This is a genomic window from Sabulicella flocculans, assembly GCF_045449635.1.
GTDB lineage: Bacteria > Pseudomonadota > Alphaproteobacteria > Acetobacterales > Acetobacteraceae > Roseococcus.
On record NZ_JBJJBR010000010.1, the window covers coordinates 54,051 to 106,888 of the forward strand.

General features: G+C 74.4%; 56 protein-coding genes and 1 tRNA gene (2 of these 57 cut by a window edge). 36 read left to right on the forward strand and 21 right to left on the reverse strand.

Annotation, left to right across the window (positions count from 1 at the left end; translation table 11 throughout):
• A protein-coding gene (locus ACI6QG_RS11315) for a Bug family tripartite tricarboxylate transporter substrate binding protein (RefSeq protein ID WP_407024662.1) crosses the window boundary here: on the forward strand, positions 1-314 show its end. Its footprint begins 655 nt before the window's first position; 314 of the gene's 969 nt are visible here — the last part of the coding sequence; its start codon lies off the left edge, out of view; it ends in the stop codon at positions 312-314.
• A gap of 8 nt (positions 315-322) precedes the next feature.
• On the opposite strand, the gene gtdA is transcribed toward ACI6QG_RS11315, so the two are convergent.
• Positions 323-1,366, reverse strand: a complete 1,044-nt coding sequence (gene gtdA, locus ACI6QG_RS11320; protein WP_407024663.1) for a gentisate 1,2-dioxygenase — start codon at positions 1,364-1,366, stop codon at positions 323-325.
• Between the two features lie 183 nt (positions 1,367-1,549).
• Here gtdA and ACI6QG_RS11325 point away from each other — a divergent pair, with 183 nt between their 5' ends.
• Together ACI6QG_RS11325 and mdoH are read left to right on the forward strand one after the other, a co-directional pair.
• Positions 1,550-1,684, forward strand: a complete 135-nt coding sequence (locus ACI6QG_RS11325; RefSeq protein WP_407024664.1) for a hypothetical protein — start codon at positions 1,550-1,552, stop codon at positions 1,682-1,684.
• 47 nt (positions 1,685-1,731) lie between these two features.
• The gene (gene mdoH / locus ACI6QG_RS11330) at positions 1,732-3,378 is read left to right on the forward strand and encodes a glucans biosynthesis glucosyltransferase MdoH (RefSeq protein WP_407024665.1); all 1,647 of its coding nucleotides are present in this window, start codon (positions 1,732-1,734) and stop codon (positions 3,376-3,378) included.
• Here mdoH and ACI6QG_RS11335 read toward each other — a convergent pair.
• Positions 3,368-4,249 (reverse strand): helix-turn-helix domain-containing protein, encoded by an 882-nt coding sequence (locus tag ACI6QG_RS11335; protein ID WP_407024666.1) that lies wholly within the window; start codon positions 4,247-4,249, stop codon positions 3,368-3,370. The two genes, mdoH and ACI6QG_RS11335, sit on opposite strands and share 11 nt — an antisense overlap.
• Positions 4,250-4,390: 141 nt before the next feature.
• On the opposite strand from ACI6QG_RS11335, the gene ACI6QG_RS11340 reads away from it, so the two are divergent.
• Both ACI6QG_RS11340 and ACI6QG_RS11345 read left to right on the forward strand, forming a co-directional pair.
• Positions 4,391-5,545, forward strand: coding sequence for an amidohydrolase (locus ACI6QG_RS11340; RefSeq protein ID WP_407024667.1), 1,155 nt, complete (start codon positions 4,391-4,393; stop codon positions 5,543-5,545).
• On the forward strand, positions 5,542-6,123 hold the full coding sequence (locus tag ACI6QG_RS11345; protein WP_407024668.1) for a cysteine dioxygenase family protein: 582 nt from the start codon (positions 5,542-5,544) through the stop codon (positions 6,121-6,123). The genes ACI6QG_RS11340 and ACI6QG_RS11345 overlap by 4 nt, the downstream gene beginning before the upstream one ends.
• Here ACI6QG_RS11345 and ACI6QG_RS11350 read toward each other — a convergent pair.
• Complete coding sequence (locus tag ACI6QG_RS11350; protein WP_407024669.1) at positions 6,112-6,861, reverse strand: metallophosphoesterase; 750 nt, start codon at positions 6,859-6,861, stop codon at positions 6,112-6,114. The genes ACI6QG_RS11345 and ACI6QG_RS11350 overlap by 12 nt on opposite strands.
• The gene (locus ACI6QG_RS11355) at positions 6,858-8,252 is read right to left on the reverse strand and encodes a cryptochrome/photolyase family protein (RefSeq protein WP_407024670.1); all 1,395 of its coding nucleotides are present in this window, start codon (positions 8,250-8,252) and stop codon (positions 6,858-6,860) included. Before ACI6QG_RS11355 ends, ACI6QG_RS11350 begins: the two co-directional genes overlap by 4 nt.
• Positions 8,253-8,356: 104 nt before the next feature.
• Here ACI6QG_RS11355 and ACI6QG_RS11360 point away from each other — a divergent pair, with 104 nt between their 5' ends.
• Positions 8,357-8,968, forward strand: coding sequence for a fasciclin domain-containing protein (locus ACI6QG_RS11360; protein WP_407024671.1), 612 nt, complete (start codon positions 8,357-8,359; stop codon positions 8,966-8,968).
• A gap of 61 nt (positions 8,969-9,029) precedes the next feature.
• Here the strand turns inward: ACI6QG_RS11360 and ACI6QG_RS11365 are convergent, their stop codons facing one another.
• From ACI6QG_RS11365 to ACI6QG_RS11375, 3 genes are read right to left on the reverse strand one after another with little or no spacing between them, the layout of a single operon-like run.
• On the reverse strand, positions 9,030-9,731 hold the full coding sequence (locus ACI6QG_RS11365) for an alpha/beta fold hydrolase (protein WP_407024672.1): 702 nt from the start codon (positions 9,729-9,731) through the stop codon (positions 9,030-9,032).
• Positions 9,728-10,399: a ligase-associated DNA damage response endonuclease PdeM gene (gene pdeM / locus ACI6QG_RS11370; RefSeq protein ID WP_407024673.1), complete on the reverse strand. Its 672-nt coding sequence runs from the start codon at positions 10,397-10,399 to the stop codon at positions 9,728-9,730. Before pdeM ends, ACI6QG_RS11365 begins: the two co-directional genes overlap by 4 nt.
• A complete protein-coding gene (locus ACI6QG_RS11375) occupies positions 10,396-12,822 on the reverse strand; it encodes a ligase-associated DNA damage response DEXH box helicase (RefSeq protein WP_407024674.1) in 2,427 nt (808 codons plus the stop codon). Before ACI6QG_RS11375 ends, pdeM begins: the two co-directional genes overlap by 4 nt.
• A 189-nt stretch (positions 12,823-13,011) precedes the next feature.
• Here ACI6QG_RS11375 and ACI6QG_RS11380 point away from each other — a divergent pair, with 189 nt between their 5' ends.
• From ACI6QG_RS11380 to bfr, 5 genes are all read left to right on the forward strand, one after another.
• Positions 13,012-14,052 (forward strand): ligase-associated DNA damage response exonuclease, encoded by a 1,041-nt coding sequence (locus ACI6QG_RS11380; protein ID WP_407024675.1) that lies wholly within the window; start codon positions 13,012-13,014, stop codon positions 14,050-14,052.
• Positions 14,053-14,182: 130 nt separating this feature from the next.
• Entirely contained in the window at positions 14,183-15,766 is a 1,584-nt protein-coding gene (locus ACI6QG_RS11385; protein WP_407024676.1) for a cisplatin damage response ATP-dependent DNA ligase, read from the forward strand.
• Positions 15,767-15,847: 81 nt separating this feature from the next.
• On the forward strand, positions 15,848-16,870 hold the full coding sequence (locus tag ACI6QG_RS11390) for an extracellular solute-binding protein (protein ID WP_407024677.1): 1,023 nt from the start codon (positions 15,848-15,850) through the stop codon (positions 16,868-16,870).
• 19 nt (positions 16,871-16,889) lie between these two features.
• Entirely contained in the window at positions 16,890-17,066 is a 177-nt protein-coding gene (locus tag ACI6QG_RS11395; protein ID WP_407024678.1) for a (2Fe-2S)-binding protein, read from the forward strand.
• A gap of 19 nt (positions 17,067-17,085) precedes the next feature.
• Positions 17,086-17,577 (forward strand): bacterioferritin, encoded by a 492-nt coding sequence (bfr, locus tag ACI6QG_RS11400; protein WP_407024679.1) that lies wholly within the window; start codon positions 17,086-17,088, stop codon positions 17,575-17,577.
• A gap of 43 nt (positions 17,578-17,620) precedes the next feature.
• Here the strand turns inward: bfr and gltA are convergent, their stop codons facing one another.
• The 4 genes from gltA to ACI6QG_RS11420 form a co-directional block, all read right to left on the reverse strand.
• Positions 17,621-18,919 carry a citrate synthase gene (gene gltA / locus ACI6QG_RS11405; RefSeq protein ID WP_407024680.1) on the reverse strand — a complete coding sequence of 433 codons (1,299 nt, stop codon included), beginning with the start codon at positions 18,917-18,919 and terminating at the stop codon, positions 17,621-17,623.
• Positions 18,920-19,032: 113 nt separating this feature from the next.
• Positions 19,033-19,584, reverse strand: a complete 552-nt coding sequence (locus tag ACI6QG_RS11410) for a thermonuclease family protein (RefSeq protein ID WP_407024681.1) — start codon at positions 19,582-19,584, stop codon at positions 19,033-19,035.
• Between the two features lie 54 nt (positions 19,585-19,638).
• Positions 19,639-20,937 carry a CHAD domain-containing protein gene (locus ACI6QG_RS11415; RefSeq protein WP_407024682.1) on the reverse strand — a complete coding sequence of 433 codons (1,299 nt, stop codon included), beginning with the start codon at positions 20,935-20,937 and terminating at the stop codon, positions 19,639-19,641.
• 2 nt (positions 20,938-20,939) lie between these two features.
• Positions 20,940-21,467 carry a SixA phosphatase family protein gene (locus tag ACI6QG_RS11420; protein WP_407024683.1) on the reverse strand — a complete coding sequence of 176 codons (528 nt, stop codon included), beginning with the start codon at positions 21,465-21,467 and terminating at the stop codon, positions 20,940-20,942.
• A 65-nt stretch (positions 21,468-21,532) separates the two neighbouring features.
• Here ACI6QG_RS11420 and ACI6QG_RS11425 point away from each other — a divergent pair, with 65 nt between their 5' ends.
• The 3 genes from ACI6QG_RS11425 to ACI6QG_RS11435 are packed head-to-tail and all read left to right on the forward strand — an operon-like array spanning position 21,533 to position 24,386.
• Positions 21,533-22,243 carry an SDR family NAD(P)-dependent oxidoreductase gene (locus tag ACI6QG_RS11425; protein WP_407024684.1) on the forward strand — a complete coding sequence of 237 codons (711 nt, stop codon included), beginning with the start codon at positions 21,533-21,535 and terminating at the stop codon, positions 22,241-22,243.
• Entirely contained in the window at positions 22,243-22,851 is a 609-nt protein-coding gene (locus ACI6QG_RS11430; protein WP_407024685.1) for a DUF6134 family protein, read from the forward strand. Before ACI6QG_RS11425 ends, ACI6QG_RS11430 begins: the two co-directional genes overlap by 1 nt.
• Positions 22,848-24,386: a cryptochrome/photolyase family protein gene (locus ACI6QG_RS11435; RefSeq protein WP_407024686.1), complete on the forward strand. Its 1,539-nt coding sequence runs from the start codon at positions 22,848-22,850 to the stop codon at positions 24,384-24,386. The genes ACI6QG_RS11430 and ACI6QG_RS11435 overlap by 4 nt, the downstream gene beginning before the upstream one ends.
• On the opposite strand, the gene ACI6QG_RS11440 is transcribed toward ACI6QG_RS11435, so the two are convergent.
• Positions 24,364-25,554, reverse strand: a complete 1,191-nt coding sequence (locus tag ACI6QG_RS11440) for an amino acid aminotransferase (protein ID WP_407024687.1) — start codon at positions 25,552-25,554, stop codon at positions 24,364-24,366. The genes ACI6QG_RS11435 and ACI6QG_RS11440 overlap by 23 nt on opposite strands.
• Before the next feature lie 87 nt (positions 25,555-25,641).
• On the opposite strand from ACI6QG_RS11440, the gene ACI6QG_RS11445 reads away from it, so the two are divergent.
• The gene (locus tag ACI6QG_RS11445; protein ID WP_407024688.1) at positions 25,642-26,589 is read left to right on the forward strand and encodes a dihydrodipicolinate synthase family protein; all 948 of its coding nucleotides are present in this window, start codon (positions 25,642-25,644) and stop codon (positions 26,587-26,589) included.
• Between the two features lie 22 nt (positions 26,590-26,611).
• Here ACI6QG_RS11445 and ACI6QG_RS11450 read toward each other — a convergent pair whose 3' ends face one another.
• Genes ACI6QG_RS11450 through flgF form a run of 5 tightly spaced genes read right to left on the reverse strand, consistent with a single transcriptional unit; the run spans position 26,612 to position 32,098 of the window.
• Positions 26,612-28,870: a hybrid sensor histidine kinase/response regulator gene (locus tag ACI6QG_RS11450; RefSeq protein WP_407024689.1), complete on the reverse strand. Its 2,259-nt coding sequence runs from the start codon at positions 28,868-28,870 to the stop codon at positions 26,612-26,614.
• A gap of 16 nt (positions 28,871-28,886) precedes the next feature.
• The gene (gene flgH / locus ACI6QG_RS11455; protein ID WP_407024690.1) at positions 28,887-29,618 is read right to left on the reverse strand and encodes a flagellar basal body L-ring protein FlgH; all 732 of its coding nucleotides are present in this window, start codon (positions 29,616-29,618) and stop codon (positions 28,887-28,889) included.
• Positions 29,619-29,621: 3 nt separating this feature from the next.
• Positions 29,622-30,566, reverse strand: coding sequence for a flagellar basal body P-ring formation chaperone FlgA (gene flgA / locus ACI6QG_RS11460; protein ID WP_407024691.1), 945 nt, complete (start codon positions 30,564-30,566; stop codon positions 29,622-29,624).
• Entirely contained in the window at positions 30,566-31,351 is a 786-nt protein-coding gene (gene flgG, locus ACI6QG_RS11465; RefSeq protein WP_407024692.1) for a flagellar basal-body rod protein FlgG, read from the reverse strand. The genes flgA and flgG overlap by 1 nt, the downstream gene beginning before the upstream one ends.
• A 12-nt stretch (positions 31,352-31,363) precedes the next feature.
• On the reverse strand, positions 31,364-32,098 hold the full coding sequence (gene flgF, locus ACI6QG_RS11470) for a flagellar basal-body rod protein FlgF (RefSeq protein WP_407024693.1): 735 nt from the start codon (positions 32,096-32,098) through the stop codon (positions 31,364-31,366).
• A 219-nt stretch (positions 32,099-32,317) separates the two neighbouring features.
• On the opposite strand from flgF, the gene ACI6QG_RS11475 reads away from it, so the two are divergent.
• From ACI6QG_RS11475 to speE, 9 genes are all read left to right on the forward strand, one after another.
• The gene (locus ACI6QG_RS11475; RefSeq protein WP_407024694.1) at positions 32,318-32,830 is read left to right on the forward strand and encodes a flagellar basal body-associated FliL family protein; all 513 of its coding nucleotides are present in this window, start codon (positions 32,318-32,320) and stop codon (positions 32,828-32,830) included.
• Positions 32,827-33,900, forward strand: coding sequence for a flagellar motor switch protein FliM (gene fliM / locus ACI6QG_RS11480; protein WP_407024695.1), 1,074 nt, complete (start codon positions 32,827-32,829; stop codon positions 33,898-33,900). The genes ACI6QG_RS11475 and fliM overlap by 4 nt, the downstream gene beginning before the upstream one ends.
• Positions 33,897-34,307: a DUF6468 domain-containing protein gene (locus ACI6QG_RS11485; RefSeq protein ID WP_407024696.1), complete on the forward strand. Its 411-nt coding sequence runs from the start codon at positions 33,897-33,899 to the stop codon at positions 34,305-34,307. The genes fliM and ACI6QG_RS11485 overlap by 4 nt, the downstream gene beginning before the upstream one ends.
• On the forward strand, positions 34,304-34,909 hold the full coding sequence (locus ACI6QG_RS11490; RefSeq protein ID WP_407024697.1) for a MotE family protein: 606 nt from the start codon (positions 34,304-34,306) through the stop codon (positions 34,907-34,909). Before ACI6QG_RS11485 ends, ACI6QG_RS11490 begins: the two co-directional genes overlap by 4 nt.
• Before the next feature lie 29 nt (positions 34,910-34,938).
• Complete coding sequence (locus ACI6QG_RS11495; RefSeq protein WP_407024698.1) at positions 34,939-35,325, forward strand: chemotaxis response regulator CheY; 387 nt, start codon at positions 34,939-34,941, stop codon at positions 35,323-35,325.
• Complete coding sequence (locus tag ACI6QG_RS11500) at positions 35,318-35,893, forward strand: protein phosphatase CheZ (protein ID WP_407024699.1); 576 nt, start codon at positions 35,318-35,320, stop codon at positions 35,891-35,893. Before ACI6QG_RS11495 ends, ACI6QG_RS11500 begins: the two co-directional genes overlap by 8 nt.
• The gene (locus tag ACI6QG_RS11505) at positions 35,893-38,751 is read left to right on the forward strand and encodes a hypothetical protein (RefSeq protein WP_407024700.1); all 2,859 of its coding nucleotides are present in this window, start codon (positions 35,893-35,895) and stop codon (positions 38,749-38,751) included. The genes ACI6QG_RS11500 and ACI6QG_RS11505 overlap by 1 nt, the downstream gene beginning before the upstream one ends.
• A 182-nt stretch (positions 38,752-38,933) precedes the next feature.
• The gene (gene speD, locus ACI6QG_RS11510; RefSeq protein WP_407024701.1) at positions 38,934-39,377 is read left to right on the forward strand and encodes an adenosylmethionine decarboxylase; all 444 of its coding nucleotides are present in this window, start codon (positions 38,934-38,936) and stop codon (positions 39,375-39,377) included.
• A 73-nt stretch (positions 39,378-39,450) separates the two neighbouring features.
• The gene (gene speE / locus ACI6QG_RS11515; RefSeq protein ID WP_407024702.1) at positions 39,451-40,317 is read left to right on the forward strand and encodes a polyamine aminopropyltransferase; all 867 of its coding nucleotides are present in this window, start codon (positions 39,451-39,453) and stop codon (positions 40,315-40,317) included.
• 265 nt (positions 40,318-40,582) lie between these two features.
• On the opposite strand, the gene ACI6QG_RS11520 is transcribed toward speE, so the two are convergent.
• Genes ACI6QG_RS11520 through ACI6QG_RS11530 form a run of 3 tightly spaced genes read right to left on the reverse strand, consistent with a single transcriptional unit; the run spans position 40,583 to position 43,703 of the window.
• The gene (locus ACI6QG_RS11520) at positions 40,583-41,368 is read right to left on the reverse strand and encodes an SDR family NAD(P)-dependent oxidoreductase (RefSeq protein WP_407024703.1); all 786 of its coding nucleotides are present in this window, start codon (positions 41,366-41,368) and stop codon (positions 40,583-40,585) included.
• Positions 41,368-42,699 carry an NAD(P)H-dependent oxidoreductase gene (locus tag ACI6QG_RS11525; protein ID WP_407024704.1) on the reverse strand — a complete coding sequence of 444 codons (1,332 nt, stop codon included), beginning with the start codon at positions 42,697-42,699 and terminating at the stop codon, positions 41,368-41,370. Before ACI6QG_RS11525 ends, ACI6QG_RS11520 begins: the two co-directional genes overlap by 1 nt.
• Positions 42,700-42,743: 44 nt before the next feature.
• A complete protein-coding gene (locus ACI6QG_RS11530; protein ID WP_407024705.1) occupies positions 42,744-43,703 on the reverse strand; it encodes an alpha/beta hydrolase in 960 nt (319 codons plus the stop codon).
• A 55-nt stretch (positions 43,704-43,758) separates the two neighbouring features.
• Between ACI6QG_RS11530 and ACI6QG_RS11535 the strand changes: the two genes are divergently transcribed.
• Entirely contained in the window at positions 43,759-46,266 is a 2,508-nt protein-coding gene (locus ACI6QG_RS11535; protein WP_407024706.1) for a bifunctional acetate--CoA ligase family protein/GNAT family N-acetyltransferase, read from the forward strand.
• A 6-nt stretch (positions 46,267-46,272) separates the two neighbouring features.
• Here the strand turns inward: ACI6QG_RS11535 and ACI6QG_RS11540 are convergent, their stop codons facing one another.
• A complete protein-coding gene (locus ACI6QG_RS11540) occupies positions 46,273-47,136 on the reverse strand; it encodes a tellurite resistance TerB family protein (protein ID WP_407024707.1) in 864 nt (287 codons plus the stop codon).
• Between the two features lie 61 nt (positions 47,137-47,197).
• On the opposite strand from ACI6QG_RS11540, the gene ACI6QG_RS11545 reads away from it, so the two are divergent.
• The 11 genes from ACI6QG_RS11545 to rpoB all read left to right on the forward strand — a co-directional run.
• Positions 47,198-47,563: a DUF4345 domain-containing protein gene (locus tag ACI6QG_RS11545; protein WP_407024708.1), complete on the forward strand. Its 366-nt coding sequence runs from the start codon at positions 47,198-47,200 to the stop codon at positions 47,561-47,563.
• On the forward strand, positions 47,556-48,179 hold the full coding sequence (gene thiE / locus ACI6QG_RS11550; protein ID WP_407024709.1) for a thiamine phosphate synthase: 624 nt from the start codon (positions 47,556-47,558) through the stop codon (positions 48,177-48,179). Before ACI6QG_RS11545 ends, thiE begins: the two co-directional genes overlap by 8 nt.
• A gap of 246 nt (positions 48,180-48,425) precedes the next feature.
• A complete protein-coding gene (locus ACI6QG_RS11555) occupies positions 48,426-48,551 on the forward strand; it encodes a hypothetical protein (protein WP_407024710.1) in 126 nt (41 codons plus the stop codon).
• The gene (locus tag ACI6QG_RS11560) at positions 48,541-49,392 is read left to right on the forward strand and encodes a PhzF family phenazine biosynthesis protein (protein ID WP_407024711.1); all 852 of its coding nucleotides are present in this window, start codon (positions 48,541-48,543) and stop codon (positions 49,390-49,392) included. The genes ACI6QG_RS11555 and ACI6QG_RS11560 overlap by 11 nt, the downstream gene beginning before the upstream one ends.
• A 3-nt stretch (positions 49,393-49,395) precedes the next feature.
• The gene (locus tag ACI6QG_RS11565; RefSeq protein WP_407024712.1) at positions 49,396-49,950 is read left to right on the forward strand and encodes an FkbM family methyltransferase; all 555 of its coding nucleotides are present in this window, start codon (positions 49,396-49,398) and stop codon (positions 49,948-49,950) included.
• 57 nt (positions 49,951-50,007) lie between these two features.
• Positions 50,008-50,084, forward strand: a tRNA-Pro gene (locus ACI6QG_RS11570).
• Positions 50,085-50,222: 138 nt separating this feature from the next.
• Entirely contained in the window at positions 50,223-50,657 is a 435-nt protein-coding gene (rplK, locus tag ACI6QG_RS11575; protein ID WP_407024713.1) for a 50S ribosomal protein L11, read from the forward strand.
• A gap of 4 nt (positions 50,658-50,661) precedes the next feature.
• Entirely contained in the window at positions 50,662-51,357 is a 696-nt protein-coding gene (gene rplA / locus ACI6QG_RS11580; RefSeq protein WP_407024714.1) for a 50S ribosomal protein L1, read from the forward strand.
• A 282-nt stretch (positions 51,358-51,639) separates the two neighbouring features.
• Positions 51,640-52,155 (forward strand): 50S ribosomal protein L10, encoded by a 516-nt coding sequence (gene rplJ / locus ACI6QG_RS11585; protein WP_407024715.1) that lies wholly within the window; start codon positions 51,640-51,642, stop codon positions 52,153-52,155.
• Between the two features lie 90 nt (positions 52,156-52,245).
• A complete protein-coding gene (rplL, locus tag ACI6QG_RS11590; RefSeq protein ID WP_407024716.1) occupies positions 52,246-52,623 on the forward strand; it encodes a 50S ribosomal protein L7/L12 in 378 nt (125 codons plus the stop codon).
• A 157-nt stretch (positions 52,624-52,780) separates the two neighbouring features.
• Positions 52,781-52,838, forward strand: partial view of a DNA-directed RNA polymerase subunit beta gene (rpoB, locus tag ACI6QG_RS11595; protein WP_407024717.1) — the start only. 4,130 nt of this gene lie beyond the right edge of the window; 58 of the gene's 4,188 nt are visible here — the first part of the coding sequence; the start codon lies at positions 52,781-52,783; its stop codon lies off the right edge, out of view.

The following is a 52,838-nucleotide window of genomic DNA, read 5'->3' on the forward strand; positions in this document are numbered from 1 at the left end:
TCCTGGCCGTGTGCACGGCGGAGCGCGTGAGCCTGCGCCCCGACCTGCCCACCGTGATGGAGGCCGGCGTGCCGGACTACGCCGTGCGCTCCTGGACCGGGCTGTTCGCGCCCAAGGGCACGCCGCCCGCCATCCTGCGCCGCGGCGCCGAGCTCTCGCGCGAGGCGCTGACCGCGCCGCAGGTGCAGTCCCGCCTGCGCGAGACCGGCTCGGAGGTGATCTGGATGGACGGCGCGCGCACCGACGCCTTCGTGCGCGACGAGTACGCGCGCTGGGCCCCCATCATCCGCGCCGCCAACGTCAAGATCGAGTAGGCGCGCGGCTACTCCCGCGCCTCGCGGAACAGGCCCAGCTTCTCCTGCGCCGCGCGGTCGCTGTAGGCGAACAGCGTCAGTTCCGTGCGCGCCTCGATCTCCAGCGCGTGCCAGGAGGGGACCACCAGCAGGTCGCGCTCCTCCAGCGCCATCTCCTCGCCGCCCACCCGCGCGGTGCCGGCGCCGGAGACGACCACCAGCACCGTGCCGTCGGTGGAGCGGCGCGGGCGGGTGGTGAAGCCGGCGGGCAGGCGGCGCACATGCGCGCTGATAGTGGGCATCACCGGGCCGCCATCGGCGGGGTTGGTGAACTCCAGCGCGTGGCCCAGGTGCGGGTCCGGCGCGTCGGTGCCGGCGATGGCATCCAGCGCCGCGTCCCATTCGGCGTGGGGGTAGTGGAACAGCGGCTGCGCGGCGGGCCGGCGCGCGCCCGCGGTGCCGGGGAAGGGGCGCAGGTTGCGGCCGTAGCGGCGGGCGGTGTCGCCCGGCGGCGCCGTCTCCGGGTGGGCGGGGCCGTCCAGGCGCTCGGCGAAGCTGGCCTCGAAGAAGCGCACGGTGGGGATGTCCAGGCCATCGAGCCAGATCATCGGCGCGCCGCTGCCGTTGCCGTGGTCGTGCCACTGCCAGTTGGGCGTCAGCACCAGGTCGAAGGGGCGCATCAGCGCCTTCTCGCCATCCACCGCCGTGTGGGCGCCGTCGCCCTCCATCACGAAGCGCAGGGCGGATTGCGCGTGGCGGTGGCAGGGTGCGACCTCGCCGGGCAGGATGAGCTGCAGCCCGGCGTAGAGGGAGGGCGTGATGCAGGAGGTGCCGGGCAGCGCCGGGTTCTCCAGGATCAGCACGCGCCGCTCGGCCTGCTCGGCCGAGATCAGGCCGCCGGCGCGCAGCAGAAAGTCGCGCGCCTCGGCGTAGCGCCAGCGCGCCGGGCGCGCGGCGGAGTGCGGCGTGGGCGTCACCAGCGCGGACAGCACCTCCCACAGCGGGAACAGGTGGCGGGGCGCCATCTCGGCGTAGAGGGCCTGGAGGCCGGGCGCGGGGGCGATGTGATTCATGGTCCTGGCTTCCCTCCTGAAGGGGCGGGGCGCGGAACCACGTCCGCCTTGCCTCCGCCCATCGTTGCAACCTCAGATTGTTCATGCAGAATATTAAGTGTTTATTCTTGGGTGACGGCAGGCCGAAATCCGGGTAAAGTCACCTCTCGTTGCAACCTCCGGTTTCGAAAGGAACGCCGGCCCTTGCGTCAGGATACAAGCATTCGCCGCCAAGGCGACATCGTCCTTGCCGTGCTCCGGGTCACGCTCCTGGCCTGCGCCGCCGCGCTGCTGGGCACCCTGGGCATGGTCGCCTGGAAGGTGGTCACCGGGAGCTGACGGCGGCGGCGGTGGTCCTGCCGCCCGCCCCGGTCCATGAAGGCGGCATGTCCCTCCGGCGTGCCGTCTTCTTTCTGCTCTGCCTCGCCTTCGCCATCGCGCTGGGCGCGGCTGCCTGGGCCGTGCGGCCGGGTGGCGTGGCCGGCTGGGCGCTGCTGGCGGCGCTGGCCGGATTGCTGCCCTGGGTGGCGCTCTCCGCTGCCCAGGCCGTCACCGGGCTGTCCATCCTGCTGCTCTCGCTCGACCCGCCCGGCTGCGTCCTGCCGGCGGCCCGCCGCGCGGTCCCGGTGGCCGGGCGCGTCGCCCTCGCGATGTGCATCCGCAACGAGGCGATGGCGGCGCCGCTGGCGGCGCTGGGCCGCCTGCTGGACGAGCTGCCCGACACGAATGTCGACGCCTGGCTGCTGTCCGACACGCGCGACCCTGGCTTCGTCGCCGCGGAGGACGCGGCACTGCGCGGCTTCCGCTCCTCCCGCGCCGACGGAGAGCGGATTTTCCTCCGTCGCCGGGCCGATGGCGCCGGGTTCAAGGCCGGCAATGTGATGGCTTTCCTGGACGCAGAGGGTGGCGCCTACGAAATGGTGGTCATCCTCGATGCCGACTCGGAGATGTCGGGGAATGCCGTCCGCCAGCTGACCGGAATCCTGGCCGCCGACCCGCGCATCGCCCTGGTGCAGCAGCTGATCGTCGGGCGGCCCACCCCGCAGCCCTTCCCGCGCTTGTTCCAGTTCGGCATGCGCGCGGGGATGCGGGCCTGGGCCACCGGGCAGGGCTGGTGGCAGGGGCCGCATGGCCCGTTCTGGGGCCACAACGCGGCCTTCCGCGTCGCGCCCTTCCGCGCCCATGCGCGGCTGCAACCGTTGCCCGATGGCCGCTTCCCGTTGTCGCACGACCAGCTGGAGGCCATCGCCCTTCATCAGGCCGGCTGGCAGGTCTGGTGCTGGCCGGAGGAGCGCGGCTCGCTGGAAGGCAATCCGCCCGCCCTGCCGGAATTCCTGCGCCGCGACGAACGATGGGCGGAGGGCAACATGCAGTACCTGCCGCTGCTGCGCCGCCCCGGGCTGGGCGGCATGGCGCGCTGGCAGCTGGCCCAGGCGGTGCTGCTGTTCCTGTGCGCGCCGCTGTGGGTGCTGGCCTTCGTCGCGGCGGCCGTGGCGGCGCTGGCCGGCGGCTTCGCCGGGGTGGGGGCGGGCGCGCTGGCGGGGGCCATGCTGGCCTGGTGGGCGGCGATGCACGCGCCGAAGCTGGCCGGCTACCTCCAGCTGCTGGTCCAGGGCCGGGAGGCGGCGCGCTATGGCGGGCGCGGCCGCGTGCTGGCCGGCGCCCTGGCCGAGATCGCTTTCACCACCGTGCTGTCGCCGGTGTCGGCGGTGAACAAGACCGGCTTCCTGCTGCGGCTGCTGCGCGGCGCCCGGGGGGGCTGGGCGCCGCAGAACCGCGCCGACCGCGGCGTGTCCTGGGGTGACGCGGCCCGGCTGCTGGGTCGGCCCACCCTGCTGGGGGTGGCCGCCTTTGCGGTGCTGGCGGCCGGGGCACCCTGGGCGATTCCCTTCGCGCTGCCCTGGGCCGGCGGGCTGCTGCTCGCCATCCCGTTCTGCGTGCTGACCACCAACCCGCGCTTCGGCGCCGCGCTGGCTGCCCGCGGCATCGCTGCCACGCCGGAGGAACGTCAGCCCGGCGCCGTCAGCTCCTGAGGGCGGCTTCGCGCACCAGGCTGCGCAGGTGCTCGGCGGCGTCCGCGCCCTTGGCGGCGTCGCGCCACACCGCCTCCGCGATGCGCTGGTGCGCCACCACCGCCTCGTCCGCCGCGGTGATGCCCGCCACGCCGACCGCCGCCTGCGGCAGCAGTTCGGGCGAGAGCGGGGAGGTGACGACGTGCGCGCGCTCCCGGCCGCGGATCAGCATGAAGGGCGCGGCGGGCTGCAGGCCGCGCGCCAGCCCGATCTGCAGGCCGAGCGGCATGGCGTCCATCAGCGTGGCCAGGGCCAGGACCTCCTGCCGCGCGGCGTCGCGGGCGCGGGCGCGCAGCGGCGCGGGCAGGTCCAGCCCCGCCGCGATGCCGCCATCCAGGAAGGCGGCCACCGCCGCCTCGCCCAGCACGGCGATGATGGTGGGGCGTTTCTGCGCGTAAGTGCGGCGGCGGAAGGCCAGCACGCCCAGCGCCTGGTCGCCCTGCGCCAGCGCCGCCGCGCGTTCGTTCCCCTCCGGCACCGCCGCCGCCCAGGCCTCGGCCAGCACTGCCTCGAAGGCGTCGGAGGCCAAGGGATAGCAATAGGCGCCCCCGACCTGGAGGATTTGGTCCGAGCCTTCCTCGATGCCGCGCAGACGTTCCTGGAAGGCTGCAGGACGCGTGAAGTACTCGATGCCGATCCCCAGCAATGCCAGGGGTGAAACCTTGAGCAACTCAGCCAAGCGCCGGATGGTTTCCAGCTTGATGACTTCGCCCTTCTCGTATCGATAAAGGGCGGCACGAGAAACGCCCAGCCTGGCTGCGATTTCCTCTGCCCGCATGCCGGATTCCATGCGATAGGCTCGCAACTGCTGCCCGATGTCCGCGAACTTCATGTACTCTCCCGCTGCAGGCCCCCCCGCCGCGTACTCAAGAAAGATAAGCGGCTTTTTAGTTGGAAGCAAGTTCGTTTATCAAGACGTTGTCGAAAAAGCCTGCCATGGCCCGCCGCTGCGTCACAGCGTATGCTGCACGGGATGAACGAGGACCTCCATCGGCGCGTGACCGCTTGGCGCCGCCACCTGCACGCCCATCCCGGCCTCACGCTGCACGAGGGCGACACCGCCGCTTTCGTCTCTGACCGCCTGCGGGAACTGGGCGTGGCGGAGATCGAGACCGGCATCGGCGGCCATGGCGTGGTGGCCACGTTGCGCCGTGCCGGCGGCAACCGCGCCGTTGGCCTGCGCGCCGACATGGACGCCCTGCCCATCCAGGAAGCGGACGAGGAGCTGCCGCACCGCTCCACCATCCCAGGCGTCATGCATGCCTGCGGGCATGACGGCCACACCGCCGCCCTGCTGGGCGCCGCCGCCCTGCTGCTGCAGGACCCTTCCTGGCAGGGCACGGTGCGGCTGGTGTTCCAGCCGGCGGAGGAAGGCGGCGGTGGCGCGCGCGCCATGATCGCCGACGGGCTGTTCCGCCGCTTCCCGATGGACCGCATCTTCGGCTGGCACAACTGGCCCGGCCTGCCGGCCGGCACCGTCGCCGTGCACGACTCGGCCGTCATGGCTGCCGGCGCCCGCTTCGAGGTCGCCTTCGAGGGCCATGCGGGCCACGCCGCCCTGCCGCACCTGACGCGTGACCCCATGCTGGGCGCGGGCCACGCCATCGTCGCGCTGCAGTCCATCGTCGCCCGCGGGGTGGACCCGCTGAAGGCCGGGGTGGTGAGCGTCACCATGGCCGAGGCCGGCGAGGCGCAGAACCAGGTGCCCGCCCGCGCCACGCTGCGCGGCACCGCGCGCTGGCTGGAAACGCCGGTGGGCGAGTTGATCGAGCGGCGCATGCGCGAGGTGGCGCACGGCATCGCCGCCGCCTTCGCGCTGGAGGCGCGGGTGGATTTCCGCGTCGGCGTTCCCGTCACCGCCAACCACCCGCGCGAGCGCGACCTCGCCGCCGCCGCCGCCGGGGCGGTGACGCAGCTGCGCCGCGACGTGCCGCCGGCGATGACGGGCGAGGACTTCTCCCATTTCCTCCATGAGGTGCCGGGCGCCTTCGTGTGGATCGGCAACGGCCCGGCCGAGGGCGGGCGGGAGCTGCACCACCCGAACTACGACTTCAACGACGCGGTGCTGCCCGCCGCCTCCGGCTTCCTGGCCGAGGCGGCGCGCCGCGCCCTGGCGGGGGATGCATGAGCACGCACAAGCTGCGCAACTTCGTCCAGGCGATGACGCGCCTGGCCGACGAGGCCCCGGACGAGGCCGCCTGGCTGGAGCGCGGCGAGGCGCTGCTGCGCCCCCTGGTGGCCGAGGACGACTGGCTGCCGGAATCCTGCGCCGAGGCCGGCCCCGGCTATCGCCAGTACCTGCTGCACTGCGACCCGCTGGAGCGCTTCTCCGTCGTGTCCTTCGTCTGGGGCGTCGGCGCGCGCACGCCGGTGCACAACCACCGCGTCCCCGGCCTGGTCGGCATGCTGCGCGGCGAGGAGGTGAGCGTCGCCATGCACCCCACCCCCGAAGGCCCGCTGCGCGAAGGCGCGACCGACCGCCTGCGCCCCGGCGAGGTGGTGCGCGTGGGCTCCGCGGCCGACGACCTGCATTGGGTGGCGAATGCGCGGGCGGACGCGCCTTCCATCTCCATCCACGTCTATGGCGGCAACATCGGCGCGGTGGAGCGCCAGACCTTCGACCCCGCCACCGGCGCGCCGAAGCGCTTCGTCAGCGGCTATTCCAACGCCGCCGTGCCCAACCTGTGGGACCGCTCAGGCGGGTAGGTCGAGGTCCAGCCAGGACAGGTGCCCGCCCTTGCCGGCGCCGGTGTCCATGAACACCGCCTCGCCGCCTTGCCGCCCGGTCATCCGCAGCGGCCGGCCATCGCGCGAGCGCGGGTCATGCCCGACGAAGACCTCCATGCCGCGCGGGATGGTGTCCACCCAGTCCAGCAGCCGCTCCGGGAAGCCGTTGCCCAGCAGGCGGCCCGTCACCTGCCCGAACAGCGCACGCGACAGCACGGTGTCGGGCCGGTGGCGCCCGGCATCGGCGTGCGGCGGCGACAGCATCATGGTGCGGTGGAAGGCGGCGTGCACGAACAGGCGATGCCCCAGGTGCAGCCAGGCCGGCGCGGCGCCGATGGCCAGCAGGGCGCGCTCGGCCAGGAGGATGCCGTCCGGCGCCTGCGCCAGCTGCGCCAGGGTGCGCGGGATGGCCTCGGGCGGCGAGCGCACCTTGGCGCCGTCCAGCGCGCGGCGCAGCTTGTGGTCGTGGTTGCCCAGCAGGAACAGGCCCTCGCCGGCGTCCAGCATGGCGAAGGCCAGGCGCAGCACCCCGGGCGAGTCGGGCCCGTAGTCGGTCAGGTCACCCAGCTGGATGACGAAGCGCCGCTCCGCACGCGCGCCCTCCAGCGCGGCGCGGAACTGCGCCGCCTCGCCATGCACGTCGCCCACCACGCGCAGCCCGGCGAAGCCCCGCGCGCGCAGCGCCGCCAGCGCGTCCCCTCCCGGCCGGGCGCTCACGCCGGGTCCGCGGCGGCGCGCATGGCGGCGTAGGCCGCCAGCGCCCGCTGCCGCCCGCGCTCCGGCGGCACGATGGGCGCCGGGTAGCCCGCGGGCGGCCCGTCCGGCGCTGCCCAGGGCTTGTGGACGAAGCGGTCCGGCACCCGCGCCAGCTCGGGCACCCAGCGGCGCACGTAGTCGCCCTTGGGGTCGAAGCGCTCGCCTTGCAGCACCGGGTTGAACACGCGGAAATACGGCGAGGCGTCGGCGCCGCAGCCGGCGATCCATTGCCAGGAGGCGCTGTTGGAGGCGAGGTCGGCGTCCACCAGCCGGTCCCAGAAGCAGGCGGCGCCGGCCTGCCAGGGCTGCAGCAGCTGCTTCACCAGCAACGAGGCGACGACCATCCGCACCCGGTTGTGCATCCAGCCCGTCTGCCAGAGTTGCCGCATCCCCGCATCGACGATGGGATAGCCGGTGCGCCCGGCCTTCCAGGCGCGCAGCAGCCGATCATCCGGCTCGAAGGGGAAGGCGGCGAAGCGCGGGTCCAGCGGCCGCTCCGGCAACTCCGGGCGGTGCCACAGCAGGTGGTAGGAGAATTCCCGCCACAGGATCTCCTTCAGGAACACGTCCTCGCCCTCCGCTCCCGCGGCGCGGGCGGCGTGCCAGACCTGGCGGGGCGACACCTCGCCGAATCGCAGGTGGGGCGACAGGCGGGCGGTGCGCTCCGTGCCCGGCAGGTTGCGCCCCTCGCCGTAGCCGCGCAGGGCCTGCGCCATGAAGCGGGCGATGCGCGCCTGCGCCCCGGCCTCGCCCGGCGTCCAGTCGGCGGCGAAGCCGCGCCACCATTGCGGCTCGTCGCGCGGGAGCAGCTCCAGCGCCTCCAGCGGCAGGCCCGGCAGGTCGGGGCCGTGCAGGCGCTCGGGGGCAGGTAGCGGCGGCGCCGGCTCGCCGCGGGCGAACAAGGTGCGGGCGAAGGGGGTGTAGACCGTGTAGGGCCGGCCCTGGCCGGTGCGGATGGCATGCGGCTCGTGCAGCGTGGCGGAGGTGTGCAGCACCAGCCGCCCGCCCAGCGCCTCGTGCACCGCCTTGTCGCGCTCGCGCGCCCAGGGCTCCAGCAGGCGGCCCGCATGCACCTCCGCCGCGCCGGCCTGCGCGGCGAGCGCGGGGATGATCCGCGCCGCCTCGCCACGGGCCAGATGCAGCGCCACGCCGCGCGCGCGCAGCGCGGCATCCAGCGCGGCGAGCGAGTGGTGCAGCCACCAGCGCGAGGCCCCGCCATGCGCCCAGGCGCCGGCGGCCGCGTCGTCCAGCACGTAGACCGCCAGCAGCGGACGGCCGCCGGCGGCGTGCAGCGCCGGGTTGTCGGCCAGGCGCAGGTCCTGGCGGAACCAGAGGAGGACGGGGGCTTCCATGCCTGGGATGTGGGGGCGCGGCGGCGGCGCGGAAAGGCTGCAACCCCGCCCCGCGTCGGCACGTTGCGGCGGGCAGGACATCCCCCGAACAGGAGCCCTTGGAAATGCATCAGTCCCGCCGCGCCCTGCTGGGCGCCACCGCCGGCCTGCTGGCCGCCCCGGCCTTCGCGCAGACCGCCACCTCCAACATGCCCGTCGTCTCCGGGCAGTCGCAGGTGCGGCAGACCAACGTCGTCGACTCGCTGGCCGCCGCCGGCAACTTCGACGCCTTCCTGGAGTACGTTTCCCGCGCCGGCCAGGTCGAGTTCCTGCGCGGCGCCGGGCCCTTCACCCTGCTGGCGCCGACCAACGCCGCGATGGAGCGCCTGCCGGTGACGCTGCGCGAGTCGCTGAACCCGAACCAGGTGAACCCGCAGGGCTCGAGCACCAGCCCCGACCGCGTGCGCCTGCAAGCCTTCGTGAACATGCACATCATCGAGGGCCGCTACACCCTGGCCGAGCTGGCCAACACGACGACGCGCCTGCGCACCCGCAACGGCAACGCCGTCGAGGTCGTCTCCCAGCCCGGGCAGGCCTACAACACGCGCATCATCGGCGACAGCGGCTTCGGCGTCGGCGGCGTGAACGCCGAGCTGCGCCCGACCCGCTTCATCGTGCCGGAGATCATGGCCACCAACGGCGTGGTGCTGCCGATCGACGTGCCGCTGATCCAGTAGTCCCGCCTTCCGGCAGGGCCGGGCAGGGGCCGCGCGGGATGCCGCGCGGCCCTTCGCGCGTTCAGCCCGGGCAGGACAGCCCGGCGATGTCCAGCACCGCGCCCGCCACCGCGTCCGGCGCCTCCTGGTGCAGGGCGTGGCCGCCCTCGACCGCGCGGAAGCGGCCGCGCGGCGCCAGGGCGGCGGTGTCGCGCTGCACCTGCTGCCACCGCGCCTCCGTCGCCGCGTCCGCCCCGTGCCGCGTGGCCGCCAGCACCCAGAGCGGGATGTCGGGCAGGGCGGGCAGGCCGGCGATGCTGGGGCCCAACCCCTCCTCCTCCTGCGCCTCGGCGCTGCCCGGGGGGAAGGGTGCGGCGGGGGCGAAGGCGCCCGGCGGCTCCAGCGGCGAGGTGGCGTCCACCAGCACCAGCCCGCGCACCCGCGTCGGGAAGCGCCCGGCGAAGTCCAGCGCGTAGATGCCCCCCAGCGAATGCGCGACGAGGATGACCGGGGCGCCGAAGCCCTCGGCGTCGAGCGCCGCCCGCAGCCGGGCCGACACCTCGGCGGCGTGCACCGCCGGCGCATCGCCGTAGGCGGCCACGCGGTCGTGGCGCACCACCGTCATGCAGGGGCGCAGGCGGCGCGCCACCGCGTCCCACTGCGCCGGGTCGCCACCGCCCTGGCCGGATTCCAGCACCACGACCGGCCCGCTGCCTTCCACCCGCAGCGGCGCGGCGCCGCCCGCCAGCAGCAGCGCCGCCAGCGCCAGGGCGGCGCGCGTCACGCCGCCGCCCGGCGCAGCGCGTCGAAGGGCGCGGAGTGCAGCCGCGCGTCGCCGACCAGGAACACGCGCACCGCGTGGCGCACCAGGTGGCCCATCGCCGGGTCCAGCACGTTCAGCCCCCCCGTGTAGCTGCCGAAGGCGGGCATGATGAGCCGGTTCGCGGTGGCGAGGAAGCAGGGCCGGGTGATGCCGCCGATGCGCGTGGGCAGCGTGGCCTTGGGGTGCCAGTGGCCGCTGACCTCCGCCTCGCCGCGCGCGACTTCGCCGGCCTGGTGGCGGAACACCAGCTTGCGCACGCGCCATTCCGCTACGCCCTGCGCGCGGTCGTGGTTGCCGGTGATCCAGACGCATTCCTCCACCAGGGCGCAAAGGCGGGCCAGCGCCGCGCGGTCCGCCTCCGCCATGCGGGCGGGGCCGCCATCGTCGTGGAAGCTGTCGCCCAGCAGCACCAGGCGGCGGGCGCCGTGACGGCGGATGGCGAGCGCCAGGCGCGCCAGCGTGTCGCGCGTGTCGTAGGGCGGCAGCATGTGGCCGCGCGCCGCCAGGGCGCTGCCCTTCTCCAGGTGCAGGTCGGAGGCGACGAGGGTGCGCTCGGCCGGCAGGGCGAGGACGCCGGAGGGGCAGAGCATCAGCCGCTCGCCCATGAGGTGCAGCGGGGCCGGGGTCATGCGCGGCGGCGCCGGCGCTCGCGGCGCCTCAGGCTGTCGGCGCCCCATTCGGGCTTGACGCGGATCTCGTCGGTCAGCTCGGCCAGCGCCTCGTTGAAGCGCTCGGCGCCGCCGGTGGCCTCGTTCACCAGGGCGGCGGCCTCGGCCAGCAGGTCGTCCTCGGCGCCGCCGGCCACCCATTCGCGGCCCTGCTCGATCAGCGCCGGCACGGCGAGCGGCGAGGCGCGGTCCAGGCGGCGATGCATCACCTTGCCGCGCACCCGCGCCAGCAGCGCGCCCAGCCGGGCCACGTCGGTCAGGCCATGCGCGGCCTCCTGCCTGGTGGCGCGCAGCAGGATGTGGTCGGGCTCATGCTTGCGCAGCACGTCGTAGATCAGGTCGGTGTTCACGGTCATCTGTCGTCGGGACTTCTCGGCGCCGGGGAAGTTCTTCACCGCCAGCCCGGCCACGGTGGCGATGTTGCGGAAGGTCCGGCGCAGCATGGAGGACTCGGCGATCCACTCCTCCAGCTCCTCGCCCAGCAGGTCCTCGGTGAACAGCTCCGCCGCCTCGCCCGGTTCGTGCGCGGCCCAGATGGCCAGCACGTAGTCGGTGGCGAGGTAGCCGAGCGGCCCCCAGCCCAGGCGCTCCATGCGGCGGGTGGCCAGCATGCCCAGCGTCTGGTGCGCCAGGCGGCCTTCGAAGGCGTAGGCGACCAGGAACCAGCGGCCGCCGCGCGGGAAGCTTTCCACCAGCAGCTCGTCCGGCCGCGGCAGTTCCGAGCGCAGCTGCTGGATGCGCAGCCATTGCCGCACCTCGGCCGGCAGCAGCTTCCAGCGCGCCGGGTCGTGGATGATGGCGCGCACCCGCGCCGCGAGGTCGGTCGAGAGCGGCAGGCGGGAACCCGCATAGGTCGGCACCAGCGGCTTGTCGCCGCCGCCGCGCGACACCTCGCCCACCACGCCGCTGATGCCCTCGAAGGTCAGCAACTGGCCGGCGAAGAGGAAGCAGTCGCCGGGGGTGAGGGTGGAGAGGAACCATTCCTCCACCTCGCCCAGCACCGGCCCGCCGCGCAGCCGTACCTTCATCAGCGGGCTGTCCACGATGGTGCCCAGGTTCATCCGGTGCAGCCGCGCCACGGCGTCGCCGCGGATGTGGAACAGGCCCTCGGCGTCCTGGAACAGCCGGCGCCAGCGGTCGTAGGAGCGAAGGGCGTAGCCGCCATCCTCGCAGAAGCGCAGCACGTCGTCGAAGTCGCGGCGCGACAGCTCGGCATAGGCGCCGGCCTGGGTGACCTCGCGGAACATGTCGTCCGGGTGGAAGGGCGCGGCGCAGGCCATGGCGAGGATGTGCTGCGCCAGCACGTCCAGCCCGCCGGGGCGCGGCGGGTCGCCATCCAGCTCGCCGGCCTTCACCGCCTCGATGGCGGCCTGGCACTCGATGACCTCGAAGCGGTTGGCCGGCACCAGCAGCGCCCGGGAGGGCTCGTCCATGCGGTGGTTGGCGCGGCCCACGCGCTGGAGCAGCCGCGCCACGCCCTTGGGCGCGCCGACCTGGATCACCTGGTCCACCGCGCCCCAGTCGATGCCGAGGTCGAGCGAGGCGGTCGCCACCACGGCGCGCAGCCGGCCGTCGGACATCGCGGCCTCCACCTTGCGCCGCTGCTCGACGGTGAGGCTGCCGTGATGCAGGGCGATGGGCAGCGCATCCTCGTTCAGCCGCCACAGCGCGGCGAAGACCAGCTCCGCCTGGGCGCGGGTGTTGACGAAGACGATGGAAACGCCGGCGGCCTGGATGCGCTGGAGGATCTCCGGCGCGCTGGCCAGGCCCATGTGGCCGCCCCAGGGCAGGTGGCCGGCGGGGAGCTGCACGCCGATCTCCGGCTCCGCTCCCTTGCCGCCCTGAATGAGTTCCACGCCACCCGGGTGCAGCCAGCGCCGCAGCGCATCCGGGTGGTTCACCGTGGCCGAGAGGCCGGTGACGCGCAGCCCCGGCGCCAGGCGCATCATGCGCGCGATGAGCAGGGAAAGCTGGTCGCCGCGCTTGGTGCCGGCCAGCGCGTGGGCCTCGTCCACCACCACGCAGCGCAGGCCGGCGAACATGGCGGCGGCCTCGGGGGTGGAAAGCAGCACGGCCAGGGATTCCGGCGTGGTCAGCAGCATCTCCGGCGGGGTGGCACGCTGGCGGGCGCGGCGATTGGCCGGGGTGTCGCCGGTGCGGGCCTCGATGCGGATGGGCAGCGCCATTTCCTCCACCGGGGCGGTGAGGTTGCGGGCGATGTCCACCGCCAGCGCCTTCAGCGGCGAGACATAGACGGTGTGCAGCCCCTCGTGCCCGCCCTCGGCGAGTTCGACCAGGGAGGGCAGGAAGCCCGCCAGCGTCTTGCCGCCGCCGGTGGGCGCGACCAGCAGCGCCGATTGCCCGGCCCGCGCGGCGTCGAGCATGGCCAGCTGGTGCGGCCGGGCTTGCCAGCCGCGCCGGGCGAACCAATCTCGAAAGCGTTCGGGCAATGTTCCCTGCACGGGGGCGATATAGGGCCTGACCTGCCCGTTGTGAAACATCGGGCGGTGAAATCAGTCCCGCGATGATCCGCGGAACCGCGGGCGGCAAAGGCGCATTCAAGCAGTGACATGATGGCATCCCCCCATCCCGAAACCTGGCTGCGCGTGCGCCCCGAGGGGCTGTGGTGCGAGCCCGGCGACTTCTTCATCGACCCCCGCCTGCCGGTGCCGCGCGCCATCGTCACCCATGGCCACAGCGACCACGCCCGCCCCGGCATGGGCGCCGTGCTGGCGACGGAGGAGACGTTGGCCATCATGCGCGCCCGCATGGGCGAGGGCCGCGCCGGCGACAGCCAGCAGGCGCTGCGCTACGGCGAGACGGTGAGCCTGAACGGCGTGAAGGTGACGCTGCGCCCGGCCGGGCACGTGCTGGGCTCGGCCCAGGTGGTGATGGACTGGCGCGGCTCGCGCGCCGTGGTCAGCGGCGACTACAAGCGCAGCCTGGACCCCACCTGCGCCCCCTTCGAGCCGGTGCCCTGCGACGTCTTCGTCACCGAGGCCACCTTCGCCCTGCCGGTGTTCCGCCACCCCGAGCCGCTGGGCGAGATCGCGCGGCTGCTGAAATCCGTGGCGCTGTTCCCCGAGCGCACCCACGTCATCGGCTGCTACGCGCTGGGCAAGGCGCAGCGCCTGATTGCGCTGCTGCGCCAAGCCGGATGGGACCGGCCAATCCCGCTGCACGGCGCGCTGGTGAAGCTGTGCCGGCTGTACGAGGAGCTCGGCGTGCCGCTCGGCCCGCTGGAGAATGCGACGGTGAAGGACAAGGCGCGCTTCGTCGGCAGCATCGTCATGGCCCCGCCCTCCGCGATCCAGGACCGCTGGGCGCGCCGCCTGACCGAGCCGGTGCCCTGCCTGGCGAGCGGCTGGATGCGCGTGCGCCAGCGCGCCCGCCAGGGCGGGGTGGAACTGCCCATGGTCATCAGCGACCACGCCGACTGGCCGGAACTGCTGGCCACCTGCGCCGAGGTCCAGGCCCCCGAGATCTGGATCACCCATGGTCGCGAGGAGGCGCTGATCCACGCCCTGGCGCAGCGCGGCCAGCGCGGCCGGGCGCTGCACCTGGTCGGCCTGGGCGACGAGGAGATCGAGGACGAGCCGGGGGGCGAGGAATGACGCCCGTGCCCGCAGGCCCGGGCGCGCAAGGCGCGCCCCGCCGCCCAGCTGCGTTTCCGGCCTGGTGCGCCCGTGGCGCGGCGAAGCCAAGCCGGCGGATGCCGGCGCCCGGCGCCTGAGGGCAAAAACAGTGAGCGTCACCGCCTTCGCCGAATTGCTGGAAGCCCTGGTCTACACGCCCTCGCGCAACGGCAAGCTGCGCCTGCTGCGCGACTGGTTCGCCACCGCCCCCGACCCCGACCGCGGCGTCGGCCTGGCGGCCCTGGCCGGCGAACTGGTGCTCAAGGCCGCGAAGCCTGCCCTGGTGCGCGACCTGGTGGCCGCCCGCACCGACCCCACCCTGCTGGCGCTCTCCCACGACTACGTCGGCGACTTCGCCGAGACGGTGGCGCTGATCTGGCCCGAGGCCCCCGGCGCCAACCGCCCGCCGCCCGACCTGTCGGAGGTGGTGGAACTGCTCGAACTCACCCCCAAGGCCGAGCTGCCGGCGCTGATCGCCGGCTGGCTGGACGTGCTGGATTCCTCCGCCCGCTTCGCGCTGATCAAGCTGGTGACCGGTGGGCTGCGCGTCGGCGCCTCCGGCCGGCTGGCAAAGGTGGCGCTGGCCGACTGGGCCGGGGTGGATGTGGGCGAGGTGGAGGAGGTGTGGCACGGCGTCGCCCCGCCCTACCTGCCGCTGTTCCGCTGGCTGGAAGGCAAGGCGCCGCGGCCGGATCCGCGCGACGCCCCGGTGTTCCGCCCGCTGATGCTGGCCCACCCGCTGGAGGACAAGGACTTCGCCCAGCTCCACGCGCCCGACTGGCGCGCCGAATGGAAATGGGACGGCATCCGCGTGCAGGTGACGTCGGGCCCCGGCGGCGCGCGGCTGTGGTCGCGCTCGGGCGAGGACATCAGCGCCTCCTTCCCCGACATCGCGCCGGCGCTGACCTTCCACGCCGTGCTGGATGGCGAGCTGCTGGTGGTGCGCGAGGGCGAGGTGGCGCCGTTCAGCGACCTGCAGCAGCGCCTGAACCGCAAGGCGCCGGGGACGAAGCTGCAGCAGCAGCACCCGGTCATGGTGCGCCTCTACGACATCCTGTTCGACGGCACGGAGGACCTGCGCCCCTTGCCCTTCGACGCCCGACGCGAACGGCTGGAGGCCTGGTTCGCGCGGGAGCAGCCGGCGCTGATGGACCTGTCCCCCCTCATCCCCTTCGCCACCATGGAGGAGCTGGCGCGCATCCGCGACGGCACCCGCGCCGCCTCCATCGAGGGGCTGATGGTGAAGCGCGCCGACAGCGCCTACGTGGCCGGGCGGGTGAAGGGCCAGTGGTGGAAGTGGAAGCGCGACCCGCTGACGGTGGACGCGGTGCTGATGTACGCCCAGCGCGGCCACGGCAAGCGCAGCTCCTTCTACAGCGACTACACCTTCGGCCTGTGGCGCGGCGATGAGCTGGTGCCGATCGGCAAGGCCTATTCCGGCTACACCGACGAGGAGCTGACCTGGCTGGACCGCTGGATCCGCAACCACACCACTGCCCGCTTCGGACCCGTCCGGGAAGTGGAGAAGCAGCTGGTGCTGGAGGTCGCCTTCGACGCCGCGCAGCTCTCCTCCCGCCACAAATCCGGCGTTGCGCTGCGCTTCCCGCGCATCGCCCGCATCCGGCGCGACAAGCCGGCCGCCGAGGCCGACCGGCTGGAAACCCTGGTGGCCACCATTCCCACCCCGACATGACATGAGAAACATTCGCAATTAGACTTGCGAACGCCTCGCAGTTGCGCCATACCCCGGCCACCACGCCGGGAGACCCCGCCCATGCTTCGCCGTTCGCTGCTCGCCGCCCTGCCGGCCACCCTGTCCGCCCCCCGCCTGTTGCGCGCGCAGGAGCGGCTGGTGAACCTCTACTCCTCCCGCCACTACGACAGCGACCGCACCCTGTACGACGCCTTCGCCCAGCAGAGCGGCATCCGCGTCCGGCTGATCGAGGCCAATGCCGACCAGCTGCTGGAGCGCATCCGCGCCGAGGGCGCCAATTCGCCGGCCGACGTCATTCTCACCGTGGACGCCTCCCGCCTCGCCCGCGCGGCGGAGATGGGGCTGACCCAGCCTGTCGCCTCGCCCGCCATCGCCGCGCGCATCCCGGCCGAGCTGGTGGGGCCGCAGGGGCAGTGGTTCGCCGTGTCCCGCCGCGCCCGCGTGGTGATGTTCGACAAGGCGCGCGGCGCCCCCGAGGGCCTGGCGCGCTACGAGGACCTGGCGCATGAGCGCTTCCGCGGGCAGCTGCTCGTCCGCTCCTCCGGCAATGGCTACAACGTGGCGCTGGCGGCGGCCTTCCTGGCAGCCAATGGCGAGGCGGCGACGGAAGCCTGGGCGCGCGGCATCGCCGCCAACCTGGCCCGCCCGCCGGCCGGCGGCGACACCGACCAGATCCGCGCCATGCTGGCCGGGCAGGGCCGCATCGCCGTCGCCAACACCTACTACCTGGGGCTGATGGCCATCTCCCAGCGCGCCGAGGACCGCGAGCTGGCGCAGCGCGTCGGCGTGGTCTTCCCCAACCAGGGCGACCGCGGCACGCACGTCAACATCTCCGGCGCGGCCATGGTGCGCACGGCGCCGAACGCCGACAACGCCCGCCGCTTCCTGGAATTCCTTACAACGCCGGAGGCGCAGCGCATCTTCGCCCTGGGCAACATGGAATACCCTGCCGCGACGGAGGCCGAGACGCATCCCTTCCTGTCCGGCCTGGGCGCCTTCAAGGCCGAGGTGCCGGACGGCGCGAAGCTGCTGGCCAACGCGCCCGAGGCGCTGCGGGTGATGCAGCGCGCGGGCTGGCGCTGAGGTCGGCGGGGCCGCGGCGATGATCGTCTGCCTCTGCAACGCCCTGACCGAGGGCCAGGTGCGGGGCGCCGTCGCCGGCGGCGCCTCCCGCCCCAAGGACGTCTACTGCGCCTGCGGGAAATCCGCCCAGTGCGGTTGCTGCACGGCGACGATCCTGTCCATCATCCGCGAGGAGCCGTCCCGCCGGGCGGCGTGACCGCTTCGGAGGCGAAGGCATGGCCGTCAAGGACCCCAAGGTCGTCGAGCACCTGAACACCCAGCTCACCAACGAGCTGACGGCGATCAACCAGTACTTCCTCCATGCCCGCATGCTGAACCACTGGGGCGTGACCCTGCTGGGCAAGCACGAGTACGAGGAAAGCATCGAGGAGATGAAGCACGCGGACGACCTGATCCGCCGCATCCTCTACCTCGACGGGCTGCCCAACGTGCAGCGCCTCAACCCCGTGCTGATCGGCCAGAACGTGCGCGAGGTCCTGGAGTGCGACCAGAAGCTGGAGGTCAAGGCGCTGGCCGACCTGCGCGAGGGCATCGCCCACTGCGAGCAGGTGCGCGACTACGTCTCGCGCGACCTGCTGCTGCGCATCCTCGCCGACGAGGAGAAGCACGAGGACTACCTGCACGCCCAGTTCACCCTGATCGAGCAGATCGGGATCGAGCGCTACATCCAGCTCAACAGCGCGCCCGCGCCCGACCAGGGGCACTGAGCGCGCGTCCGGGGGGCCGCCGGCCCCCCCGGGATGCCCGGCCTCAGCGGCGGGCGACGTCCACGTAGTCGCGCACCGCCGCGCCGGTGTAGATCTGCCGCGGCCGGCCGATGCGCTGGGACGGGTCCTCGATCATCTCCTTCCACTGCGACACCCAGCCCACCGTGCGCGCCACGGCGAAGATCACCGTGAACATGCTGGTGGGGATGCCCATCGCCTTGAGGATGATGCCCGAATAGAAATCCACGTTCGGGTACAGCTTGCGCGAGACGAAGTAGTCGTCCGTCAGCGCGATGCGCTCCATCTCCATCGCCATGTCGAGCAGCGGCTCGTCCTTGATGCCCAGCTCGCCAAGCACCTCGTGGCAGGTCTCCTTCATGATCTTCGCGCGCGGGTCGAAGTTCTTGTAGACCCGGTGGCCGAAGCCCATGAGCTTCACGTTGGAGTTCTTGTCCTTCACCTGCTCGATGAAGGCCGGGATCTTCTCCGGCGTGCCGATCTCGCCCAGCATCTTCAGCACCGCCTCGTTGGCGCCGCCATGCGCGGGGCCCCACAGCGCCGCGATGCCCGCCGCGATGCAGGCGAAGGGGTTGGCGCCGGTCGAGCCGGCGAGGCGCACGGTGGAGGTGGAGGCGTTCTGCTCGTGGTCGGCGTGCAGGACCAGGATGCGGTCCATCGCGCGCTCCAGCACGGGCGAGACCTTGTATTCCTCCGCCGGCACGGCGTTGAGCATGTGCAGGAAGTTCGCGGCGTAGCTCAGGTCGTTGCGCGGGTACACGAAGGGCTGGCCCAGCGCGTACTTGTAGGCCATGGCCGCGATGGTCGGCACCTTGGCGATCAGGCGGTAGGCCGCGATCTCGCGCTGGTGGGCGTCGTTGATGTCGAGGTTGTCGTGGTAGAAGGCGGCCAGGGCGCCGACCACGCCGCACATGATGGCCATCGGGTGCGCGTCGCGGCGGAAGCCGTTGAAGAAGTTGCGGATCTGCTCGTGCACCATGGTGTGGCGCGTCACGCCGGCGCGGAACTTCGCCAGCTGGTCCTGGTTCGGCAGCTCCCCGTACATCAGCAGGTAGCAGACCTCGATGAAGTCGCTGTTCTCCGCCAGCTGCTCGATCGGGTAGCCGCGGTACAGCAGCACGCCCTCGTCGCCGTCGATGTAGGTGATCTTGCTCTCGCAGCTCGCGGTCTCGCCATAGCCGGGGTCGTAGGTGAAGATGCCGAGCTGGCCGTAGAGCTTGCGGATGTCCGCCACCTGCGGCCCCAGCGTGCCCGAGAGCAGCGGCATGGCAGCGGTCTTGTTGCTGCCGTCCAACGAGATGGTGATGGAGGATGCTTGGCTCATGGGCGACCTTCCTTGGGGCGTGGCGCGGCGCCCGGTCGCCCGGACGCCCTTGTGCGGCGCAAGATAAGCTTCCGGGGGGGCTTGTCCATCGCCCCCGCGGGGGCGGCGGCGGGTCAGCGGCGCCAGTGCGCCGGCGGCTCGAAGCCCCCGGCCCAGAGGCCGCGCTGCGCCAGGCGCGCCGCGCCTTCCAGCGGCACCAGCGCCGGCAGCGCGTCGCCGGTGGCCAGCGCCCAGCCGCCATTCACCAGGGAGGCGTTCAGCTCGACGCCGTTGGCGGCGCAGACGCCCAGGGCGCGGCCGAACCGGTCGCGGCCATGGATGCGGCATTCCACCCCGCGGTCGCCCACCAGGCGCGCCAGCTCGGCGGCGGCGGCGGTGCCGCAATCATACAGGCGGCCCTGCGCGTCGGTGCAGCTCTGGCCGCGCTCCGGCGCGTCCACGCCCAGCAGGCGCAGCGTGCGCTCGCCCAGGCGCAGGGTGTCGCCGTCCACCACGCGGATCTCGCTCGCGCCGGCGCGCCAGTCGGCGGTGCGCGGCGCGGAACCCATGAGGTCGGAGGGCAGGCCCAGCGCCACCAGCAGGGCGCCGGCCAGGGCCAGCGTGCCGCCGAGGAAGGCACGGCTCACCGGGCGGCGGGCGGGTCGGAAGATGCGGCGCTGACGCATGCCGGGAGGGTTAACGCGCCGGACGCGCCCGCACAACCCGGAGATGACCGGGTGTCACGACTCGGGCTCGCCGTGCCAGAATCGCGGCGTGCGCGCCAACTCCCGCCACGCCGCGATGGCGGCGAGGCGCGATCCCTCGGCGCGGCCGGCGGCGAAGCCGGTGACGGTGCCGATGGCGAAGCCGCCCGCGCCCCGCCCGGCCAGGCGGGCGGCCAGGTCCTTGGCCACCTCGGCGTCGTTGGCCAGGCCCAGCGCCTCCTGCAGCGCCGCCAGCCGACGGAGGAAGCGGCGGCCGCGCTTGCCCGGCCACAGGGCGGCGAAGGGCTCGGCGGCGTAGCGCAGGCGCTTGGCGTCCAGCCGCATCTCGTGCAGCGCCTCGGCCGGCAGGTCCTCGATGACGGCCCCGGCGCGCTTCAGGCGCTTCCAGCGGCGGCGCAGCAGCCGTGCCGCCAGCGGCGCCAGGGGCGTGCCATCGCCCGGCGGCGGCAGGGCGGCCAGGCGCAGCCCCTCGAACACCAGGGCGCGGAAGCCCGGCCCGGCCAGCTCCGCCGCCAGCCGCGCATAGGCGGCGCGGCGCTCGGCCTCCGCCGCGCGGGCCAGGCGCCGCAGCCGCGCGTCGCCGTTCAGCGCCGCCAGCGTGCCGGCGGCGATGCCGCCGGTGAACACGTCCCAGTCGCGCGCCTCGCCCAGGCTCCGCGCCAGCGCGCCGAGCGCCTGGTTCCATTCGGACCAGCCCTCGCCGGCCGGCCGGAACATCTTCACCAGGGAACGCAGCCGGCGCAGCGCCACGCGGGACTGGTGCACGCCGCGCGGGTCATCGGGCGAAACCCGCGCCGACTCCGCCAGCAGCACCGCCAGCAGGTGGCGCGTGGCCGCGGCCAGGGTGGCCTCCGCCGCCGCGCCCGGGCGCAGCGTGGGCGGCCCGGCGGCGGCGCGCGGCGGGCGCGACTCGGCCAGGGCCAGGGCTTCCTCGGCCAGGGGAACGGCGGCCGGCAGCAGCGGCAGGTCGGCCGCCAGGGCGGCGGCCAGCGCCGGGTCCTCCACCACCAGCCGGGCGACGCGGCGGGACTCGGCGCCGGCCAGCAGCCGGCCCTCGATCCAGGCGACGCCGGCGCCCATGGCCCAGCGCCGGCCGGCGAACCGCGCCAGCGGCGCGGTGCCGGGGGGCGGGGCGGGGCAGGGCAGGGCGTCGCCGCCCAGCGGGTCCAGCAGGCGGCACGCGCCGCGCCGGCGCTCCACCACGCGGCCGTCCGGGGCGGGGAACCAGGCCAGCGTCTCCCGCGCCGGGCGCGGCAGCGCGTCCAGCAGCGGGTGGGCCGGCCGCCGCGCGGGGGGCGCGAGGACCAGCTCCATGCTCAGGCCGCCAGTTCCGGCAGGTCGCGCGGGCACAGGAAGCGCAGCAGCCGCCCGCCGCCCTCGGCGAGGTCCTGCCAGCGCGCCGCGACGGAGAACTCGGCCAGCGCGCCGGTCGGGTAGCCCTCGGCCAGGCGCTGCGCCGCCGGGGAGCCCACCGCGCCGGGGCCGACCAGCGCCATCGCCAGGTCGTGCAGGCCCGGGTTGTGCGCCAGCACCAGCACGGAGCGCGCGGTGTCGGGCACCTTGCGCAGCCCTTCCAGCATGGTCCCCCAGGGCGCGAGGTAGAGCGCGTCCAGCACGTGCACCACCGGCGGGCCTTCCAGCGGCTGCAGCCCCTCCAGCGTCTGCAGCGTGCGGCGGGCGGAGGAGACGAGCACGATGTCGGGCACCAGCCCCAGCTCGCGCAGGCGCTCGCCCATGGCGGCGGCGGCGCGGCGGCCGCGCGCGTTCAGCGGGCGCGCATGGTCGGACAGCGTGGCCTCGTCCCAGGAGGACTTGGCGTGGCGGAGCAGCAGGAGCTGGCGCATCGTCGGCCATCATAACCCCGGCCGCGCGCCCTTGTCGCCCCGGCCGGCGCCGCCATGTCGCGCGCATGAGCGAACGCATCCTCCTCCTGGGCGCCACCGGCGGCATCGGCGCCGCCCTGGCGCGCCGCGTCCACGCGCGCGGCGCCACCCCCGTGCTGCTGGCGCGCGACGCCGCGAAGCTGGCCGCCCTGGCGACGGAGCTGCCGGGCAGCGAGGCGGTGCAGGGCGACGTGCTGGCGCTGCCGGCCCTGCCGCCCGGCCCGCTGGCCGGGCTGGCCTTCTGCGTCGGCTCCATCCTGGTCAAGCCCGCCGCCCGCACCACGGAGGCGGAGATGCTGGACGCCTTCCGCCTGAACGCCCTGGCGGCGGCGAAGGCGGTGCAGGCCGCGCTGCCGGCCCTGGTCGAGGGGCGGGGCAGCGTGGTGCTGTTCAGCAGCGTCGCCGCGCGCACCGGCTTCGGCGGCCACCTGGCGATCTCCATGGCCAAGGCGGCGGTGGAGGGCATGACCGTCGCGCTGGCGGCCGAGCTGGCGCCGCAGGTGCGGGTGAACTGCATCGCCCCCAGCCTGACCCGCACCGGCATCGCGGAGCCGCTGACCCGCAACGCCGCCATGGCGGAGGCCATCGCCAGGACCCACCCGGTGAACCGCCTGGGCGAGGCGGAGGATTCGGCGGCGCTGGCGGATTTCCTGCTCTCGCCCGCGGCGGGCTGGATCACCGGGCAGGTGATGGCGGTGGATGGCGGCCGCTCCTCCCTGCGCGCTAAAGGGGGGTGATGATCGGCCGCCGCACCCTCGCCCTGCTCCCCTTGCTGCCGGGGCTGGCGCGCGCGCAATCCGCCGCGCAAGGCGGCTGGCGCTTCAAGGTGGTGCGCAACGGCACCGAGATCGGCACCCATGACGTGCGCGTGACCCAGCGCGGGCGGGAGCGCGTGACGCTGAGCGACGTGCAGGTGGTGCCGCGCGTGCTGGGCGTGGTGGTCTACCGCTTCCAGCACCGCTACGAGGAGGTGACGGAGGGCTGGCGCTTCCGCTCGGTGGACAGCCGGCTGAACCGCAACGGCACCGTGTCGGAGGTGCGCGCCCGCGCCACGCCGGAGGCGGTGCTGGTGGAAGGCCCCGAGGGGCCGCTGCGCCTGCCGCCCAACGCCGCGCCGCTGTCCTGGTGGGATGCCACGCGGCTGGGCGGCGCCGTGCCCATCTTCGGCACCACCACCGGCCGGCTGATGGAGCTGCGCTGGCGCCGCCGCACCACCGCGGAGGGCTTCGCCATCGGCTGCTCGGGCGAGGTGGAGGCCGAGTGCCTGTTCGCCCGCGACGGCAACTGGATTGGCTTCTCCACGGTGGGCGACGACGGCAGCACGGTGAGCTACGCCCCCGCATGACCACGCTGCGCCTGGTGCTGGGAGACCAGTGCTCGCGCACGCTTTCGGCGCTGGAGGACCTGGACCCGGCGCGCGACGTGGTCTTGATGATGGAGGTGCGCGAGGAAGGCACCTACGTGCCGCACCACCGGCAGAAGATCGCCCTCATCCTGTCCGCCATGCGCCACTTCGCCCGCGCCTTGGCGGCGCGCGGCGTCAGGGTGGACTACGTGCGGCTGGACGACCCCGCCAACACCCATTCCTTCGGCGGCGAGGTGGCGCGCGCCGTGGCGCGGCACCGCCCCGCGCGCCTCGTGCTGACGCAGCCCGGCGAATGGCGCGTGCTGGAGATGGCGCGCCGCTGGGAGGAGGAGCACGGCATCCCGGTGGAGGTGCGCGAGGACACGCGCTTCCTGTGCCCGCTGCCGGAGTTCTTCCGCTGGGCGCACGGCAGGAAGCAGCTGCGGATGGAGTTCTTCTACCGCGACATGCGCCGCCGCACCGGGCTGCTGATGGAAGGCGACGAGCCGGCCGGCGGCGAATGGAACTACGACCGGGAGAACCGCAAGCCGCTGCCGAAGGGCGCGCAGCCGCCCACGCCGCCCTTCTTCGCACCCGACGCCATCACCCGCGAGGTGATGGCGCTGGTGGCGCGCGAGTTCGGCGGCGCCTATGGCGGGCTGGACAGCTTCCGCTGGCCCGTCACCGCGCAGGAGGCGCGCGCGGCGCTGGCGGACTTCGTCGCGCACCGCCTGCCCCTGTTCGGCGACCACCAGGACGCCATGGCCGAGGGCGAGCCCTTCCTGTGGCACTCCCTGCTGTCCTCCTCGATGAATTGCGGGCTGCTGCTGCCCGGCGAGGCGTGCGCGGCGGCGGAGGCGGCGTGGCGCGCCGGCCAGGTGCCGTTGAACGCGGCCGAGGGGTTCATCCGCCAGGTGCTGGGCTGGCGGGAATACGTGCGCGGCCTCTACTGGGCGCGGATGCCGGCCTATCGCGACATGAACGCGCTGGAGGCCAGGCGCCCGCTGCCCGACTTCTACTGGGAGGGCGGCAGCGGCATGCGCTGCATGGACGCCGCCATCGGCCAGACGCTGGAGCACGGCTACGCCCACCACATCCAGCGCCTGATGGTGACGGGCAACTACGCGCTGCTGGCCGGGCTGGACCCTGCCCAGGTGAACGAATGGTACCTGGCAATCTACGTGGACGCCTATGAGTGGGTGGAGCTGCCCAACGTCTCGGGCATGGTGCTGCACGCCGATGGCGGCGTCATGGCCTCCAAGCCCTATGCGGCGTCGGGCGCCTACATCAACCGCATGAGCGACCATTGCCGCCATTGCCGCTTCGACGTGAAGCGCAGCGCGGGCGAGGGCGCCTGCCCGTTCAACTTCCTGTACTGGGACTTCATCGCCCGCCACGCCGAGCGCTTCGCCGCCAACCCGCGCATGGCCATGCCGCTGGCCACGCTGGGCAGGATGGCGCCGGCGAAGCTGGCGGAGATGCGGGCGGCGGCCGCCCGGCACCTGGAGTCGGTCAGCCCTCCAGCGCCGCGCTGACCGCGTCCAGCGCCGTGCCGATGTTGCCCTCGTTCAGCGCGGCGACGCAGATGCGCCCGGTATCCAGCGCGTAGACGCCGTGCCGCGCGCGCATCGCCTGCGCCTCGGCCGGGGTGATGCCGGAGTAGGAGAACATGCCGCGCTGCCGCTTGATGGCGTCGAAGCCGCGCCCGGGGTGGCGCTGCTGCAGGCTGTCGGCCATGCGCACGCGCATCTGCTGGATGCGCTGGCGCATCTCCCCCAGCTCGGCCTCCCACTCCGCGCGCAGGGCGGGGGTGGTCAGCACCGTCTCCACCAGGGCGGCGCCGTGGGTGGGCGGGTTGGAGTAGTTCACCCGCACCAGCCGCTTGGCCAGCGCGTGCACCTTCGCCGCGTCGCCCTCGCTGCCCGCGGCGAAGGTGATGGCGCCCACGCGCTCCCCGTACAGCGAGAAGGACTTGGAGAAGGAGGAGGCGACCAGGAACTCCTGCCCGGATTCCGCGAACAGGCGCACGGCCAGCGCGTCCTCCTCCAGCCCGGCGCCGAAGCCCTGGTAGGCCACGTCCAGGAAGGGCACCAGGCCGCGCCGGCCGCACAGCGCCACCACCGACCGCCACTGCTCGGGCGAGAGGTCGGCGCCCGTGGGGTTGTGGCAGCAGCCGTGCAGCACCACCACGCTGCCTTCCGGCAGGGCCTCCAGCGCCGCCGCCATGCCGGCGAAGTCCACCCCGCCGGTGGCGGCGTCGAAATAGGGGTAGTCCACCACCGCGAAGCCGGCCTGGGCGAACAGCGCCTTGTGGTTCTCCCAGGAAGGGGTGGAGACCGCGACGGCGGCGTCCGGGCGCAGCGCCTTCAGCACCTCGGCGCCCACGCGCAGCGCGCCGGTGCCGCCCAGCGCCTGCAAGGTGGTGGCGCGGGGCAAGGGCGCGCCGAACAGCAGCGCCTGCACCGCGTCGCGGTAGGGCTTCGTGCCCTCGATGGGGCGGTAGGTCTTGGGCAGCGCCTTGCCCAGCCAGGCGGCCTCGGCCTGCTGCACGGCGCGCAGGCGGGGCACCTTGCCGGCGCCGTCGGAGTAGACGCCGACCACCAGGTTCAGCTTGCCCGGGCGGGCATCGGCGGCGAAGGCGTCGTTCAGCGCCATGATGGGGTCGAGCGGCGCGGCGGGGATGCCGGAAAACAGCTGGGTCACGGTGCGGGTCCTCAACGGCCCCCTCTGGCGGGGCGGCCCGGGTTATCCTAGGCGTGGGGCGACCGCAATCCGCCGGAGGGACCGTCCATGCCGCTCGACCACACCGCCAGGGGCGTCTTCGTCATCGCGCCCACCCCCTTCCACGAGGACGGGCGCATCGACGACGCCTCCACCGACCGCATGACCGACTTCTTCCTGGGCGAGGCCGGCGCCGACGGCATGACCATCCTGGGCGTGATGGGCGAGGCGCCGAAGCTGGACGCCGAGGAGGCGCTGGCCATCAGCAAGCGCATCATCCGCCGCGCCGGCGGCAAGCCGGTCATCGTCGGCGTCACCGCGCCGGGCTTCGCCGCCATGCGCACCCTGGCGCACGGCGTGATGGAGGCCGGCGCCGCCGGGGTGATGATCGCCCCGCCGCCGGCCCTGCGCACCGACGACGCCACCGTGGGCTACTTCCGCCAGGCCATCGAGGCCATCGGCGAGGACATCCCCTGGGTGCTGCAGGACTACCCGCAGCTGTTCCAGGTGCAGATGACGCCCGGCGTGATCCGCCGCATCATCAGCGAGAACCCGTCCTGCGTGATGCTGAAGCACGAGGACTGGCCGGGGCTGGAGAAGATCAGCGCCCTGCGCGGCTTCCAGGCCGACGGCTCGCTGCGGCCCATCTCCATCCTGTGCGGCAATGGCGGCGTGTTCCTGGACTTCGAGATGGAGCGCGGCGCCGACGGCGCCATGACCGGCTACGCCTTCCCCGACATGCTGGCCGAGCTGGTGAAGCTGTCCGCCGCCGGCGAGCGCGACCGCGCGCACGACCTGTTCGACGCCCACCTGCCGCTGATGCGCTACGAGCTGCAGCCCGGCGTGGGGCTGTCGGTGCGGAAATACGTGCTGGCGCGCCGCGGCGTGCTGGCCTCGCCGGCGCAGCGCCGGCCGGGCCCCGCCCTCTCGCCCCAGGCGAAGGCGGAGGTGGAGTACCTGCTGGCCCGCCTGGCGCGCTTCGACGCCCGCGCCAAGGTGGCGCCGCTGGCCGCCTAGGTGGCCGTCCCGGGGCGCGGCGTCACGCCCCGGCCGTGGCGGGCAGGCGAAGGACCGCAGTGGCGCCGGCGTCGCTCCCGGGCGCGCCCGGGAGGCAGGCCAGCGCTGCGCGCGACGCCGCCGCCAGGCGCCGCAGCGCCGGCAGCGCGGCCGCCACTTCCTCCGGCGGCGCGGCTTCCAGCGTCGCCGCGCGGTCGCCCAGGCGGCGGGCGCCCAGGTTCCAGGCCACGCCCTTCAGCCGGTGCGCCGCCGCCAGGGGCGGGCCACCGGCCGCCAGCTCGTCCAGCGCCTCGTCGGCGGTGCGGCCCAGCTCCTCCAGCAGCGCCGCCCAGCCGGCCCCGTCCATGGCGGCCCGCAGCGGGGCGGCCACCTCGGTGTCCAGCAGCGCGCCCAGGATGCCGGCGGAGAGCTGCGCCGCCGTCACCGGCTTGGTGATGAAGCCGTCCAGCCCCGCCGCGGCGGCGCGGGCGCGGTAGCCTCCCTCCGCATGGGCGGTCAGCGCCAGGATGCAGAGGCCGCCGCCCGCCCCGCGCAGGGCGCGGGCGGCGGCGAAGCCGTCCAGCCCCGGCATGTCCAGGTCCATCAGCACCACGTCCTGCGCCGCGCCGGCGCCGATGGCGGCGTCCCCGCCGGCCGCAGTGGAGACCTCGGCGCCCAGGGCCGCCAGGTGCAGGCGCGCGACCTCGCGGTTCAGCGGCTGGTCGTCCACCACCAGCACGCGCAGCCCATCCAGCCGCGCCGGGCTGGCGGCGGCGGGGCGGGGCGGCGGGCCGGCCTGCCGGCAGGGCAGGCGAATGATGAAACGGCTGCCCTGGCCCGGCCAGCTTTCCGCCCCGATGCTGCCCCCCATGGCCTGCAGGATGCCGCGGCTGATCGCCAGCCCCAGCCCGCAGCCGCCATGCCGGCGGCCATCGGCGGGGTCGGCCTGGGCGAAGGGCTCGAAGATGCGCGACAGCGCCTCGGGCGCGATGCCGGCGCCGGTGTCCTCCACCTCCACCACCAGCGCCCCGCCCTGCCGCGCGGCGGTGACGAAGACGCCGCCGCGGGCGGTGAACTTCAGCGCGTTGCCGACCAGGTTCAGCAGCACCTGCCGCAGCCGCGTCCCATCGAGCCAAAGGGCCGGCGGCAGGTCGTGCGCCACGTGGGTCCGCAGGGAGAGGCCCTGCGCCGCCGCGCGCGGGGCCATCAGCTCCCGCACCCCCTCCACCAGGGCGTGCAGGTCGGTCGGCGCCTCCTCCAGCGCCACGCCGCGCACCTCCTGCTCGGAGAAGCGCAGAATGTCCTCCACCAGCGCCAGCATGCCCCCCGCGGCCTCGCGCGCCAGGGCCAGGCGGCGGCGCGCCTCGGCGCCCAGCCCGTCCTCCTCCAGGTAGCCCAGCAGGCCCTGCAGGGCGTTCAGCGGCGTGCGCAGCTCGTGGCTCACCGTCGCCAGCAGCGAGTCCTTGGCGCGGCTGGCCGCCTCCGCCGCCTCGCGCGCGGCGGCCAGCTCGGCCTGCATGCGCTTGGGCACGGTGATGTCGGCGAAGGAGGAGACGGCGCCGCCATCGGCGGTGCGCTGCTGCAGCACGCGCAGCCAGCGCCCCCCGGGCAGCTCCAGCTCGAAGGGCACGCCGATGAAGCGCTCGCCTTCCGCCAGGGTCAGGCGCACGCGCTCCAGCGCCGCGGCGTCGCCGCCATGCCAGGCGTGGCGCAGCAGCGCGTCCAGCGTCAGCCCCTGCGCCGCGCCGGCCGAGGGCAGCGCGAAGAGCTGCGCCAGCCCCGCATTGGCGCGGTTGATGCGCCCGGCCGGGTCGCTCAGGGCCCAGCCGTCGCCGGCCGGCTCGGGCGGGCGCGCCTCGCCATCGCCCTCGGCCGGCGCCGCGGGCAGGGCGCACCAGACCCGCAGGCGCCCCAGCCCCGGCACGGGAAGGGACGCCACGCGCAGCCAGCGCCCGTGGTGCTCGAAGGCGAAGGGCTGCGCCTGGGTGCGGTGGCGCTGGATGCCCTCGGCGATGCACTGCTCCACCGTCGCGGCGTCCGTCTCGCCCAGGCGCGCGGCGTAGAAGCGGCGCAGGTTCTCGGCATAGGGCTCGCCCGCGTGGACGTGGCCGTCATGCTCGGGGAAGAAGGCCAGGAAGCTGCGGTTCCACAGCAGGGTGCGGTCGTCGGGCCCCAGCAGGCACAGCGCCACGCCCTGCGCGTCCAGCGCTTCCGCCACCGCGCGCAGGGCTTCCAGGGCGTGAGGGTTGGCTGGCCGGGTCATCGAGGCGCGGTCCTGGCACTGCCCAACCAGCCTGTCCATCCGGATTCATGCGATGTCAGAAGGGTGACAGGATGTCGATGAGTTGCTGCCCCAGGCGGGGCTGCTGGATGTCGCTCAGCGCGCCGCGCCCGCCGTACGAGATGCGCGCCTCCGCCAGCCGGTCGTGGCGCACCGTGTTGTCGCTGCCGATGTCCTGCGGGCGCACCACGCCGCGCACGTCCAGCTCGCGCAGCTCGGCGTTCACCCGCACTTCCTGGCGCCCCTGCACCACCATGTTGCCGTTGGGCAGCACCTGGGTGATCGTCGCGGCCAGGCGCAGGTTCACCGTCTCGGTGCGGCGCACTTGGCCGTTGCCGTCGCTGGTGCCGGTGCCGGAGGTGCTGACGAGGCTGGACGGGTTGGCACCGCGCGGCAGCAGGCGGTTGGCCTGCGTCTCCAGCCCCAGCAGGTTGGGCACGCCGACCGTGTCGGCGCCGTTGCGCGAGCGCTGGGTGCGGTTCTGCAGCTGCGCGTCGTCGCTGATGCCGACCAGGATGGTGATGAGGTCCCCCACCTGCGCTGCGCGCTGGTCGCGCAGGAAGGTGCGGCTGCCGGGCCGCCACAGCGAGTTGTCCAGCAGCGGCGGCTCCTGCGGCGCCGGCATGGGCATGGAGACGGGGCGCCAGGACGGGTCGCGCGTCGGGTCCGCCACCGGCGACATCTCCGGCGCGCGGCCGAGCCGCGACAGGCGCTCCGCCTGGCCGCAGGCCACCAGCGCGAGGGGCAGGAGGAGGATGGCGAGGCGCATGGTTCAGCTTCCCTGGCGCGGCTGCGCGCCCATGGCGACGCGCACGCGGTTGGGGCCGATGGCGATGCCCTCCACCACGTTGCGCGAGGATAGGTTCATCACCGGCACGGCGGCGCCGCGCGCCGCGGCCTCCAGCGCGCGGCCCTGCACCGCGAGCTGCAGCCCCGGCGCGTCGAGCAGCAGGGTCACCAGCGCGTTCTTCAGCACCACCGAGGGCGGGCCGAGGTCCACCAGCGGGAAGCCCTGCTCGGCCGCCAGCGGGCGGCGGACCTCCTGGCCGACCACCTGGTCCAGCCGCTCGGCCATGCCGGGGCGCACGCGCTCGGCGCGCAGGCGCACGGCGCGGGCGTCGGCGGGGCCCACCACCTCGCCCAGCGCCAGCCGGCGGGTGGCGACCACCACCGGCACGGTGGGCGCGGCGCGGCCGGCGATGCGCAGGCGCTGGGTGGGCATGCCCTCGGCCATCACCGCCAGGGTGGCGGCGAAGCGCAGCCCCGGCTGCTCCAGCACCGCGCCTTCCACCGCCAGCTGGAACATGGCGGCGGCGGGCACCAGCGGCGCCACGAAGCCGGGCAGTTCCACCTCGCTGTCGGCGTCCAGGCCCAGGCGGTGCAGCTCCTCGCGCAGCAGCGCCTCCACCTCGGCGCGCGGGATGGCGCGGCCCGGCCGCTCGATCACCACGCGCTCGCTGCCGGTCATCGGGCGCCAGTTCACGCCGTATTGCCGGGCCAGGTTCACCAGGTTGGGCGTTTCCAGGATCATGCGGCGGCCGGGCAGGGGGGCGGCGGCCAGCACGGTGCCGCCGCGCGGGCCCGCATGGTCCCACAAGTCCTCCAGCCGCAGCGCCTCGCCCTCCAGCAGCACGGTGGGGCGCAGCAGGGCCGGCGGCGCCCCTTGCGCCAGCGCGGGGGCGGGCAGCAGCAGCGCCAGCAGCGCGCGCCGGCGCATCAGCGCAGCCTCGACAGCGTGTTGAGCATCTCGTCGCTCGCGGTGATGACGCGCGAGTTCATCTCGTAGGCGCGCTGGGCGGTGATCAGCGAGGTGATCTCCTGCACCACATTGACGTTGGAGGTCTCGATGAAGCCCTGCATCAGCGTGCCGTGGCCGGGCTGGCCGGGGGCAGCGGCCTGCGGCTGGCCCGAGGCGCCGGTGGCGCGGAACAGGTTGTCGCCCGCCGCCTCCAGCCCGCCCTCGTTGGCGAAGATGGCGGTCTGCAGCTGGCCCACGTTCTGCGGCGCCGCCTGCCCGTCGATGGTCGCCAGCACCTCGCCCGAGGCGTTGATGGTGACGTCGCGCGCCGCCGCCGGGATGGTGATGCCAGGCTGCACCACGAAGCCCTCGGCGGTGACGATCACGCCCTCGGGGCTCAGCGCGAAGGTGCCGTCGCGGGTGTAGGCGACCTCGCCGGAAGGCAGCTGCACCTGGAAGAAGCCGTTGCCGCGGATGGCGAGGTCGAACTTGTTCTCCGTCTGCTGGAGGTTGCCCTGCTCGCCGATGCGGTAGATGGCGCTGGTCCGCACGCCCAGCCCCACCTGCGCGCCGGAGGGCAGCACCGAGCCGGTGTCGGCGCTCTGCGAGCCGACGCGGCGGAGGTTCTGGTAGATGAGGTCCTGGAACTCGGCCCGCCGGCGCTTGTAGCCGGTGGTGTTCATGTTCGCGAGGTTGTTGGAGATGACCTCGACGTTGGTCTGCTGGGCCAGCATCCCGGTGGCGGCGATGTGCAGGGAGCGCATGGGCGGTGTCCTTTACGAGCGGCGGCGCAGCAGGCGGTCGATGGCGGCCTGCTGCCGCTCGCCCTCGCGCTCCACGAACTGGGTGGCCATCTGGAACTCGCGCAGTTCCTCCATCATGCGGGTCATCTCCATCACCGCCTGGACGTTGGAGCCCTCCAGCGAGCCCTGGAGCACGGCGGGGCGCGCCACCTCCTCCGGCGCCTGGCCGGCGGCGTCGAACAGGCGGTCGCCCTCGGCGCGCAGGGCCTGCTCGTTCGCGAAGCGCACGACGCGCAGCCGCCCCAGCACCCCGTTCTCCGAGCGCACCGTGCCGTCGCCCAGGATCTCGATGCGGGTGTCGGCGGGGCTGACGGCGATGGGCCGGCCCTCGGTGCCCAGCACGGCGTTCCCCTCGTTGTCGCTCAGGCGGCCGTCGGCGCCGATGGTGAAGCGGCCGGCGCGGGTGAAGCGCTCGCCGCGCGGCGTCTCGACGCTGAACCAGCCCTCGCCGTGCAGCGCCACGTCCAGCGGGTTGCCGGTGGCCTGGATGGAGCCCGGCGCCGAGTCCCGCCAGGAGGCGCGGTCCCAGGAGAAGTGGATGTCGCGCTCGGCCAGGCCGCGGGCGTCACGGTCCAGGTGGTGGGCGAAGACGGGGCGCACGGCGCGGTAGCCCGGGGTGTCGGCATTGGCCAGGTTCTGCGCGGTGTACTGCGAGGCGCGCTGCTGCGCCGACAGGCGGGAAAGGATGATGTAGCCCGGGTTGTCCATGCGGCGGCTCCGGCTGCGGGGTGTCCGCAGGGGCTGGTGCAACCGCCGTGCCAGGGGGCGGGGCGGGATGGCCGGGCGGAAGCGGCCCAGCGGCGGCAAACCCTGCCGGGGGCGGGCAGGCGCCGCCGCACAAGGTTCCGTTAACCCCTTCCAGGCCAGGATGGCCGCAGGCGGCGCGACGAGGCCGCCGGCGGCAACCACGACGGAGTCGAGCGGCGCATGGCGACGGCCCAGGCCAATCCCGCCCCCCAGGAGGGGGAGGCGGCGGATGCCCCGAAGCGGAAGGGCGGCAAGAAGCTGCTGCTGATCGCGCTGCCGGTGCTGCTGCTGGCCGGCGGCGGCGGGGCGGCCTTCTTCCTGGGCCTCATTCCCGGGCTGGGCAAGGCGCCGCCGGCTGCGGAAGGCGCGCCCGCCGCGCCGGACCGCCGCCCGGTCTTCGTCACCCTGCCGGAGATCACCGCCAACCTGAACGCGCCCGGCCGCCGCGCCGCCTTCATCCGTGTCAAGAGCCAGATCGAGGTGCAGGGCGCGGCCGATGCCGCGGCGCTGCAGGCCGCCATGCCGCGCGTCGTGGACCTGTTCACCACCTACCTGCGGGAGCTGCGGCCGGAGGACCTGCGCGGCAGCGCCGGCACCCACCGGCTGAGGGAGGAGCTGATCGCCCGCGCCAACGTGGCGGCCGCCCCCGCGCGCGTCAGCGACGTGCTGTTCACGGAGATCCTGGTGCAATGAGCGGGGAGGAGGACGACGACCTCGCCGCCGCCTGGGGCGCGGCCCTGGCCGCCGAGGAGGAGGAGGGCGCCGCCGGCCCCGCCCCGGCGCCCGACGCCGCGCGCGTGCTGAACCAGGCCGAGATCGACAGCCTGCTGGGCTTCGAGGGCGCGGAGGGCGGCGAGGGCGGCGGCCCGCGCTCGGGCATCGAGCGCATCATCCATTCGGGCCTCGTCTCCTACGAGCGCCTGCCGATGCTGGAGATCATCTTCGACCGGCTGGTGCGCATCATGTCCACGACGCTGCGCAACTTCACCTCCGACAACGTGGAGGTGAGCATCGACGGCATCCAGTCCCAGCGCTTCGGGGACTACCTGAACTCGGTGCCGCTGCCGGCCATGCTGGCGGTGTTCAAGGTGGAGGAGTGGGACAACTACGGGCTGATCGTGGTGGACAGCGCCATGATCTATTCCGTGGTGGACGTGCTGCTGGGCGGCCGGCGCGGCACCGCGGCGATGCGCATCGAGGGGCGGCCCTACACCACCATCGAGCGCACGTTGGTGGAGCGCCTGATCAACGTCGTGCTGAAGGACCTGGCGGAAGCCTTCGCCCCGGTGGCCGACGTGGTGTTCCAGTTCGAGCGGCTGGAGGTGAACCCGCGCTTCGCCGCCATCTCGCGCCTGTCCAACGCCTGCGTGCTGACGCGCCTGCGCGTGGAGATGGAGGACCGCGGCGGCAAGCTGGAGCTTCTGCTGCCCTACGCCACGCTGGAGCCGGTGCGCGAGATGCTGCTGCAGCAGTTCATGGGCGAGAAGTTCGGCCGCGACTCCATCTGGGAGGTCCACCTGGCCGAGCAGCTGCGCCACACCTCCGTCTCGCTGGACCTGGTGCTGGACCAGCAGGTGATGCCGCTTTCCTCCGTCATCTCGCTCAAGCCCGGGGACCGGCTGGTGCTGAACACCCCGCCTGGCGGGCCGCTGCGGCTGAACTGCGGCCCGGTGCCGATGTTCGAGGCCGAGTACGGCCGGGTGGAGAACCGCCCGGCGGTGCGGATCGGCGAGGCGCTGCGCGGGGCGGGGGAAGCGGCATGAGCACCTTGGAATGGGCGGCGCAGCTCGCCGTCATCGCCCTGCTGGGCGCCACCCTGCCGATGGCGCTGCGGCTGGAGCGCGCCCTGCGCGCCCTGCGCGCCGACCGCGCCGCGCTGGAGGCCGGGGCGGCTGGCATGGGCGAGGCCTCCCGCCAGGCCGATGCCGCGCTGGCCCGTCTGCGCGAGGGCGCGCAATCCGCCTGCCGCGAGGTCAATGCCCGCCTGGCCGCCGCCGAGGCCATCCGCGACGACCTGCGCTACCTGCTGGAGCGCGGCGAGGCGATGGCCGACCGGCTGGAGGGGGCGGTGCAGCAGGCGCGGCCGCTGGCCACCCCGCCCGCCGCCCCGGCCGGCCCGCGCAGCGAGGCGGAGCGCGAGCTGGCCCGTGCCCTGGGCCTGCGCTCGTGAGGCCGCGCCCGCTGCCCCTGGCCCTGCTGGCCATGGCCGCGCTGCTGGCGGTGAAGCTGCACGGCGCCTGGACGGAGGCCACGCTGGTCTCGCCCGCCGCCGCCAGCGGCCCGGCGCCCGCCCCGTCCGCGCCCCCGCCACCGGCGCCGGCGCGTCCCGCCGCCACCCCGGCCGCGCCCGAGGCCCCCAGCCCCGAGGCGGCGGCGGAGCGCGCCATCCTGGAAGCGCTGCGCGCCCGCCGCGCCGAGGTGGAGGCGCGCGAGGCCGCCCTGGCGGAGCGCGAGGTGATCGCCGCCGCCGCCGAGCGGCGCATCGCCGCCCGGCTGGAGGAGATCGCCGCCATGCAGGCCCGCTTCGAGTCCGAGGCCCGCACGCGCGACGAGCGCGCCGAGCAGGGCTGGCGTGGCCTGGTGCGCACCTACGAGGCGATGCGCCCGCGCGAGGCGGCGGCGATCCTGGAGGAGCTGGACCAGGGCGTCGCCGTGCCGGTGATGGAGCGCATGCGCGAGGCCAAGGTGGCGCCCGTGCTGGCCGCGATGCGGCCCGAGCGCGCCCGCGCCCTCACCGCCGAGCTGGCGCGCGCCCGCGCCCGCCGTGACTGACCCCGAGACAGGAGACGCTGGAAAGCGAGATGGCCATGGACAAGAGCATCAACGTCCTCATCGTGGACGACTACAAGACCATGCTGCGGATCATCCGCAACCTGCTGAAGCAGCTGGAATTCGACAATGTCGAGGAAGCCACCGACGGCTCCGAGGCGCTGGCCAAGCTGCGCGCGGGCAATTTCGGCCTGGTCATCAGCGACTGGAACATGGAGCCGATGACCGGGCTGGACCTGCTGAAGGAGGTGCGCGCCGATGCCCGGCTGAAGCACACGCCCTTCATCATGGTCACCGCCGAGAGCAAGACGGAGAACGTGGTGGCCGCCAAGCAGGCGGGCGTGTCCAACTACATCGTCAAGCCCTTCAACGCGGAAACGCTGCGCGAGAAGATCGAGAAGGTGCTGGTCCATGCCTGACGGCGGCCAGGACCCCATCGAGGCGGCGGTGCGCGAGGTGCTCGGCTCCCTTTCCGGCGACCTGTCGGTGAACGAGGTGGTGCTGCTGAGCGAACTGGAGGCGCTGGGCGCCGAGGTCGCCCGCGCCAAGAGCGAGATCGCCGCCCTGCGCGTGGACGACATCAAGGAGCGGCACATCCCCTCCGCCACGGACGAACTGGACGCGGTGGTGGAGCACACCGCCACCGCCACCAACGAGATCCTGGACGTGTGCGAGGTGCTGGAGGCGCTGCAGCCCAAGGTGGCGGCGGAGCACGGCGCGGCGCTGGGCGACGCGGTGACGCGCATCTACGAGGCGTGTTCCTTCCAGGACATCACCGGCCAGCGCATCGGCAAGGTGGTGACGGCGCTCAAGGCCATCGAGCAGCGGGTGGCGGCGGTGACGGCGCGCTTCGACCAGCGCCTGGCGCCGGAGGAAGCGCCGGCGCCGGCGGTGAGCGAGGGCCGCGCGCTGGCCAGCGGCCCGCAGCTGCCGGCCGCCGCCTCCTCGCAGGAGGAGATCGACAAGCTGCTGGCGAGCTTCGACTGATGCGCGCCCTGGCCCTGGCCGCCCTGCTGGCCGCGGCACCCGCCGCGGCGCAGACCGTCCCCGTCCGCACCGGCGAGCACCCGGGCCACGGGCGCATCGTCTTCGACTGGCCCTCCGCGCCGCCCTACCGCGTGGAGCAGGAGGGGGAGCGCGTGCGCCTGCGCTTCCCCCCGGGCGCCGAGATCGCCCTGCCGCGCCGCCTGCCGCGCAACATGCAGGCCATCCGCCGCGATGGGGAGGTGGTGGAGGTGACCATCGCCCCCGGTGCGCGCATCCGCCATTTCCGCAGCGGCGCCAAGGTGGCGCTGGACGTGCTGGACGCCGCCCCGGCCGCGCCGGCGCCGCGCGCCCCCGTCGTCGCCCGTCGTTCCGAGCCGCGGGAGGCGCCGCCGCCGACGCCGTCCCAGCCCGCCGCTCCGGCCGCCCAGCCGCAGCCGGCTGAACGCGCCGCGCCCTCTCCCAGCCCCGCCGCCGCGCCTTCCCCGGAGGGCGCCGCCGCGCCGCCGCGCCTCTCCGCTGCGCCGGCAGTGCCGCTGCCGGCCCCAGCGCCGGTCGTTCTTCCGGCGGCGCCGCCGCCGGCCGTCGCCATCGCGCCGCCCCCCGCTGCCGATGGCCTGCGCGTGCTGCCCGGCCCTGCCGCCGGCCCGCCGGGCCTGCGCCTGCTGCGCGCCGGCGCGGCCGGCATTGCGCTGTTCCCGCGCGGGGACCGGATGGTGCTGGCGTTGGAAACCGAGCAGCCCTTCGACCTGTCCCGCCTGTCCGGCCACCCGCATTGGCCGGTGGCGGAGGCGCGGCGCCTGGCCGGCGGCGCGGCGCTGATCGTGCCGCTGCCGCCGGGCTTGGCGCCGGCCGTGCTGCGCCAGGGCGGCGACCTGCTGGTGGAGTTCCGTCCGGCCGCCGGCACGCCCCCGGCGGAGCTGACCTTCGCGGAGGGCCGCGCGCAGATCGCCGCCGCCGCGCCCGGCAGCGTGCTGGTGCTGAATGATCCGCTGACCGAGCTGCCGCTGCTGGTCGGCACCCACCGGGACGGCGGGCAGCGCCAGCCGCTCGCGCGGTCCTGGCCGGAGTTCGAGGTGCTGCCCTCCTTCGCCGGGGCCGTCCTGCTGGCCCGCAGCGACCGGCTGACGCTGCGCCCCGGGCCCGGGCGCTTCGTCGCCGCGCTGGAGGGCGGCGCCCTGGCCGCTGGCGGCGCGGCGCCGGAACGCCTGGTGGCCGGCGCCGCCATGACGCGCTTCCTGGACCTGCCGGCCCAGCCGGTGCCCGCCCTGCTGGAACGCCTGCGGGCCGACCAGGCGGCGGTGGCGCAGACGCCGCCGCTGTCCCGCGCGCCGGCCCGCCTGCAGGCCGCGCAAGGCTTCCTGGCGCTGGGGCTGCCGCAGGAGGCAGCCGCGCAGCTCCGCCTCGCCGCCGCCGAGACGCCCGAGGCCGCCCAGGCCCCGCGCCACCGCGCGCTGGCCGGCATCGCGGCGCTGCTGCTGGGCGAGGGCGGCCAGGGGCTGGAGGCGCCGCTGCCCGAATCGGACGAACTGTCCTTCTGGCGCGGCTTGCGGGCCGCCCGCGCCGGCGACCCGCGCGCCGCCGCCCCGGCGCTGGCGAGCACGCTGCCCCTGCTGCTGTCCTACCCCGAGGGGCTGCGGCGCCGCCTGCTGGCGCCGGTGGCCGAGGCCCTCGCCGAGGGCGGAGACCCCGCCGGCGCCCGCCGCCTGGCCGAGGCCGCGGGCGAGGAGGTGCCGATGCACATGGCCCTGGCCCTGGCCGAGGAGGCCGAGGGCAACGCCGACCGCGCGCTGGAGGCGCTGGAGGCCGCCGCCAATGGGCGGGACCGCCGCACCCGTGCCCGCGCCCTGCGCCGCGCGGCGGAGCTGCGGCTGGCCACCGGCCGTCTGGACCCCGCCGGGGCGGCGCGGGCGCTGGACGCCGCCCTGTTCGCCTGGCGCGGCGACGAGGAGGAGTTGGCGCTGCGCCGCCGCATCGCCCAGCTGCGCCAGGAGGGCGGCGACGCCCGCGGCGCCATCGCCATGCTGCGCGAGGCGGAGGCGGCCTTCCCGGAATCGGCGGCGGCGCTGCGGCCCGGCATCCAGTCCGCCTTCCTGCAGGCGCTGGGCAACGAGCCGCCGATGCAGGCGGTGGCGCTGCATGATGCCCATCCGGAGCTGGTGCCGGCCGACGCGGCGGGCGAGGCCGCGCTGGCCGCCCTCGCCGAGCGCCTGGTGGCGCTGGACCTGCCAGAACGCGGCGGCGCCCTGCTGCGCCGCGCCATGGACCGGATGCCGCCCGGCGAGGCGCGCGCCGCGCTGGGCCTGCGGCTGGCCACATTGCGGTTGGGCGAGCGCGACGCGGCCGGGGCGCTGGAAGCGCTGGCCGCCAGCGGCGCGCCGGCCATCTCTGCGCCCCTGCTGCGGGAGCGCGCGGTGCTGGCCGCGCGCGCCGAGGCCCGGCGCGGCAACCGCGCGGTAGCGGCGGAGGCTCTGGCGGCGCTGGGCCCGGCGGGCGACGAGGCGCTGGCCGAGATCCTCACGGAAGGGCGGGACTTCGCCGCCGCGGCCGCCGCGCTGGGCCGCCACTTGGCCGCGCTGGCCCCGCCCCAGGGCCCGCTGCCCGAGCCGGTGCAGCGGGTGGCGCTGCGCCAGGCCGCCCTGCTGGCGCTGGCGGGGGATGAGCGCGGGGTGGGCACGCTGCGCGCCGCCTATGCCGCGCGTTTCCCGGCCGGCGCGCTGGCGCATGGCTTCGAGGCACTGACCGCCGACCCGGTGCGGGGCCTGGCCGACCTGCCGCGCATGGCGCGTGAACTGAATCTCTTCCGGGGTTTGGGCCAATGGCGGGAGCCATTGCGGACTGCAGCGCTCCCCACAGGATGAGTCGCGCGCCGGTTGGGGGGGAGGTCCGCGTTTTTTTCGGGGCGCGGGGAGGATTTTCATTTGACCCCCGGGGTCAGGTGCCCCATATCCCCGCTCACGTTGACCCCCTACGAACCGACGGCCGCGGTGGCCGCACAGCCGTTGGACCCAGGTCTTCTCCCCGTATGAAAGGGTTTGCCCGCATGGACACTCTCGTTCGGCTGGAGGACGCGCTCGCGACCGACGCCACGACCACCGTCTCGCATGGCGAGCAGAAGGACTACTTCGTGGAGCGCAACGGCGTCCGCTACGCCGGCACGCACCTGATCGTGGACCTGTGGGGCGCGACCAACCTGGATGATCCCGGCCACATCGACGCGGTGCTGCGCGAGGCGGCGATCGCCACCGGCGCCACCATCCTGCATGGGCACTTCCACCACTTCTCGCCCAATGGCGGCGTGTCGGGCGTGCTGGTGCTGGCCGAGAGCCACGTGTCCATCCACACCTGGCCGGAGCGCGACTACGCCGCGCTGGACATCTTCGTCTGCGGCGACTGCGATCCCTACAAGGCCATCCCGCACCTCAAGCGCGGCTTCCTGGCCGAGCGCGTGCAGCTGGCCGAGCACAAGCGCGGCCTGATCGGCTGAGGCCCGCCCGCACGCGCAGGGCACGGGGCCGGGCGGCAGCGCCCGGCCCTTTTTCGTGAGACGGAGACCGACGATGACGACCGATTCCTGGGTGAACGAGACGCTCTACGCCGAGTGGGGCCAGCGCTTCCGCGTGACGCGCGAGCTGGCGCGGGTGAAGAGCGACTTCCAGGACATCATGGTCTTCGAGAGCGAGAGCCATGGCCGCGTCATGCTGCTGGACGGCGTGGTGCAGATCACCGAGCGCGACGAGTTCGTCTACCAGGAGATGCTGACCCACGTGCCGCTGCTGGCGCATGGCGCGGCGAAGCGCGTGCTGATCATCGGTGCCGGCGATGGCGGCGTGCTGAAGCGCGTGCTGCAGCATTCCACCGTCGAGAAGGCGGTGAAGGTCGAGATCGACGGCGAGGTGATCCGCCTGTCCAAGGAGTTCCTGCCCGGCATCGGCGGCGACGCCTGGACCGACCCGCGCGCCGAGGTGATCGTGGGCGACGGCATCGACTACGTCCGCACCGCGCCCGCCGGCTCCTTCGACGTGGTGATCGTGGACAGCACGGACCCCATCGGCGTGGGCGAGGTGCTGTTCACGGAGGAATTCTACGCCAACGCCGCGCGGCTGCTGAGCGACAAAGGCCTGATCGTCAACCAGTGCGGCGTGCCCTTCATGCAGGCCGATGAGCTGCGCGACACCAACCTGCGCCGCGCCAAGTCCTTCGCCGACACCTGGGCCTATGTGGCGGCGGTGCCGACCTATGTGGGCGGCTTCATGACGCTGGGCTGGGCGGCGAAGGACGCCGCGCTGCGCCAGCACGACGCCGCCACCATCCGCGCCCGGGCCGAGGCCGCGGGCATCGCCGGCAAGACCCGCTACTGGACGCCGGAGATCCATGTCGGCGCCTTCCACCTGCCGCCCTACATCAGCGAGAACCTGTCCCGCTGACCCCTTGAAGCGGCAGGTGGCCATGCCCACCTGCCGCCTCCTTCCGGCCGCTGCCACACCCGCGCGCGTGTTCGCGGCGAAGGGCCTGCACCGCCACCGTGGCGCCGCCTCGCGGGGTGTCGCCACGGGTGTCCCCCGACGGAGCGGGGGCGTCGCGGAAGGTCCTCGCCTGGGGTTGCGCCCCGCTCACGTCGCGGGCGGCGGCGGCCGGTATCACCGTCCGGCCCGCGGGCCTCGGGTGCCCGCCTTCGCGCGCTGGGGTGGGCTACTCCTCCTCCACCAGCGGCGGGCCGGCCAGCACGCCGCCATCCACCACCATGCTCTGCCCGGTCATGAAGCCGCTGGCGGGGCTGGCCAGGAACACCGCCGCGCCGGCGATCTCGTCCGGCTCGCCGATGCGCAGCAGGGGCGTGTCGCGGGTGCGCTTCTTCAGGTTCACCGGGTCCTCCCACAGCGCGCGGGCGAAGTCGGTCTTCACCAGGCCGGGGGCGATGGCGTTCACCCGCACGTTGCGCGGCCCCCATTCCACCGCCAGCGCGCGCGCCAGCTGCATGTCCGCCGCCTTGGAGACGCCGTAGATGCCGAGCCGCGGCGAGCCGCGGAAGCCGCCGATGGAGGAGACGATGATGACGGAGCCGCCGCCGCGCTCCGCCATGCCCGGGATCGCCATCTGGCACAGCCACAGGTTGGACCGGACGTTGGAATTCATGATGCGGTCATAGGCCTCGTCCGGGATGTCCTGGGAGGGGCCGAAATACGGGTTCACCGCGGCGTTGCAGACCAGGATGTCCACCTGGCCCCAGGCCGCCAGCGTGCCGTCCACCAGCGCCTGCAGCTCCGGCTTGCGGCCGATGTTGCAGGCCAGCGCCATGGCGGTGCCGCCCTTAGCCGTGATGGCGTCCACCACCTCCTGGCAGGCATCGGCCTTGCGCGAGGACACCACCACCTTGGCGCCGTGCTCGGCCAGGCGCTCGCAGATGGCGCGGCCGATGCCGCGCGAGCCGCCGGTGACGATGGCGACCTTGCCGGAAAGATCGAACAGCGAACCCATCAGGACATTCCCTCCATCTCGCGGCGCAGGATCACCGCCTCGCTCGCTTCATCCAGCGCCACGTCGGCCTTGCGCAGGGATGCGCCCTTCGGCACGTCGCGCAGCAGCCGCACGCCATGCGCCAGGCCGATCGGCAGCGCGTCCTCGCGCAGCGCGCGCGACGCCGGGATGCACTTGCCCCAGACCATCGCCCCGCCCTCGCCATCCAGGATCTCGCCGGCCTTCAGGTCGCGCTTGGCGGTGGCGGCCACGTCGCCGCGCCATTCCAGCGAACAGCCCGTGGGCTCGCGCCGCAGCGCAACGGAAGCGACCGAAACCGCCAGCTCCAGCCCGATCAGGTGGTAGGGCCGCCACAGCGCGGCGTAGCGCCCCGTGTCGTCGGTGCGCACGCCGTATTCGCCGAAGCAGCGGCGGATGTAGTCCGTCTCGCCCTCGAAGGTGGCGTAGACGCCCCAGCGCAGGTCGCCCGCCACCGGGCGCGAATCGCGCTCCAGTGACGAGATCACCTCCACCACGCCCTTGCGCGGCAGGATGCCGCCCTCGCTCGCCGGGCGCAGCAGGTGCGGCAGGTCCCCCACGCCGCAGGGCGGGAAGGCCAGCCCGTCCTCCGGCGGCTCCAGCCCGGTGGCATTGGCGATGGCGGCCATCTCGATGCCGCTCTTGGTGCCGTCCAGGAAGGAGTTGAACATCTGCGGGTTCATGCCGCCCTTCGCCGCCTCCTCGGGCGACAGGCCGTAGAAGCCCCAGACGGTGTCGGGCGTGCTCTCGTGGAAGCGGGGCAGGTATTTCGTGCCCTTGCCGGCCGCCACCACCGGCAGGCCCATGGCGCGGATCGTGTCCACCAACTCGCAGACCAGGGCCGGCTGGTCGCCATAGGCCATGGAGACGACGACGCCCGCCTTGGCCGCTCGCGCCGCCAGGGCCGGGCCGGCCAGCACGTCGGCCTCCACGTTCACCATCACCACATGCTGCTTCGCCGCGATGGCGGCCAGGGCGTGGCGGATGCCGGCGGCGGGGTTGCCGGTGCTTTCCACCACCACCTCGATGCGCGGGTCGTTCACCGCCGTGGCGTCTTCCGTCACGAAGGTGCCGCCGCCGGCCAGGGCGGTGTCCAGGCTGGCGGCGCTGGCGCGCTCGGGCTCCCAGCCGATGCGCTCCAGGTTGGCGCGGGCGCGCTCCGGCGAGAGGTCGGCGATGACGGCGACGTGCACGCCTGGCCGGCGCACCGCCATGGCAAGGAACATCGAGCCGAACTTGCCGGCGCCGATCACGCCCACGGTGATGGGCCTCCCGGCGGCGGCGCGCGCGTCCAGCATGCGGGACAGGTTCATGGGCGTGTCTCTCCTCCGCCGGCAGGGTGCCAGCGCGGCGGCGTTCAGGCCAGCCGCGCCCCCAGCCAGGATGCGGCCGCCGCCGTGGCGCGGTCGGTGGCGCCGACGCGTCCCTGGGCGCGCAGGAAGCCGTGCACAGTGCCGGGGAAGACCTCCAGCTCCAGCTTCACCCCGGCCTGGCGCAGCTTCTCGGCGAAGGCGTGGTTCTCGCTGGCCAGCACGTCCAGCTCGGCCACGTGCAGCAGGGTGGGCGGCAGCACCGACAGGTCGCCCCGCAGCGGCGAGGCGAGGGGGGAGAGCCGCGCCAGCGGGTCGGGGCAGTAGGCGTCCCAGTAGAAGCGCATCTTGTCGCGCGTCAGCCCGTAGCCGGCGGCGAATTCGCGGTAGCTGGGCGTGTCCAGGTCGTGGTCGAAGACGCCGTAGTTCAGCAGCAGCCCGCGCAGCGGCACGGGGTCGGCGGCCTCGGCGTTCAGCAGGGCGGTGGCGGCGGCCAGGTTGGCGCCGGCGCTGTCCCCGCCCAGCACGATGCGCGCGCCGTCCAGCCCCCATTCGGCGCCGCGCGCGGCGGCGAAGCGCAGGGCGGCGGCGCACTCCTCCAGCGCCTGGGGAAACACCGCCTCGGGCGACAGCGCGTAGTCCAGCCCCAGCACGGCGCAGCCCGCGGCGGCGGCATAGGCGCGCATCAGCCGGTCATGCGTGTCAATCGAGCCCCAGACCCAGCCGCCGCCATGCAGGTACAGCAGCACCGGCAGCGCGCCGCCGGCCACCGGGCGGTGCAGCCGCACCAGGGTGCGCCGGCCGCGGATGGGCCACCACAGGTCGCGGCTCTCGGCCATCAGGGGGCCGCCCTCGGCCAGCGCCTCCTGCGGGCCGTCATTCAGCCGGCGCAGCGGCTCGAAGGGCGCGGCGCGCGGCGCGGCGGGCAGGGCGATGGGCTGGGCGCGCGCCTCCATCATCGCGGTGAAGGCGGCCATCTCGGGGTCCAGGCGCGGGTCGTTCGGCATGGCGCCATGCTGCGCGCGGGCAGCGCTTCGGGCAAAGGGGGGTTATCCTGCCGCCATGTCCCTGCTCCTCACCGGCCGGCCCGGCACGGGCTTCCGCGACGCCGCGCTGTTCCGGCCGCGCGCCGTGCGCCTCTGGGCCGACCCGGCCCTGCCCGAATCGGCCCTGCTGCGCCGCAACCTGGAGGCCGGCGGCTTCCAGGGCGCGCTGACCCTGGACGGCGAGCCGGCCGCCCCGCCGGACGTCACCGTGCTCTGCGTGGCGCCCGAGGCCCAGGCGGCGGCGCTGCGCGCCATCGGGGAGGGCGGCTGCCACGCGGTGGTGGTGCCCAACGCCGCGCCCGGGCTGAAGGCGATGGCCGAGGCCGCGGGGCTGCGCAGCCTGGGCGAGCGCTCCTTCGGGCTGGCCATCCCGCAGCTGGGGCTGAACGCCACCCTGTCCCACATCCCGATCAAGCCCGGGAAGCTGGCGCTGATGGCGCAATCCTCCGCCATCGCCCGCGCCATCCTGGACTGGGCGCAGGCCGAGGGGCTGGGCTTCTCCCACGTCATCGGCATCGGCGCCAATGACGACCTCGGCTTCGCGGCGGGGCTGGACTGGCTGGCGCGCGACGCCCGCACCGCGCTGGTGCTGCTGGAGCTGCGGCGCATCAAGCAGCGCCGGCTGTTCGTCTCCGCCGCCCGCGCGGTGGCGCGCACCCGGCCGGTGCTGGCCATCCGGCCGGGCGGGCGGCTGGACGACCCCGCGGGCCTGGCCGACGCCGCCATGGGCGCGGCGATGCGGCGCGCCGGCATCCTGCGCGCCGCCGGGCTGGAGGAGCTGCTGGCCGCCGCCGAGACCCTGGCCCGCGCCAAGCCGCGCGGGGAGGGGGACCGCATCGCCATCCTGGCCAACGGCATCGGGCTGGGCCGCCTGGCCGCCGACGCCGCCCTGGCGCACGGCCTGCGCCTGGCCGAGACCGGCGGGCGCAACCCGCTCTCCCTGGGCAGCGAGGCCGGGCCCGCCCTGGCCGAGGAGGCGCGCCGCCTGGCGGCGATGGAGGGGGTGGACACGGTGATCGCCCTGCACGCCCCGGCGGACGAGGCCGCGCCGGGGGCGCAGCTGGTGGCCGCCGGCCGCGGCGGGCGGGGCGCGCCGATCCTGTTCGGCTGGCTGGGCGAGGGCAGCGCCCAGACCGAGCGCCGCTTCCTGACCGAGGCCGGCCTGCCGGTGTTCAGCACCCCCGAGGCCGCCATCCGCGGCGCCGCCCACCTGGCGATGGAGCGCCGCAACCGCGCCGCCGCCGCCGAACTGCCGCCCGCCGAGGTGCTGGAGGTGGCGCCCGACCGGCAGGCGGTGCGCGGGCTGTTCGCCGCCGTGCGCGCCGAGGGCCGGCTGCGCCTGTTCGAGGACGAGGCGCTGGCGGTGCTGGCGGCCTACGGCATCCCCTGCGCCCCCGGCCGGGTGGCCGCCACCCCCGCCGAGGCCGCCGCCGCGGCGACGGAGATCGGGTTTCCCGTGGTGCTGAAGGCCCGCGCCCTGCTGCGCTTCAAGAGTGAGGCCGGCGCGGTGATGACCGGCCTGCGCGACGCCGCCATCGTCGGCATGGCCGCCGCCCACATGTCGCGCGAGGTGCCCGAGCGCGCGCCCGGCGCCGCCCTGCACGGCTTCCTGGTCCAGAAGCAGGTGCCGCGCGGCGCCATGGAGCTGCGGCTGCGGCTGGACGAGGACCCGATGTGGGGCCCCTGGATCGGCTTCGGCCAGGGCGGCACCGCGGCGGAACTGGCGCAGGACGAGGCGCAGGACCTGCCGCCGCTGAACCTGCCCCTGGCCCACGCGCTGATCGCGCGCACCCGCCTGTCCCGCCTGCTGCCGGGCTTCCGCGACCGTGACCCGGTGGACGAGCCCGCCATCGCCGACGCGCTGGTGCGCCTGTCCCAGCTCGCGGTGGACTTCCCGGAGGTGGCGCGGGTGGTGGTGAACCCGCTGTTCGCCGATGCGCGCGGCGTGGTGGCGGCCGATGCCGCGCTGATGCTGCGCCCGGCCGGCGAGGCGGCGCTGCTGGCCATCCAGCCCTATCCGGCCCAGTTGGAGTCGGATTGGGTGGCCAGGGATGGCCGGACCTTCCGCATCCGCCCCATCCGCCCGGAGGACGCCGAGGCGCAGGGCCGGCTGTTCCAGGCCCTGCCGCCGGAGGATGTGCGCTTCCGCTTCTTTTCCGCCATGAAGGAGCTGCCGCCGGCGCTGCTCGCGCGGCTGACGCAGATCGACTACGACCGGGAGATGGCCTTCATCGCCCAGGACGGCGGGGAGATCCACGGCACGGCGCGGCTGATCCGCGAGCCGGGCGGCGAGGGCGCCGAATTCGCCGTGGTGGTGGCGCCCGCCGCCAAGGGCACCGGCCTGGCGCGCCACCTGATGGAACGCGCCATCGCCTGGGGCCGCGAGCAGGGCCTGTCCGAGCTCACCGGCCATGTCCTGGCCGACAACGCGCCCATGCTGGCCTTCGTCCAGCGGATGGGCTTCACCCTGTCCCGCTCGCTGGACGATGCCGACATCATGCTGGCGCGGATGCGTCTGCGCTGAGGCGCCTCAGCCGACAGCCTCGGCCGCCGCCGCGGCGTCCTTCGCCTGCTGGTCCAGCACCTGCTTCAGCCCGGCCGGCAGCTTCAGCTCATGCGCCAGCGCCTCCAGCCAGGCGCGCTCCGCCGCGCTGTCCGGCGCCGCCACCAGGCGCGAGGCCAGGTAGATCTGCGCCTTCTGCCCCTCGTCGCGCGCCAGGGCGGCGATGGAGCGCGGGTCCGCTTCCTCGCGCATCGCGGCGAAGACGAAGCCCTTCTCGTCATCGGCCAGGTCCAGGCGCTCGACCTCGGCGAAGATGCGCTCGCGCTCCTCGCCGTCCAGCACGCCGTCGGCCTTGGCGGCGGCGATCATGGCGCGGATCAGCGCCAGGCCCAGCGGCTGCGAATCCGCCGCGGGTGCCTCGGGCGCCGCCGGGGTGGGGACGGGGGCGCTGCCCGGCACGCCCTGCTTGGCCTGCCAGTCCTTGTAGGCGCGGTGCGCCAGGGCGCCGAGGATGGCCAGCCCGCCCATGCGGATCAGGCCCGAGCCGCCGCCGCCGCGCCGCCCGCCACCGCCGAGGATGGAGCCCAGCAGCCCGCCGGCCGCCGCCGCGCCGATCCCGCCGCCCATCGGCGGCTTGTTGAGCATGCCGCCCAGGCTATCGGCCAGGCCACCCAACCCGCCGGCGCCCGAGGGGCCGCGGCCGCCGAAGGCGTCCAGCATGCCGCCCAGCCCGCCGCCGGGCGCGCCGCCCATCGGGCTGCCCATGCCGGTGCCCTGCGGCGCCGTGCCGCGGCCGCCGAGCAGCCCGCCCAGCAGGTCCTCCACCCCGCCGCGCCCGCCGGGGAAGCCGCGATGGCCGGTGAACTGTTCCAGGATTCGGCGTGCGTCCATGACTTGGGTCTCCCTCGGGAAAAGCGTCGCGCCCTCAACGCCTGGACGGAGGCTTCGTCGCATGACCCCCTGGTTGATCCGCGTGGCCTGCCTGGTGCCGCTGCTGGCCGGGGGCGCCGGGGCGCTCTCCGGCGCCGTCTTCCTGCGCGGGGACGCCGCAGCGGCGGACAGCCACCTGCGCTACCTGTCCGGGCTGCTGCTGGGCATCGGCCTCGCCTTGCTGTGGGCCTCGCTGGACCTGCGGCGGCGCGGCTTCGTGTTCGACGTGCTGGCGCCGGTGGTGGTGCTGGGCGGGCTGTTCCGGCTGGCGGGGCTGCTGCACGGCACCCCGCCCTGGCCACACGTGGCGGCGCTGGGGATGGAGCTGGCGGTGACGCCGCTCTTGTGGTGGGCGGTGCGGCGGGGCAAGGCTGCCACCGATGGATGACCGCTGCCGCCTCTACCTCGTGACGCCGCCGGTGCTGCCGCCCGGATTCCGCGACACCCTGGCCGCGGCACTGGATGCCGGCGACGTCGCCTGCGTGCAGCTGCGCCTGAAGGACGCCCCACGCGACGCCGTGAAGCGCGCCATCGCCGAGCTGCTGCCGGTGGCCCAGGCGCGGGACGTCGCCTTCCTGCTGAACGACGACGCCCTGCTGGCCGCCGAGACCGGTTGCGACGGCGCCCATCTGGGCCAGGGCGACGGCGACCACGCCGCCGGCCGCATGGCGCTGACCGGCCGCATCCTGGGCATCACCTGCCACGCCAGCCGCCACCTGGCGATGACCGCGGGCGAGATGGGGGCCGACTACGTGGCCTTCGGCGCCTTCTTCCCGACCGCCACCAAGGAGGTGCAGCACCAGGCGGGGCTGGACCTGCTGGAATGGTGGAGCGAGATGATGGAGGTGCCCTCTGTCGCCATCGGCGGCATCACCGCGGCCAATTGCGCGCCGCTGGTGCGGGCGGGCGCCGACTTCCTGGCGGTGGTCGGCGCGGTGTGGCACCACCCGGAGGGCGCGGCCGCCGGCGTGCGGGCGATGAACGCCGCCATCGCCGCGGCGTGACGGCGCCGGACGCCGGGCCGGCGGGCGGGCCGGCGCTGGTGCCGGAACTGATGGTGCGCGACATCGCGGCCTCGCTGCGGTTCTGGCAGGGTGTGCTGGGCTTCGCCTGCCTGGAGCGCCAGGGCGCCCGCGTGATGCTGGACGAATTGCCGCCGGACCGCCCGCACGCCTGGGAGGTCGCGCCCGCCACCCCGCCCTTCGGCCGCGGCCCCGCTGCTGGCGGCGCTGGAATCCGCCGGCTGGCCCTTGTTCCGCCCGCCGCACGGGGCGCGCTACCGCGTCGGTTCCGGCCATGTCACCCTGCGGCCATTCCCGGTGCAGGACCCCGACGGCACCCTGCTGCGCTTCTCGGAGATGCTGGATGGAGCTTGAGTTCGAGACGGCGGACGTGTTCACCCGCACCCGCTTCGGCGGCAACCCGCTGGCGGTGGTGCACGGGGCCGAGGCGCTGGATGGCCCGGCCATGCAGGCCATCGCCCGCGAGTTCAACCTGAGCGAGACGCTCTTCGTCCTGCCCGCGCGCGACGGCGACGAGGACGCCTTCGTCCGCATCTTCACCCCCTTCGCCGAGCTGCCCTTCGCCGGCCACCCCAATGTCGGCGCCGCCGCGCTGCTGGCCCGGCGGTGGGGCCGCGCCGGCGCGCTGCGGCTGGGCCAGGCCGCCGGCATCGTGGTGGCCGAGGTGACGGGGGAGGGGGCGGAGATCGCCGCCCCGCAGCCCCTGGCCATCGGGCCCGTGCTGGACCCCGCCGCGGTCGCCGCCTGCGCCGGACTGCCCGAAGGCGCCATTCACCTGAACGGCCACATGCCGCTGGTCGCCGGCTGCGGCACCCCTTTCGCCCTGGCCGAGGTGGAGGATGCCGCGACCCTGGCCGGCGCCCTGCCGGACGCCGCCGCCTTCGCCCGCCACCTGCCGGAACTGCCCGGGCTGCTGCTGCACGCGCCGCTGGGGGTCGGGCGGCGACGGGTGCGCGTCTTCGCCCCGCTGATCGGCGTCGGCGAGGACCCGGCGACCGGCGGGGCGAACGTCGCCCTGGCCGGGCTGCTGCTGGAGTTGAACGGCGGCGCCACCCTGCGGCTGGAGGTGGAGCAGGGGGTGGAGATGGGCCGCCCGTCGGAACTGCACCTCGCCGCCCAGCGGGGAGAGGACGGCATCCGCGTGCGCGTCGGCGGCGGGGTGGTGCCGGTGTCGCGCGGCGTCATCGAGGCCTGAGCGATGGAGGAGGCGGAGTTCCACCGCCGCCTGTGGCGCCCCGGCCTGGCGCTGGACATCGGCGCCCATGACGGGCTGCTGACGGTGCCGCTGGCCACGCTGCCCGGCGCCCGGCAGGAGCAATGGGCGAGCCTCGCCAAGGACTACGCCGGCTTCGCGGGGGTGGGGGCGGTGTCGCACCGCGTGCCTGTCCTCCCGCTGGACACCCTGGCGCTGGACGGCGTGACGGCGGTGAAGCTGGACGCCGAGGGCCACGAGGAAGCCGTGCTGCGCGGCGGCGCCGCCACCCTGCGCCGCTGCCGCCCGGTGCTGAGCGTGGAGGTGGAGGAGCGCCACGCGCCCGGCAGCACGGCGCGGGTGCCGGCGCTGCTGGCCGCGCTGGGCTATGCGGGCTTCTTCTGGCTGGACGGGCTGCGCCCCCTAGCGGGCTTCGACGCCGCGACCATGCAGGCCGCCAGTCCGGACCCCTCGGATTTCCGCGCCAGCGACCCCTACGTGTTCACCTTCTTCTTCGTGCCGGAAGAGCGGCGGGACGCGGCGCTGGCGGCGCTGGCGTGATGCGCGCCCCCCGCTTGCGCCGCGGGCGCGATGGCATTACACGCGGCGCCACGGCGGCGGAGTGTAGCTCAGCCTGGTAGAGCACCGTGTTCGGGACGCGGGGGCCGGAGGTTCGAATCCTCTCACTCCGACCATCGCCGTCATGCGCGCACCGCGCATCTCCCTCCCTGGACATCCCCGGCGGCTTCCCTTAGAGGGCGCGCTCGGAAACGCGGGAGGCTCCTTACGGGGCCGTCTGGACCGCGGGTCCCTCACACCGAGGAGATCGAGCCATGGCGAAGAAGATCGCGGGCTACATCAAGCTGCAGATCCCGGCCGGCAAGGCCAACCCGTCGCCGCCCGTGGGCCCCGCCCTGGGCCAGCGCGGCCTGAACATCATGCAGTTCGTCAAGGAGTTCAACGCGGCGACGCAGCAGATGGAGCCGGGCACGCCGACGCCCGTGGTCATCACCGCGTTCACCGACCGCACCTTCTCCTTCATCACCAAGACGCCGCCCAACACCTACTTCCTGCTGAAGGCGGCGAAGATCGAGAAGGGCCACACCACCCCGGGCAAGGGCGGCACCGTCGGCCGCGTGACCAAGTCCCAGCTGCGCGAGATCGCCGCGGTGAAGATGAAGGACATGAACTGCACCGACGTGGAGTCGGCGGTTCGCATGCTGGCCGGTTCCGCCCGCTCGATGGGCATGACCGTGGTGGAGGGCTGATCCGATGGCCAAGCTGACCAAGCGCATGAAGGCCCTGGCCGCGACCGTCGAGGCCGACAAGCTCTACGCCCTGGACGAGGCGATCGCGCTGGCCAAGGCCAACGCCAAGGCCAAGTTCGACGAGACGATCGAGCTGTCCATGAACCTGGGCATCGACCCGCGCCACGCCGACCAGATGGTGCGCGGCATGGTGGGCCTGCCCAACGGCACCGGCAAGACCGTGCGCGTGGGCGTCTTCGCCCGCGGCCCGAAGGCGGAGGAGGCCAAGGCCGCCGGCGCCGACGTGGTGGGCGCGGACGACCTGGCCGCCGCGGTGCAGGAGGGCAAGATCGACTTCGACCGCTGCATCGCCACCCCGGACATGATGGCCCTGGTCGGCCGCCTCGGTAAGGTGCTGGGCCCTCGCGGCCTGATGCCGAACCCGAAGCTGGGCACCGTGACCATGGACGTGAAGGGCGCCGTGACCGCCGCCAAGGCCGGCCAGGTGGAGTTCCGCGCCGAGAAGGCCGGCATCATCCACGCCGGCATCGGCAAGGCGAGCTTCGACGCCGAGCAACTGGCCGCCAACGCCCGCGCCTTCATCGACGCCATCCAGAAGGCCCGCCCGGCCGGCGCGAAGGGAACCTACGTGAAGAAGGTCGCCGTCGCCTCCACCATGGGCCCGGGCGTGAAGGTGGACCCGGCGACGCTGGGCGCCTGAAGCATTCGCGCCCGGCCCGCCGGGCGCGCGCAGGCCGCGGGGGTTTGCCCCCGGGGCCGACACCTGTCGGAGACTGCCGGTGCCGCCATGGCGGCGTAATGGGCGAAGGCCCGCCAGCAGGAGACGGGGAACCGAGATGACAGCGCCGCGCGGGCCCCGGCCCCGCGGCGCCCGGCTTGGCTTTCCGACGACAGGCGAACGGGTGCGCGGGGTGGTCCCGCGTGCCTGGGTTGAACCGGCCGGAGCCCCTCCACCAGGCCCCGGCCACCGACGGAGCGTATGATGGACCGCACGGAAAAGCGCGCCTTCGTCGAGTCCCTGGCCACCACCTTCGGTGAGGTGTCCTTCGTCCTCGTGGCCCAGAACAAGGGTCTCACGGTGGCGGCGGTGGACGACCTGCGCCGCAAGATGAAGGCCGCGGGCGCGACGTACAAGGTTGCGAAGAACCGCCTGGCCAGCCGCGCCCTCGACGGCACCCGCTTCCAGGGCGTCCAGCCGCTGCTGAAGGGTCCGACCGCGCTCGCGTGGTCGAGCGACCCGGTGGCGGTGGCGAAGACCGCCGTGGAGTTCGCCAAGACGAACGACAAGTTCGTGATCCTGGGCGGTGCGCTCGGCACCCAGTCCCTGGCCCCCGAAGGGGTCAAGGCGCTGGCCGAGCTGCCGTCCCTGGACGCGCTGCGTGCGCAGCTGGTGGGTCTGATCCAGACCCCCGCGACGCGCATCGCCGGCGTGGTCCAGGCCCCCGCGGGGCAGCTGGCACGGGTGCTGAAGGCCTACGCCGACAAGGAAGCGGCGTAGGGGCAAGGCAGGTTTGTTTCGTTCCCCGCCTGGATGTCCGGGCGGGGTTGTCAAGTCACAGTCAAGCCATTAGATCGAAGGAACACGCAAATGGCCGATCTCGCCAAGCTCGTTGACGAGCTGTCCGCCCTGACCGTCCTGGAGGCCGCCGAGCTCTCCAAGATGCTTGAGGAGAAGTGGGGCGTCTCCGCCGCCGCTCCGGTCGCCATGGCCGCTGCCGCGCCGGCCGCCGCCGCCGCCCCGGCCGCCGAGGCGCAGACCGAGTTCACCGTCAGCCTCGAGGGCGCCGGCGACAAGAAGATCAACGTGATCAAGGTGATCCGCGAGATCACGGGCCTGGGCCTGAAGGAAGCCAAGGACCTGGTCGAGGGCGCGCCGAAGGTCGTGAAGGAGAACGTGTCGAAGGACGAGGCCGACAAGATCAAGAAGTCGCTCGAGGAGAATGGGGCGACCGTCAAGGTCTCGTAAGGCCGTCCCGGCCCGGGTGCGCCCGGGCCGGACAAGGACTTCCAGGGAAGTGGGCGGGGACCCGGTGGGTCGCCGCCCCTTCCGCCGTTTCGGGGGGCACGGTGCCGCCCGGGGCAAAGAACTCGCCCGCCAGGGCATCTAGGGAAGCGGATACCGCATGAACGCGATCAGCAAGGCTTTCACGGCTCGCAAGCGCATTCGCAAGAGCTTCGGGC

What these genes read in the sequence shown, in the direction of transcription:
- flgG (WP_407024692.1), bottom strand. Translation starts at nt 31,351, where the DNA reads ATGCGCTCCCTGCACATCGCCGCCACCGGGATGCTGGCCCAGCAGACC.
- ACI6QG_RS11390 (WP_407024677.1), top strand. Translation starts at nt 15,848, where the DNA reads ATGCTTCGCCGTTCGCTGCTCGCCGCCCTGCCGGCCACCCTGTCCGCC.
- ACI6QG_RS11375 (WP_407024674.1), bottom strand. Translation starts at nt 12,822, where the DNA reads ATGCTCGACGCCGCGCGGGCCGGGCAATCGGCGCTGCTGGTCGCGCCC.
- ACI6QG_RS11535 (WP_407024706.1), top strand. Translation starts at nt 43,759, where the DNA reads ATGTCCCTGCTCCTCACCGGCCGGCCCGGCACGGGCTTCCGCGACGCC.
- ACI6QG_RS11540 (WP_407024707.1), bottom strand. Translation starts at nt 47,136, where the DNA reads ATGGACGCACGCCGAATCCTGGAACAGTTCACCGGCCATCGCGGCTTC.
- ACI6QG_RS11485 (WP_407024696.1), top strand. Translation starts at nt 33,897, where the DNA reads ATGAGCACCTTGGAATGGGCGGCGCAGCTCGCCGTCATCGCCCTGCTG.
- rplA (WP_407024714.1), top strand. Translation starts at nt 50,662, where the DNA reads ATGGCCAAGCTGACCAAGCGCATGAAGGCCCTGGCCGCGACCGTCGAG.
- ACI6QG_RS11415 (WP_407024682.1), bottom strand. Translation starts at nt 20,937, where the DNA reads ATGGAGCTGGTCCTCGCGCCCCCCGCGCGGCGGCCGGCCCACCCGCTG.
- ACI6QG_RS11520 (WP_407024703.1), bottom strand. Translation starts at nt 41,368, where the DNA reads ATGGGTTCGCTGTTCGATCTTTCCGGCAAGGTCGCCATCGTCACCGGC.
- ACI6QG_RS11335 (WP_407024666.1), bottom strand. Translation starts at nt 4,249, where the DNA reads ATGAAGTTCGCGGACATCGGGCAGCAGTTGCGAGCCTATCGCATGGAA.
- speE (WP_407024702.1), top strand. Translation starts at nt 39,451, where the DNA reads ATGACGACCGATTCCTGGGTGAACGAGACGCTCTACGCCGAGTGGGGC.
- ACI6QG_RS11545 (WP_407024708.1), top strand. Translation starts at nt 47,198, where the DNA reads ATGACCCCCTGGTTGATCCGCGTGGCCTGCCTGGTGCCGCTGCTGGCC.
- ACI6QG_RS11525 (WP_407024704.1), bottom strand. Translation starts at nt 42,699, where the DNA reads ATGAACCTGTCCCGCATGCTGGACGCGCGCGCCGCCGCCGGGAGGCCC.
- ACI6QG_RS11475 (WP_407024694.1), top strand. Translation starts at nt 32,318, where the DNA reads ATGGCGACGGCCCAGGCCAATCCCGCCCCCCAGGAGGGGGAGGCGGCG.
- gltA (WP_407024680.1), bottom strand. Translation starts at nt 18,919, where the DNA reads ATGAGCCAAGCATCCTCCATCACCATCTCGTTGGACGGCAGCAACAAG.
- pdeM (WP_407024673.1), bottom strand. Translation starts at nt 10,399, where the DNA reads ATGACCCCGGCCCCGCTGCACCTCATGGGCGAGCGGCTGATGCTCTGC.
- mdoH (WP_407024665.1), top strand. Translation starts at nt 1,732, where the DNA reads ATGTCCCTCCGGCGTGCCGTCTTCTTTCTGCTCTGCCTCGCCTTCGCC.
- fliM (WP_407024695.1), top strand. Translation starts at nt 32,827, where the DNA reads ATGAGCGGGGAGGAGGACGACGACCTCGCCGCCGCCTGGGGCGCGGCC.
- thiE (WP_407024709.1), top strand. Translation starts at nt 47,556, where the DNA reads ATGGATGACCGCTGCCGCCTCTACCTCGTGACGCCGCCGGTGCTGCCG.
- ACI6QG_RS11430 (WP_407024685.1), top strand. Translation starts at nt 22,243, where the DNA reads ATGATCGGCCGCCGCACCCTCGCCCTGCTCCCCTTGCTGCCGGGGCTG.
- ACI6QG_RS11560 (WP_407024711.1), top strand. Translation starts at nt 48,541, where the DNA reads ATGGAGCTTGAGTTCGAGACGGCGGACGTGTTCACCCGCACCCGCTTC.
- ACI6QG_RS11495 (WP_407024698.1), top strand. Translation starts at nt 34,939, where the DNA reads ATGGCCATGGACAAGAGCATCAACGTCCTCATCGTGGACGACTACAAG.
- ACI6QG_RS11380 (WP_407024675.1), top strand. Translation starts at nt 13,012, where the DNA reads ATGGCATCCCCCCATCCCGAAACCTGGCTGCGCGTGCGCCCCGAGGGG.
- rplK (WP_407024713.1), top strand. Translation starts at nt 50,223, where the DNA reads ATGGCGAAGAAGATCGCGGGCTACATCAAGCTGCAGATCCCGGCCGGC.
- ACI6QG_RS11450 (WP_407024689.1), bottom strand. Translation starts at nt 28,870, where the DNA reads ATGGACAGGCTGGTTGGGCAGTGCCAGGACCGCGCCTCGATGACCCGG.
- ACI6QG_RS11420 (WP_407024683.1), bottom strand. Translation starts at nt 21,467, where the DNA reads ATGCGCCAGCTCCTGCTGCTCCGCCACGCCAAGTCCTCCTGGGACGAG.
- ACI6QG_RS11500 (WP_407024699.1), top strand. Translation starts at nt 35,318, where the DNA reads ATGCCTGACGGCGGCCAGGACCCCATCGAGGCGGCGGTGCGCGAGGTG.
- ACI6QG_RS11530 (WP_407024705.1), bottom strand. Translation starts at nt 43,703, where the DNA reads ATGCCGAACGACCCGCGCCTGGACCCCGAGATGGCCGCCTTCACCGCG.
- ACI6QG_RS11435 (WP_407024686.1), top strand. Translation starts at nt 22,848, where the DNA reads ATGACCACGCTGCGCCTGGTGCTGGGAGACCAGTGCTCGCGCACGCTT.
- speD (WP_407024701.1), top strand. Translation starts at nt 38,934, where the DNA reads ATGGACACTCTCGTTCGGCTGGAGGACGCGCTCGCGACCGACGCCACG.
- ACI6QG_RS11565 (WP_407024712.1), top strand. Translation starts at nt 49,396, where the DNA reads ATGGAGGAGGCGGAGTTCCACCGCCGCCTGTGGCGCCCCGGCCTGGCG.
- gtdA (WP_407024663.1), bottom strand. Translation starts at nt 1,366, where the DNA reads ATGAATCACATCGCCCCCGCGCCCGGCCTCCAGGCCCTCTACGCCGAG.
- flgA (WP_407024691.1), bottom strand. Translation starts at nt 30,566, where the DNA reads ATGCGCCGGCGCGCGCTGCTGGCGCTGCTGCTGCCCGCCCCCGCGCTG.
- ACI6QG_RS11345 (WP_407024668.1), top strand. Translation starts at nt 5,542, where the DNA reads ATGAGCACGCACAAGCTGCGCAACTTCGTCCAGGCGATGACGCGCCTG.
- rplL (WP_407024716.1), top strand. Translation starts at nt 52,246, where the DNA reads ATGGCCGATCTCGCCAAGCTCGTTGACGAGCTGTCCGCCCTGACCGTC.
- ACI6QG_RS11410 (WP_407024681.1), bottom strand. Translation starts at nt 19,584, where the DNA reads ATGCGTCAGCGCCGCATCTTCCGACCCGCCCGCCGCCCGGTGAGCCGT.
- ACI6QG_RS11505 (WP_407024700.1), top strand. Translation starts at nt 35,893, where the DNA reads ATGCGCGCCCTGGCCCTGGCCGCCCTGCTGGCCGCGGCACCCGCCGCG.
- ACI6QG_RS11355 (WP_407024670.1), bottom strand. Translation starts at nt 8,252, where the DNA reads ATGGAAGCCCCCGTCCTCCTCTGGTTCCGCCAGGACCTGCGCCTGGCC.
- flgF (WP_407024693.1), bottom strand. Translation starts at nt 32,098, where the DNA reads ATGGACAACCCGGGCTACATCATCCTTTCCCGCCTGTCGGCGCAGCAG.
- flgH (WP_407024690.1), bottom strand. Translation starts at nt 29,618, where the DNA reads ATGCGCCTCGCCATCCTCCTCCTGCCCCTCGCGCTGGTGGCCTGCGGC.
- bfr (WP_407024679.1), top strand. Translation starts at nt 17,086, where the DNA reads ATGGCCGTCAAGGACCCCAAGGTCGTCGAGCACCTGAACACCCAGCTC.
- rplJ (WP_407024715.1), top strand. Translation starts at nt 51,640, where the DNA reads ATGGACCGCACGGAAAAGCGCGCCTTCGTCGAGTCCCTGGCCACCACC.
- ACI6QG_RS11445 (WP_407024688.1), top strand. Translation starts at nt 25,642, where the DNA reads ATGCCGCTCGACCACACCGCCAGGGGCGTCTTCGTCATCGCGCCCACC.
- ACI6QG_RS11360 (WP_407024671.1), top strand. Translation starts at nt 8,357, where the DNA reads ATGCATCAGTCCCGCCGCGCCCTGCTGGGCGCCACCGCCGGCCTGCTG.
- ACI6QG_RS11395 (WP_407024678.1), top strand. Translation starts at nt 16,890, where the DNA reads ATGATCGTCTGCCTCTGCAACGCCCTGACCGAGGGCCAGGTGCGGGGC.
- ACI6QG_RS11425 (WP_407024684.1), top strand. Translation starts at nt 21,533, where the DNA reads ATGAGCGAACGCATCCTCCTCCTGGGCGCCACCGGCGGCATCGGCGCC.
- ACI6QG_RS11340 (WP_407024667.1), top strand. Translation starts at nt 4,391, where the DNA reads ATGAACGAGGACCTCCATCGGCGCGTGACCGCTTGGCGCCGCCACCTG.